This window comes from Blautia sp. 2227st1_G12_2227SCRN_220401 (assembly GCF_039062885.1).
Taxonomy (GTDB): Bacteria; Bacillota; Clostridia; order Lachnospirales; family Lachnospiraceae; genus Blautia_A; species Blautia_A fusiformis.
In genome coordinates, this window is record NZ_JBCLNI010000002.1 from 1 (window position 1) to 57,671 (window position 57,671).

At 45.8% G+C, this 57,671-nt stretch carries 49 protein-coding genes and 2 tRNA genes (1 of these 51 running past the window's edge); 45 read left to right on the top strand and 6 right to left on the bottom strand.

Annotated features, from left to right (window positions below; genetic code table 11):
* The 25 genes from ABCM67_RS01215 to ABCM67_RS01335 all read left to right on the top strand — a co-directional run bounded on the left by ABCM67_RS01215 (position 1) and on the right by ABCM67_RS01335 (position 26,702).
* Positions 1-67: transfer RNA gene (locus ABCM67_RS01215), tRNA-Val, on the top strand.
* A gap of 16 nt (positions 68-83) precedes the next feature.
* Positions 84-157 (top strand) — tRNA-Met (locus ABCM67_RS01220).
* A gap of 179 nt (positions 158-336) precedes the next feature.
* On the top strand, positions 337-1,302 hold the full coding sequence (locus tag ABCM67_RS01225; RefSeq protein ID WP_059085348.1) for a diacylglycerol kinase family protein: 966 nt from the start codon (positions 337-339) through the stop codon (positions 1,300-1,302).
* Between the two features lie 93 nt (positions 1,303-1,395).
* Entirely contained in the window at positions 1,396-3,513 is a 2,118-nt protein-coding gene (locus ABCM67_RS01230) for a glutamine synthetase III (protein WP_021650786.1), read from the top strand.
* A gap of 203 nt (positions 3,514-3,716) precedes the next feature.
* Complete coding sequence (locus tag ABCM67_RS01235) at positions 3,717-4,634, top strand: MoxR family ATPase (RefSeq protein ID WP_015526964.1); 918 nt, start codon at positions 3,717-3,719, stop codon at positions 4,632-4,634.
* The gene (locus ABCM67_RS01240) at positions 4,627-6,426 is read left to right on the top strand and encodes a nitric oxide reductase activation protein (RefSeq protein WP_173745731.1); all 1,800 of its coding nucleotides are present in this window, start codon (positions 4,627-4,629) and stop codon (positions 6,424-6,426) included. The genes ABCM67_RS01235 and ABCM67_RS01240 overlap by 8 nt, the downstream gene beginning before the upstream one ends.
* 218 nt (positions 6,427-6,644) lie before the next feature.
* The gene (locus ABCM67_RS01245; RefSeq protein WP_044961039.1) at positions 6,645-8,543 is read left to right on the top strand and encodes an oligopeptide transporter, OPT family; all 1,899 of its coding nucleotides are present in this window, start codon (positions 6,645-6,647) and stop codon (positions 8,541-8,543) included.
* Positions 8,543-8,917: a PqqD family protein gene (locus tag ABCM67_RS01250; protein ID WP_021650789.1), complete on the top strand. Its 375-nt coding sequence runs from the start codon at positions 8,543-8,545 to the stop codon at positions 8,915-8,917. Before ABCM67_RS01245 ends, ABCM67_RS01250 begins: the two co-directional genes overlap by 1 nt.
* Before the next feature lie 191 nt (positions 8,918-9,108).
* A complete protein-coding gene (locus tag ABCM67_RS01255; RefSeq protein WP_278654872.1) occupies positions 9,109-9,978 on the top strand; it encodes a YitT family protein in 870 nt (289 codons plus the stop codon).
* 136 nt (positions 9,979-10,114) lie between these two features.
* Positions 10,115-11,206, top strand: coding sequence for a helix-turn-helix domain-containing protein (locus ABCM67_RS01260; RefSeq protein ID WP_015526970.1), 1,092 nt, complete (start codon positions 10,115-10,117; stop codon positions 11,204-11,206).
* Between the two features lie 609 nt (positions 11,207-11,815).
* Positions 11,816-12,499, top strand: a complete 684-nt coding sequence (gene ftsE, locus ABCM67_RS01265; protein ID WP_015526972.1) for a cell division ATP-binding protein FtsE — start codon at positions 11,816-11,818, stop codon at positions 12,497-12,499.
* Positions 12,489-13,394, top strand: coding sequence for a permease-like cell division protein FtsX (gene ftsX, locus ABCM67_RS01270; protein ID WP_015526973.1), 906 nt, complete (start codon positions 12,489-12,491; stop codon positions 13,392-13,394). Before ftsE ends, ftsX begins: the two co-directional genes overlap by 11 nt.
* 172 nt (positions 13,395-13,566) lie before the next feature.
* Positions 13,567-14,754 (top strand): S41 family peptidase, encoded by a 1,188-nt coding sequence (locus tag ABCM67_RS01275; protein WP_059085352.1) that lies wholly within the window; start codon positions 13,567-13,569, stop codon positions 14,752-14,754.
* Positions 14,755-14,775: 21 nt separating this feature from the next.
* A complete protein-coding gene (locus tag ABCM67_RS01280; RefSeq protein WP_342992425.1) occupies positions 14,776-15,699 on the top strand; it encodes an AEC family transporter in 924 nt (307 codons plus the stop codon).
* 360 nt (positions 15,700-16,059) lie between these two features.
* Positions 16,060-16,707 carry an L-rhamnose mutarotase gene (locus ABCM67_RS01285; protein ID WP_015526977.1) on the top strand — a complete coding sequence of 216 codons (648 nt, stop codon included), beginning with the start codon at positions 16,060-16,062 and terminating at the stop codon, positions 16,705-16,707.
* Positions 16,708-17,031: 324 nt separating this feature from the next.
* Positions 17,032-17,730: a phosphatase PAP2 family protein gene (locus ABCM67_RS01290; RefSeq protein WP_173741543.1), complete on the top strand. Its 699-nt coding sequence runs from the start codon at positions 17,032-17,034 to the stop codon at positions 17,728-17,730.
* Positions 17,730-18,752, top strand: a complete 1,023-nt coding sequence (locus tag ABCM67_RS01295; RefSeq protein ID WP_173741542.1) for a lysylphosphatidylglycerol synthase transmembrane domain-containing protein — start codon at positions 17,730-17,732, stop codon at positions 18,750-18,752. Before ABCM67_RS01290 ends, ABCM67_RS01295 begins: the two co-directional genes overlap by 1 nt.
* Before the next feature lie 110 nt (positions 18,753-18,862).
* Complete coding sequence (locus tag ABCM67_RS01300; protein ID WP_342992426.1) at positions 18,863-19,546, top strand: CDP-alcohol phosphatidyltransferase family protein; 684 nt, start codon at positions 18,863-18,865, stop codon at positions 19,544-19,546.
* On the top strand, positions 19,543-20,409 hold the full coding sequence (locus tag ABCM67_RS01305) for a phosphatidylserine decarboxylase (protein ID WP_173741541.1): 867 nt from the start codon (positions 19,543-19,545) through the stop codon (positions 20,407-20,409). Before ABCM67_RS01300 ends, ABCM67_RS01305 begins: the two co-directional genes overlap by 4 nt.
* A gap of 224 nt (positions 20,410-20,633) precedes the next feature.
* Positions 20,634-21,314, top strand: a complete 681-nt coding sequence (locus ABCM67_RS01310) for a response regulator transcription factor (protein WP_015526981.1) — start codon at positions 20,634-20,636, stop codon at positions 21,312-21,314.
* The gene (locus ABCM67_RS01315; protein WP_022426553.1) at positions 21,311-22,828 is read left to right on the top strand and encodes a HAMP domain-containing sensor histidine kinase; all 1,518 of its coding nucleotides are present in this window, start codon (positions 21,311-21,313) and stop codon (positions 22,826-22,828) included. The genes ABCM67_RS01310 and ABCM67_RS01315 overlap by 4 nt, the downstream gene beginning before the upstream one ends.
* 146 nt (positions 22,829-22,974) lie before the next feature.
* Positions 22,975-23,604: an imidazole glycerol phosphate synthase subunit HisH gene (gene hisH, locus ABCM67_RS01320; RefSeq protein WP_021650803.1), complete on the top strand. Its 630-nt coding sequence runs from the start codon at positions 22,975-22,977 to the stop codon at positions 23,602-23,604.
* Positions 23,605-23,606: 2 nt separating this feature from the next.
* Positions 23,607-24,365, top strand: a complete 759-nt coding sequence (gene hisF, locus ABCM67_RS01325) for an imidazole glycerol phosphate synthase subunit HisF (protein WP_059085355.1) — start codon at positions 23,607-23,609, stop codon at positions 24,363-24,365.
* A 21-nt stretch (positions 24,366-24,386) separates the two neighbouring features.
* A complete protein-coding gene (gene ung / locus ABCM67_RS01330; RefSeq protein ID WP_021650805.1) occupies positions 24,387-25,061 on the top strand; it encodes a uracil-DNA glycosylase in 675 nt (224 codons plus the stop codon).
* 15 nt (positions 25,062-25,076) lie between these two features.
* Positions 25,077-26,702 (top strand): polysaccharide biosynthesis protein, encoded by a 1,626-nt coding sequence (locus ABCM67_RS01335; protein ID WP_278635222.1) that lies wholly within the window; start codon positions 25,077-25,079, stop codon positions 26,700-26,702.
* Between the two features lie 182 nt (positions 26,703-26,884).
* On the opposite strand, the gene pepT is transcribed toward ABCM67_RS01335, so the two are convergent.
* Entirely contained in the window at positions 26,885-28,111 is a 1,227-nt protein-coding gene (gene pepT, locus ABCM67_RS01340; RefSeq protein WP_021650807.1) for a peptidase T, read from the bottom strand.
* Between the two features lie 188 nt (positions 28,112-28,299).
* On the opposite strand from pepT, the gene uraA reads away from it, so the two are divergent.
* The 6 genes from uraA to xerD all read left to right on the top strand — a co-directional run bounded on the left by uraA (position 28,300) and on the right by xerD (position 35,016).
* Positions 28,300-29,550 carry a uracil permease gene (gene uraA / locus ABCM67_RS01345; RefSeq protein ID WP_021650809.1) on the top strand — a complete coding sequence of 417 codons (1,251 nt, stop codon included), beginning with the start codon at positions 28,300-28,302 and terminating at the stop codon, positions 29,548-29,550.
* A 264-nt stretch (positions 29,551-29,814) separates the two neighbouring features.
* Entirely contained in the window at positions 29,815-30,867 is a 1,053-nt protein-coding gene (recA, locus tag ABCM67_RS01350) for a recombinase RecA (protein WP_015526986.1), read from the top strand.
* 3 nt (positions 30,868-30,870) lie between these two features.
* Entirely contained in the window at positions 30,871-31,359 is a 489-nt protein-coding gene (locus ABCM67_RS01355; protein WP_118752581.1) for a regulatory protein RecX, read from the top strand.
* 293 nt (positions 31,360-31,652) lie between these two features.
* Complete coding sequence (gene rny / locus ABCM67_RS01360; protein ID WP_342992428.1) at positions 31,653-33,212, top strand: ribonuclease Y; 1,560 nt, start codon at positions 31,653-31,655, stop codon at positions 33,210-33,212.
* Between the two features lie 131 nt (positions 33,213-33,343).
* Positions 33,344-33,952 (top strand): stage II sporulation protein M, encoded by a 609-nt coding sequence (locus ABCM67_RS01365; protein WP_092069579.1) that lies wholly within the window; start codon positions 33,344-33,346, stop codon positions 33,950-33,952.
* Between the two features lie 179 nt (positions 33,953-34,131).
* The gene (gene xerD, locus ABCM67_RS01370; protein WP_015526990.1) at positions 34,132-35,016 is read left to right on the top strand and encodes a site-specific tyrosine recombinase XerD; all 885 of its coding nucleotides are present in this window, start codon (positions 34,132-34,134) and stop codon (positions 35,014-35,016) included.
* Between the two features lie 139 nt (positions 35,017-35,155).
* On the opposite strand, the gene ABCM67_RS01375 is transcribed toward xerD, so the two are convergent.
* Positions 35,156-36,187: a 3-deoxy-7-phosphoheptulonate synthase gene (locus tag ABCM67_RS01375; protein ID WP_015526991.1), complete on the bottom strand. Its 1,032-nt coding sequence runs from the start codon at positions 36,185-36,187 to the stop codon at positions 35,156-35,158.
* 42 nt (positions 36,188-36,229) lie between these two features.
* Positions 36,230-37,564: a polysaccharide biosynthesis protein gene (locus tag ABCM67_RS01380; RefSeq protein ID WP_118608588.1), complete on the bottom strand. Its 1,335-nt coding sequence runs from the start codon at positions 37,562-37,564 to the stop codon at positions 36,230-36,232.
* A gap of 122 nt (positions 37,565-37,686) precedes the next feature.
* Here ABCM67_RS01380 and ABCM67_RS01385 point away from each other — a divergent pair, with 122 nt between their 5' ends.
* The 4 genes from ABCM67_RS01385 to ABCM67_RS01400 all read left to right on the top strand — a co-directional run bounded on the left by ABCM67_RS01385 (position 37,687) and on the right by ABCM67_RS01400 (position 42,451).
* Positions 37,687-38,115, top strand: coding sequence for an Rrf2 family transcriptional regulator (locus ABCM67_RS01385; protein ID WP_015526993.1), 429 nt, complete (start codon positions 37,687-37,689; stop codon positions 38,113-38,115).
* Between the two features lie 25 nt (positions 38,116-38,140).
* Complete coding sequence (gene nifS, locus ABCM67_RS01390) at positions 38,141-39,328, top strand: cysteine desulfurase NifS (protein WP_021650819.1); 1,188 nt, start codon at positions 38,141-38,143, stop codon at positions 39,326-39,328.
* Between the two features lie 28 nt (positions 39,329-39,356).
* Positions 39,357-39,803, top strand: a complete 447-nt coding sequence (gene nifU, locus ABCM67_RS01395; protein WP_015526995.1) for a Fe-S cluster assembly scaffold protein NifU — start codon at positions 39,357-39,359, stop codon at positions 39,801-39,803.
* 89 nt (positions 39,804-39,892) lie between these two features.
* Entirely contained in the window at positions 39,893-42,451 is a 2,559-nt protein-coding gene (locus ABCM67_RS01400; RefSeq protein WP_342992430.1) for an HAD-IC family P-type ATPase, read from the top strand.
* A gap of 142 nt (positions 42,452-42,593) precedes the next feature.
* Here ABCM67_RS01400 and ABCM67_RS01405 read toward each other — a convergent pair whose 3' ends face one another.
* Positions 42,594-44,678, bottom strand: coding sequence for a hypothetical protein (locus ABCM67_RS01405; RefSeq protein WP_342992431.1), 2,085 nt, complete (start codon positions 44,676-44,678; stop codon positions 42,594-42,596).
* Positions 44,679-44,753: 75 nt separating this feature from the next.
* Entirely contained in the window at positions 44,754-45,572 is an 819-nt protein-coding gene (locus ABCM67_RS01410; protein WP_342992432.1) for a histidinol-phosphatase HisJ family protein, read from the bottom strand.
* A 305-nt stretch (positions 45,573-45,877) separates the two neighbouring features.
* Here ABCM67_RS01410 and gap point away from each other — a divergent pair, with 305 nt between their 5' ends.
* From gap to tpiA, 3 genes are all read left to right on the top strand, one after another.
* The gene (gene gap, locus ABCM67_RS01415) at positions 45,878-46,897 is read left to right on the top strand and encodes a type I glyceraldehyde-3-phosphate dehydrogenase (RefSeq protein ID WP_021652276.1); all 1,020 of its coding nucleotides are present in this window, start codon (positions 45,878-45,880) and stop codon (positions 46,895-46,897) included.
* Positions 46,898-47,083: 186 nt separating this feature from the next.
* The gene (locus ABCM67_RS01420; RefSeq protein WP_015527000.1) at positions 47,084-48,280 is read left to right on the top strand and encodes a phosphoglycerate kinase; all 1,197 of its coding nucleotides are present in this window, start codon (positions 47,084-47,086) and stop codon (positions 48,278-48,280) included.
* Between the two features lie 45 nt (positions 48,281-48,325).
* Positions 48,326-49,075, top strand: coding sequence for a triose-phosphate isomerase (gene tpiA / locus ABCM67_RS01425; protein WP_021977259.1), 750 nt, complete (start codon positions 48,326-48,328; stop codon positions 49,073-49,075).
* Positions 49,076-49,190: 115 nt separating this feature from the next.
* On the opposite strand, the gene ABCM67_RS01430 is transcribed toward tpiA, so the two are convergent.
* Positions 49,191-49,469, bottom strand: a complete 279-nt coding sequence (locus tag ABCM67_RS01430) for a helix-turn-helix transcriptional regulator (protein WP_015527002.1) — start codon at positions 49,467-49,469, stop codon at positions 49,191-49,193.
* A gap of 101 nt (positions 49,470-49,570) precedes the next feature.
* Here ABCM67_RS01430 and ABCM67_RS01435 point away from each other — a divergent pair, with 101 nt between their 5' ends.
* From ABCM67_RS01435 to ABCM67_RS01465, 7 genes are all read left to right on the top strand, one after another.
* Positions 49,571-49,792: a hypothetical protein gene (locus ABCM67_RS01435; protein ID WP_021652279.1), complete on the top strand. Its 222-nt coding sequence runs from the start codon at positions 49,571-49,573 to the stop codon at positions 49,790-49,792.
* Positions 49,793-49,975: 183 nt separating this feature from the next.
* A complete protein-coding gene (locus ABCM67_RS01440) occupies positions 49,976-51,094 on the top strand; it encodes an Mbeg1-like protein (RefSeq protein ID WP_129974540.1) in 1,119 nt (372 codons plus the stop codon).
* Between the two features lie 53 nt (positions 51,095-51,147).
* A complete protein-coding gene (locus ABCM67_RS01445; protein ID WP_092069668.1) occupies positions 51,148-52,443 on the top strand; it encodes a homoserine dehydrogenase in 1,296 nt (431 codons plus the stop codon).
* Positions 52,444-52,654: 211 nt separating this feature from the next.
* Positions 52,655-54,196: a 2,3-bisphosphoglycerate-independent phosphoglycerate mutase gene (gene gpmI / locus ABCM67_RS01450; protein ID WP_015527007.1), complete on the top strand. Its 1,542-nt coding sequence runs from the start codon at positions 52,655-52,657 to the stop codon at positions 54,194-54,196.
* Positions 54,197-54,453: 257 nt separating this feature from the next.
* Positions 54,454-55,806, top strand: a complete 1,353-nt coding sequence (locus ABCM67_RS01455) for an MATE family efflux transporter (RefSeq protein WP_015527008.1) — start codon at positions 54,454-54,456, stop codon at positions 55,804-55,806.
* 127 nt (positions 55,807-55,933) lie between these two features.
* On the top strand, positions 55,934-57,568 hold the full coding sequence (locus ABCM67_RS01460) for a L,D-transpeptidase family protein (protein WP_021652284.1): 1,635 nt from the start codon (positions 55,934-55,936) through the stop codon (positions 57,566-57,568).
* Between the two features lie 82 nt (positions 57,569-57,650).
* Positions 57,651-57,671 carry the beginning of a DUF3784 domain-containing protein gene (locus ABCM67_RS01465; RefSeq protein ID WP_015527011.1) on the top strand. It continues 279 nt past the right edge of the window, so 21 of the gene's 300 nt are visible here — the first part of the coding sequence; the start codon lies at positions 57,651-57,653; its stop codon lies beyond the right edge, outside the window.

A 57,671-nucleotide genomic window follows, 5' to 3' on the forward strand; every position in this document is an offset into this window, starting at 1 on the left:
TTAGCTCAGCTGGGAGAGCATCTGCCTTACAAGCAGAGGGTCATAGGTTCGAGCCCTATAGGTCCCATGTTACAAAAGAATATGGCGAGATAGCTCAGTTGGCTAGAGCACACGGTTCATACCCGTGGTGTCGAGGGTTCGAATCCCCCTCTCGCTATTTAACAAAAGGTCTGAAGATTCAATTTTATTGGGTTTTCGGACTTTTTTTGTTATAAAATTCCGGCTGCCTGTGGTAAGACCATATGTGAAAAGTTAAGATTGACATTTTACATCGTTTTTTTTATCATAGTAAAAGAATAGACATAACGAATCATTTCGGGAAATGAGGATTGTATAATGAAAAAAAGAATGCTTTTTGTTTTCAACCCCAAAGCAGGAAAAGGAAGAATCAAGATGCATCTGCTGGACATTGTGGATATCTTTAATAAAGGTGGGTACGAAGTGATCATCCGTGCCACGCAGGGACCGAAGGATGCTTATGAACAGGTGAAGGAATATGCAGATCAGGTAGATCTGATCGCCTGCAGTGGAGGTGACGGTACACTGGATGAGGTGGTTACCGGAATCGTGGAAGTGGGCAGCCAGACACCGATCGGGTATATCCCTGCAGGAAGCACCAATGATTTTGCCAACAGTCTGTTTATGCCGAAGAGTATGACTGCAGCTGCCTCCATGATCATGGAGGAGCAGATCTATCACTGTGACATCGGTAAATTTAATAACCAGACATTTGCCTATGTGGCTGCGTTTGGACTGTTTACCAATGTTTCCTATGAGACAGACCAGGATCTGAAAAATATCCTGGGACATGTTGCCTATGTGCTGGAAGGGATGAAGCAGCTTTTTGAGGTGAAATCCTATCATCTGAAGGTAACCTCCGATGAGCTGACTGTGGAGAATGATTTTATCTACGGTATGATCAGCAATTCCAGATCTGTAGGTGGATTTAAGAATCTTACCGGAAAAAACGTGGATATGAATGACGGACTGTTTGAGGTGACACTGATCACCAATCCGAAGAATCCGCTGGAGCTTCAGGAGATCATGACTGCGCTTCTTACTGCAGAGGATAATACAGATCTGATCTATTCTTTTAAGTCTGCGCATGTTGTGATAGAGTCAGAGGAGGCTGTTCCGTGGACGCTGGATGGAGAGTTCGGTGGAGATCAGACCCGTGTGGAAATCGATAATCTTCATGAGGCCATGAACCTTTATCTTACCAGCAGTAAGAAACAGAAAAAAAGCCGGCTGAACCAGAAAATGCAGGAGATCAAGGAGATTACCCAGAAGAGCGAAGAATGATCCGAGTATCCGAAGACAAGGTGATCATACAGAGGTGAAAATGTCTTTCCTCATAAGAAAGACTGGATATACAGGAACGAAAAGGAGGAAGAAATGGGAGATTATATCAACGTAAAGGAAATCTTTGGCTGCGATGTATTTAACGATTCTGTTATGCAGGACCGTTTGCCGAAGAAGGTATACCGCGAACTGAAAAAGACAATAGAAGAGGGTAAGGAGCTGTCCATGGAGATCGCTGATGTGGTTGCACATGAGATGAAGGAATGGGCTATTGAGAAAGGTGCTACTCATTATTGTCACTGGTTTCAGCCGCTGACAGGTGTTACTGCCGAGAAACATGACGCATTTGTCACAGCGCCAAGAGAGGACGGAAAGGTACTCTTAAGCTTTTCTGGCAAGGAGCTGATCAAGGGTGAACCGGATGCATCCTCGTTTCCATCCGGAGGACTTCGTGCAACATTCGAGGCAAGAGGCTATACAACATGGGATTGCACATCACCTGCCTTTGTACGTCATGACGCAGCCGGCGGGATCTTATGTATCCCCACAGCATTCTGCTCCTACACAGGAGAGGCGCTTGACCAGAAAACACCGCTTCTTCGTTCCATGGAAGCGGTCAATACACAGGCGCTTCGACTTCTTCGCCTTTTCGGAAATACAACATCAAAAAAAGTAACTCCTTCCGTTGGAGCTGAGCAGGAGTATTTCCTGGTTGATAAGGAGAAATGGCTCCAGAGAAAAGACCTGATCTATACAGGAAGAACTCTTTTCGGTGCTATGCCGCCGAAGGGACAGGAGATGGATGACCATTATTTCGGAACCATCCGTCAGAGAATCTCCGCATACATGAAGGAAGTCAACGAGGAGTGCTGGAAGCTGGGCGTAACAGCAAAGACACAGCACAATGAGGTTGCACCTGCACAGCATGAGCTGGCACCGATCTACGCACCGGTAAATATTGCAGCAGATCACAACCAGATCATGATGCGTATCCTCAAAAAAGTTGCAAGCCGCCATGGTATGCGCTGCCTGCTTCATGAGAAACCGTTTGCAGGAGTTAACGGTTCCGGTAAGCACAACAACTGGTCCCTGACAACGGATGACGGGATCAACCTTCTTGAGCCGGGAAAAACTCCTCATGAGAATATCCAGTTCCTTCTTGTTCTCACCTGTATCCTGAAAGCCGTTGATGAGCATGCAGATCTTCTGAGAGAGTCTGCAGCAGACGTTGGAAACGATGAACGTCTCGGAGGAAACGAGGCACCGCCGGCAGTTATCTCCGTATTCCTTGGAGAGCAGCTTCAGGATGTTCTGGAGCAGCTGATCAGCACAGGTACCGCCACACACAGTAAGACCGGCGAGATCCTGGATACCGGTGTTAAGACACTTCCGGATTTCATGAAGGATGCTACAGACCGAAACAGAACATCACCATTTGCGTTCACAGGAAACAAATTTGAGTTCCGTATGGTTGGTTCCCGTGATTCCATTTCCGAGTGCAACGTAGTTCTGAACACGATTGCAGCAGAAGTATTCCGCGATGCATGCGACCGTCTGGAAGCAGCAGACGATTTTGATACTGCAGTACATGACCTGATCAAGGAGTATGCGATCCAGCATCAGCGTATTGTATTCAACGGAAACGGATATGCACCGGAGTGGGAGGCAGAGGCAAAGAGACGTGGACTTCCGATCCTTCCGTCCATGGTAGATGCCATTCCTGCGCTGACTACAGATAAAGCTGTGAAGCTTTTTGAATCCTTTAATGTATTTACAAGAGCAGAGCTTGAGTCCAGAGCAGAGATCCAGTATGAAGGCTATGCAAAGGCTATCAACATTGAGGCCAAGACCATGGTGGATGTAGCTACTAAGCAGATCATCCCGGCAGTGATCCGTTATACAACGGTTCTTGCAGAGTCCATCAATTCTGTGAAGGCAGTGAGCGCAGCGCTTGATGTCAGTGTACAGACAAGTCTTCTGGAAAAAACCTCCGCACTTCTTGCTGAGACCAAGACAGCTATGGATAAGCTTTCCGGACTGATCGCTGAGTCGGAATCCCATGAAGAGGGACGTGACCGTGCTGTATTCTTCAGAGAGAGCGTGGTACCGGCAATGCAGGCTTTAAGAAAACCTGTAGACGAGCTTGAGATGATCGTAGATAAAGATATGTGGCCGATGCCATCCTACGGTGATCTGATCTTTGAGGTATGATCGGTTAAATAAAATCAGGAAATAAGAGATGTTCCCTGGGTGCAGCGGCATCTTTGAAATCAAATGACGGGACAGATGTAAGATCTGTCCCGTTTTTTACCTGGCGGAGAAAAAATCTGTAAGCGGTTATCCGTCATAGGATCATATAATAACTGCGGATGAGGATATCTGCGGCATTCAATCAGATTCAGGAGTAAGTATATATGATAGAATTAGAATTTTTAAAAGAACAGAACGTTTCCGAAAGCCTGATCCACGGCATCGAGGAGTTTCGAAAAAATTATAACGTTGACGAGGGGGCTGCAGCCAGAGTTACCAGACCGTCCATACCGTTCTACGGAAAAGAAATCCTGGAAATGGCCATTGCAGGACTTCTGGAAGGAGAAAATCTTCTTCTTGCAGGCCCAAAGGCTACGGGTAAAAATATCCTGGCAGAAAATCTGGCATATGCTTTTGGCCGTCCGGTTTATAATGTATCTTTCCATGTCAATACAAACAGCGGAGATCTGATCGGAACGGATACCTTTGTAAACAATGAAGTCTGCCTCCGAAAGGGCAGCATCTATCAGTGTGCCGAGTATGGTGGCTTCGGTATTCTGGATGAGATCAATATGGCAAAGAACGATGCGGTTTCTGTCCTTCATGCAACTCTGGACTATCGCCGCTCCATTGATGTTCCGGGCTATGACCGGATCGACCTTCATCCTGCGGCACGTTTTATCGGAACCATGAACTACGGATATGCAGGAACAAAGGAGCTGAACGAAGCTCTGGTTTCTCGTTTCCTGGTGATCGATATGCCAGCGCAGACAGAAGAAACCCTGGGATTTATTTTCCGCAAAATGTTCCCGGAGGCAAAGGAAAAGGCAGTGGAACAGTTTATCGGTGTATTTATGGATCTTCAGAAGAAATCCGTAAACAGTGAGATCTCCACAAAAGCGCTGGATCTTCGAGGACTTCTGGCTGCCATGAAGATCGTTCGTGCAGGACTTTCTCCCCTGGCAGCAGTGCAGATGGGAGTGGTGAACAAAACCTTCGATATTTTTGAAAAGGAGATCGTGGACGATGTAGTCCGTACAAGGATCCCGGAAGAGTGGACAAAGGACGATGTCTATGCATAAAGATCTGACAGAAGAACTTTCTATAGAAGATTACAAGATGGAGCTGGAAAACCGGATCCGTAATCTCCTCTGGACGGTAAGCGGCGACTATACACTGGATGTGAAGCCGGATGTATCGCTGTTTCTCCGCTCAAAAGAGATCGCTCTTTACGATGGGATCAAACAGGGGGCTTTTGCCAGATATTTTGACAAAAATCTGCTTGGCCTTTATCTTGTAAAAAAAATCTATCTGGATGCCTCTGAGACGGAGCTGACCGGGCTGACACAGCTCTGTATCGAAGCGGCAGTGGGAGAGCGGATCTGTGAAGAGCGCCCCGGGGTTCGCCGCATGAGAAAAAAAGCTCTGGAAGATATCCTGGATCAGGAATATGAAACCCTGCCTTCCTACGATAAGTTGTTAGACAGGCTGAAAATTGCAGTATTCCGTGATGTACTTACAGGAAGCGTACAGCCTCTGGAGAAAAAACTGTCTGCATTCCGGGATCAGATTTATGCCTGCGCAGAAAGCAGAGACACCATGGAACTGATTCGGATCATCGACAGCCTCTATAATGCGGTCATCGATCCGGACTTTGAGAAGAAAAACGGTTCCCTTGAACGGGTAATGGCGGTGACGCTGGAAGAACTGACGGAATTTGGCTGGGAAGACTACCTTAATGAAGAGATGTATGAGGAAGCTCTGGAAAATTACGTGGAAAAGCTCACAGACCGGATGACAGATATAGAAGATTCCTCGTTGACACAGGATATGGAAGAAAAACGTAAGGTGAAAAACAAGATCACGGTGATTTCAGAGGAAGCTCTTCAGAAAGCTCATACCTATGTGGAACTGAATTTTGGAAAAACCTATCTCACACCTGCGGAAGAAAAAAGAATGAACCATCTTATGTGCCGGGGAATACACGGAGACTGCAGCCTGTATTTTACAGAAGGAATCCTGAAAAATCCGGTTCGTGATAATTATCAGTATCAGTATGCAAAGCGTCTGCGTAATAAGAACATATGGATCTATCATGACAAGCACAGAATTGCAAAACGAAATATTGCCATATTGACTGAACTCCTGAAAAAAGCACTGGTGATCCGAAGTGAAAACCAGGAAGTCCTATCAGACCGGGGAACTATCGTTCCTTCCAGGCTGTGGCGTATAGGCAGAAGCGGTGAGGCAAATCTTTTTAAGAGGATTCTTCGTGGAGACAATACGGATTTTGTGGTGGATATACTGATCGATGCCAGTGGTTCACAGATGAGCCGACAGGGAGATGTGGCACTGCAGGCTTATATGATCAGCTCTGCCCTGAGCAATGTGGAAATCCCTCATCGGGTTATGAGCTACTGCACATTCTGGGATCATACGATCCTGCACAGGTTCCGGGAATATGATGATCCGGTTTCGGCAGATGAGGATATTTTCAATTATGTGACTTCCTCCAATAATCGGGACGGGCTTGCCATAAAAGCAGCGGGATACAGTCTTTTGCAGAGGGAAGAGGAAAAAAAGATCCTGATCATCTTAAGTGACGGACGCCCCTACGATGTGATCATAAACCGCCCCAATGCAAAAAATCCGGCCCCTTATCAGGGAAAATATGCCATTTCAGATACTGCAACAGAGGTGCGGCGTCTTCGGAGCCAGGGCGTCAGTGTTCTGGGGGTATTTGCAGGCGAAGAGAAGGATCTTCCGGCGGAAAAGAAGATTTTTGGAAAGGATTTTGCCTATATCCGGGATATCGGAAATTTCTCGAAGATCGTAGGGCGATATCTGACAAAACAGCTGGAAACGGACAACTGAAAAAAAAAAGTATTTTATTTTAAATGTATAATATTCAATTGTAAGGAATAAGGTCACTATGTTAGCATAAAAGCTGCATAGTGACCAATTATTTGCTTATAATTATACAGAAAATTGTAAATAATATATAATATCTCAGATATAATTTCTTGCAAAATACTGCGAAATTTGCTATACTATATAACGTTACTAATTTACTAGATAAAGGGAGAGGAAATATGAACAAAAACACAGAGTTCAAACCTTACATTCCTGCGGAGAAAATCACTCCGGAGCTCACAGTTACATCTGTGATCATGGGATGTATTCTTGCTGTCATCTTCGGCGCAGCCAATGCTTACCTTGGTCTTCGTGTTGGTATGACAGTATCTGCCTCCATTCCGGCGGCAGTTATCTCCATGGGTGTTATCCGCGTGATTCTTCGCAGAAACTCCATTCTGGAGAGCAATATGGTCCAGACTATCGGTTCAGCCGGTGAGTCTCTTGCAGCAGGTGCTATCTTCACCATGCCTGCACTGTTCCTCTGGGCAGAGGAAGGACTTACAAGCAAACCAGGCATCGTTGAGATCACTCTGATCGCACTTTGCGGTGGTATCCTTGGTGTACTTTTCATGGTACCCCTTCGTAATGCCCTCATTGTTAAAGAGCATGCAACTCTTCTCTATCCGGAAGGAACTGCCTGCGCAGACGTTCTTCTTGCCGGTGAGGAAGGCGGAGCAAATGCTTCCACAGTATTCTCCGGTATGGGACTTGCAGCTGTCTTCAAATTTGTTGTTGATGGACTGAAGCTTCTTCCGGCAGATGTTTCTGCAGCATTTAAATCCTTCAAGGGTGAGATCGGTATGGAGGTTTATCCGGCACTTCTCGGTGTTGGTTATATCGTAGGACCGAAGATCGCATCCTACATGTTTACCGGTTCTCTTATCGGCTGGATGGTCATCATTCCGCTGATCTGCCTGTTCGGACCTGATACATGGATGTATCCGGCAGCAGAGGGAACGACCATTGCCCAGCTTTACGCAAACGGCGGAGCATCAGCGATCTGGTCTACTTATGTTAAATATATCGGCGCAGGTGCTATCGCAACAGGTGGTATCATTTCCCTGATCAAATCCCTGCCGCTGATCGTTACAACCTTCCGTGACTCCATGAAGAGCATGAAGGGAAGCAAGAACACAAGCACAGAGAGAACCGCACAGGATCTTCCGATGCAGTTCATCCTTCTCGGTGTTATAGCAATGGTATTTATCATCTGGATCGTTCCGGCAATCCCGGTAACTCTTCTTGGTGCATGTATCATCGTAGTTTTTGGATTCTTCTTTGCAACAGTATCTTCCCGTATGGTAGGTCTTGTAGGAAGCTCCAACAACCCGGTTTCCGGTATGGCTATCGCTACTCTTCTGATTGCTACATTTGCGATCAAGAGCTCCGGTAAAACAGGTATCGACGGAATGACAGCAGCGATCGCTGTTGGTTCTGTTATCTGTATCATCGCAGCGATCGCCGGTGATACCTCTCAGGACCTTAAGACAGGATACCTTCTCGGTGCTACACCTAAGAAGCAGCAGATGGGCGAGATGCTCGGTGTTGTTGTTTCCGGTCTTGCTATCGGCGGTGTTCTGTATCTTCTGGATGCAGCATGGGGCTACGGTACAGCAGAGATCCCTGCGCCACAGGCTCAGCTTATGAAGATGATCGTTGAGGGAATCATGGGCGGAAACCTTCCATGGGGACTTGTATTTGTAGGTGTATTCCTTGCAATCTGCCTTGAGATCCTCCGTATCCCGGTAATGCCTTTCGCAATCGGTCTTTACCTTCCAATCTACCTGAACGCAACCATCATGATCGGTGGTATCGTTCGTGGATTACTTGACAGCAGAAAAGGTGTTGACGAAAAAACCAAGACAGCTCAGTCCACAGATGGTACCCTGTACTGTGCTGGTATGATCGCCGGCGAGGGTCTTGTTGGAATTCTTCTTGCGATCTTTGCAGTTGTCGGTATCAGCCTTGATATGTCCGGCGTTGTAAACCTTGGAAATATCGGCGGCGTTGTGCTGATGATCATCATGATCCTGTCACTGCTTAAATTCTCTATCTGGAGAAAGAAGAAAGCCTGATGAGAAAAAACAAAAAGGATAAGAAACAGGATATCAACTATCTTGATCTGATCCCGGAAACAAACCAGTCGATCCGGTGGCACCGGGACCTGAAGCAGCGGATCATTCTTGAGATAGAGAATAAGGGTATGTTCAATACCATCGCGCAGAAGGTTTTTGGCAAGCCAAGGTTTTCCAAGGTTCATCTTGATGAAATGGGAACTTTTATCTGGCCTGAGATCGATGGAGCCAAAACCGTGCAGGAGCTTGCCCTGCTGGTGAAAGAGCATTTCGGAGATAAGGCAGAACCGCTTTATCCGAGAATCGTAAAATACTTTCAGATAATGGAAAGCTATGAATTTGTTCATTTTATAAATAAAAAGACAGAAAAATAGCATGGAGAACGGGAACGGACGCAGAATAGTGTACGGTCCCGTTCTTTTTATGACACGTCAGTGCGGGAAACTGATGCAGTTGTCATATGATACTATAGCATTTCCGGGATTTTCACAGCGGAATAGAAATATTGAGGACACTTCAAGACATAAATTCCGGGAATTGCTGTAAAAAATGAAAGGAGCACTTTATGAGTCTTGTGAAAAAAAAGGACTGGTATCTGGATTATCTTCTGATCATAGTAGGAACCGGGCTGATGGCACTTGCCATCAATTCCGTTTTTGATGCAACCGGGCTGGTAACAGGCGGCTTTTCCGGTATAGCGATCCTGGTGAAGCACTGGACCGGTGAGATCATAGATGGCGGGGTTCCGCTGTGGCTTACCAATATCACGCTGAACATTCCGCTGTTTTTTCTGGGATGGCGGATCAAAGGCTTTTCCTTTGTAAAAAAAGCTCTGATCGGTGAGATCTCCCTCTCAACCTGGCTTGCCATTCAGCCGGTGTGGAATATTGCGGGAGATGATCTCCTTCTGGCTGCTGTATACGGTGGTGTGATCCTGGGAATCGGCATTGGAATGGTTTTCCTTGGACAGGGAACCACAGGCGGAACGGATATGATGGCAGCACTGATCCAGAAGTATATGCGTCATTATTCCATCGCACAGATCATGCAGTTTATTGATGGGCTTATTGTGATCGTAGGAATGTATGTGTTCGGTATCCAGCGGGCCCTGTATGCCATCATTGCGGTTTATCTGGTAACAAAAGTATCCGACAGTCTGATCGAAGGTCTGAAGTTTTCCAAACAGACATTTATCGTCACGGAGAAGCCGGATGAGGTTGCCAGAGTCATTATGGAAGACCTGGATCGCGGAGCGACAGGGATCTGTGGCAAGGGGATGTATTCCGGTCAGGAGAAGACGATCATCTTCTGTGTGGTAAACAAAAAGGAAATTGTGAAGCTGAAAGAGCTGGTAGATGATATTGATCCCAACGCTTTTGTGATCGTTTCCGATGCAAGAGAAGTTCATGGAGAAGGTTTTATAGAGAAAAATTAGGCGGATTTCAACAAAAATTTGTAAATTTTTTCAGTTTTACTCTTTCATTTTTGGTGATTTTGTATTAAAATAGCCATAGATAGAGAGGGAAAGACAGAAGATAAGCATACACATAAGTGAGAAGGGATTGAACGGAATGATATCGAATCAGGTGTTACAGAATACGCTCGAGGGACTTAAAGAAATATCAAGGACGGAATTTTGTGTCATTGACACAGACGGCAAGGTACTTGCGTCTACCTTTTCTGATTTTGAGATCCAGCCGGCAGATATCCAGGCTTTTGTAGAATCCCAGGCGGACAGCCAGCTTGTCAAGGGATTTCAGTACTTTAAGGTCTGTGATGATTATCAGTTGGAATATGTCCTGGTAGCCCACGGAGATGATGAGGATACTTATATGGTAGGCAAGCTTGCAGCCTTCCAGATCCAGAATCTGATCGTTGCGTACAAGGAGCGTTTTGACAAAGACAGCTTTATCAAGAATCTTCTTCTTGATAATCTTCTTCTGGTGGATATTTACAACAGAGCGAAGAAGCTTCATATTGAAGCAGATGTCCGTCGTGTAGTTATGATCCTGGAACTGAACCAGGAGAAAGATCACAGCTCTGTAGAGAGCGTGAAAAGCCTTTTTGGCGGAAAGAGCAGAGATTTTATCACTGCTGTTGATGAGAAGAGCATCATTATAGTCAAGGAACTGGAAGAGGGAGAGGGCTATCCGGAGATGGATAAGCTGGCTCATACGATTATGGATACTCTGGATCTGAATAAAGATGGTGAGGATGTCCACATGGCATACGGTACCATTGTCAATGAGTTGAAAGAAGTTTCACGTTCCTACAAGGAAGCGCGTATGGCCCTTGATGTAGGCAAGATCTTCTTCGGAGACAGGGAAGTTATCGCATACAGCTCACTTGGAATCGGACGCCTGATCTATCAGCTGCCTATTCCTCTGTGTAAGATGTTTATCCGCGAGATCTTTGACAACAAATCTCCGGACGATTTCGATGAGGAGACACTTGTCACCATCGATAAATTCTTTGAGAACAGTCTGAACGTATCGGAAACTTCACGTCAGCTGTATATCCACAGAAATACGCTGGTATATCGTCTGGATAAACTCCAGAAGAGTACAGGCCTTGATTTGAGAGTGTTTGAGGATGCCATTACATTTAAGATCGCGCTGATGGTTGTTCGATATATGAAATATATGGAGACATTAGAGTATTAATAGCATTCGGAATGCAGGATGATAGTTTGATATATTAAGGCAACATATTAGAACTTTTAAACTGCCGCTTATTCCTTCCCGGAATAGGCGGCAGTTTTTGTATGAGCGTTTTTCATCATGGAATATTGTTGTAAATGTCCCTCCTGTTTGGAAGCATTCACGAAGTGTGTTACTGAGAACAGAGTGAGCAGTAACGAATTCACATGAACTTCACAGATAACATCCATAACTCTATTGTAATTTTGGTATTTTTACGTTAAAATAAATAATTTGAAGAGGGCTGTTGATTACTGTTCACTGGTAATATTCCGCGGAGCGCATTAATGAGAATGGAGTGAACAGGTTACTGTTCACTGGTAATGTCCCGTGAGGTGTTTTTTGTGAGCGAAGGTCACAGAAAACCCGAGACATATCGCGCGAATTTATGCGATCAGCATAAATTCTGTGCATCGCGAAGCGTGTTACTGAGAACGGAGTGAACAGTAACGTGAACAGTAACCGTTGTAGGGCCCGGGAAATTTATTCTTGCATTTAAACAGAAAATATATTACAATAATGTTACAAAAAAATTAAGAAAATTATGCTTTTATAATATAGAGGAGGATATATATGATCGATCTTGTAGATGTGAGCAAATCTTACGGTCCGGGTCTTCCGGCTGTGAATCATGCGAACTTACATGTTGATAAAGGGGAATTCGTATTTGTAGTAGGAAGCAGTGGCTCCGGTAAATCCACACTGATCAAGCTGCTGATGAAAGAACTGGATTCTACCAGCGGAACGATCACAGTCAGCGGGGAACGTCTGGAGAAGATGAAACACAGACGCGTTGCCAAGTATCGCAGAAAGCTTGGGGTAGTATTTCAGGATTTCCGTCTTTTAAAAGACCGTAATGTATATGAGAATGTAGCATTTGCGCAGCGTGTCATAGGAAGACCTACCCGTGTGATACGCAAACGTGTGCCGGAGGTTCTCCAGGAGGTAGGACTTGCAGGAAAGTATAAGGCATACCCGGATGAGCTTTCCGGTGGTGAGCAGCAGAGAGTTGCTCTTGCCAGAGCACTGGTAAACCGCCCGGACATCCTTCTGGCAGATGAGCCGACCGGAAACCTGGATCCGAAAACCTCTGAAGAGATCATGGCTCTGATGGAGCAGATCAATGACAGAGGAACCACAGTTCTGGTAGTTACCCACAATAAGGATATCGTCAATGCCATGCGCAAGCGAGTAGTCACCATGCACAACGGCAAGATCATCAGCGATGAGAAAGAGGGAGGATATCATGAGGCCTAGTACGATCTGGTATACCCTGAAGCAGGGCTTTAAGAATATAAAAAGAAACTGGATGTTTTCCCTGGCATGTATCATCACGATGGCAGCCTGCATTTTTCTGGTAGGTATTTTCTATTCCATCGTGAACAACGTCGGTAATATTGCCCATAAGGTGGAAGAAGAAGTACCGATCACAGTATTCTTTGATGAGGGCACTTCAGAGGAAGAAATCCAGGCGATCGGCGATGCTATTCAGTCCAGGCCGGAAGTGGCCAGGATGGACTATCAGTCCGCAGATCAGGCATGGGAAGAATACAAACAGAAATATTTTGGAGATGAAGATGCGGCAGATGGATTTAAAGATGATAACCCTCTTGCCAATTCATCCAATTATCAGGTATATCTTAATGATATTACCAAGCAGACAGAACTGGTGAATTATATCCAGGGACTGGAACATGTCCGGAAGGTAAATCAGTCTGAACAGGCCTCCAGGACACTGGGTTCCATCAACAAGCTGGTTTCTTATGTGTCGATTGCCGTGATCGCAATCCTTTTGATCATTTCCATATTCCTGATCAGCAATACAGTATCTATGGGTATTTCTGTCCGCAAGGAAGAAATCGGAATTATGAAATACATAGGAGCTACAGATGCTTTTGTACGACTGCCATTCCTTCTGGAAGGTATGATCCTCGGTGTGATCGGTGCGGCGATACCGCTGATCTGCCTGTTTTTCCTGTATAATTCCGCTGTAGAGTTTATTCTGACAAAATTCAATGTATTGACAGGAATCGTGGATTTCATTCCAATCTGGCAGATTTATGAGGGTCTGGTTCCCATGGGACTTGGACTTGGTGTGGGAATCGGTCTTTTGGGAAGCTTTTTCACAACAAGAAAACATCTCAGAGTATAACTAAATAGCAGAGAATCTTATGTATCCGCATGATGTGTGATCATAAGATATACAGCGGCTGTCGGAATATCGGCAGCCGTTTTCGGTATATAAAAACCGAACGGCGCACAGAGGAGTACAGAAAATCTGTGATCTTATCGGCTTTACCGGCTGTGCAGAAGAAAGGAAAAATATGAAAAATAAAGAATTCAAAAAAGGTATAGCCATTGGAGTGGCAGCAACGCTGGTTGTGACAGGCGCGGTTTTTACCAGCTATCAGAAAGTACTGTTTCCGAAAGGCAATGCGCTTTCCGATGTGAAAACGGTTCAGAAGCTGAATTACCTGGAAGAACTGATCGATGAAGAATATCTGGATGAAAAAGACGAAAGCAGCCTGCGTGAGGGGCTTTATGCTGGCATGCTTGCCGGCCTGAGGGATCCGTACTCCACCTATTACACAGCAGAACAGTATAAAGAGCTGAATACTTCCAATGAAGGCTCCTACGTAGGGATTGGTGCCGTTCTTCAGAAGGATGACACCGGAGGGGCAAAGATCATACAGCTTTATGAGGGTGGCCCTGGAGAACAGGCGGGACTGAAAAAGGGAGATGTGATCAAGGCAGTAGATGGAGCTGATGTTACAGACAAAGAAACTTCCGATATTGCTTCCATGGTCCGTGACAGTGAGAAAGATTCCGTAATGCTGACCATACAGCGGGAAAACGAAGAGAAAACCCGGGATGTCAAAGTGGAGATCCGGGATGTGGAGATTCAGACCGTTTCCCATGAGATGCTTTCCGGAGACACCGGCTATATCCGGATCTCCGAATTTTCTGAGGTGACCAGCGATCAGTATAAAAAAGCATTTGCAGATCTGAAGGATCAGGGAATGAAGAAGCTGGTTGTGGATCTCCGTGATAATCCGGGAGGCCTTCTTACTGCAGTCTGCGGCGTACTCCGCCAAATACTTCCGGAAGGACTGATCGTCTATACAGAGGACAAAAACGGAAAAAGGGAAGAGGAAACCTGCGACGGAAAAAATGAACTGGACATGCCGCTGGCTGTTCTGGTAAACGGAAACAGTGCCAGTGCATCGGAGATCTTTGCGGGGGCGGTAAAGGACTACGGGATTGGAACGATTGTAGGAACAACTACCTATGGGAAGGGCGTGGTGCAGACCATCCAGCCTCTTACCGATGGCAGTGCGGTAAAGATCACCATCGCAAAATATTTTACGCCAAAGGGCAATGATATCAACAAAAAAGGAATCACTCCGGATGTGGAAGCAGAGCTTTCCGGAGACATCACAGACTGGACAGAACTTACACATAAAGAAGACACGCAGCTTCAGACAGCCCTGAAAGAGATCGGACAGAGCTGACGCGTTCGGAGGGGAGAAAAAATGATAACTTTACAATTATTGCAGCAGATCATCGTATTTTTTCTGATGATGTCCTGTGGATTTACAGTGGTAAAATGCGGACTTATCGATGCAAAAAGCAGCAGGACACTTTCAGTCATCTGTATCTACATCATCATGCCCTGCGTAATGATCAATGCTTTTCAGATCGAATATTCCAGAAGCATCCGGAATGGCTTCCTTCTGGCAGTGGCAGCGGCCATCCTGATCCATATTTTTCTTCTGGTATTTGTACAGATCATCGGCAAGCCACTGAAATTAAGTGTGGTAGAAAAAGAATCCATCATCTATTCCAATTCCGGAAATCTGGTGATCCCTCTTGTAACGGTAGTCCTTGGTGAAAAATGGGTGATCTATGCCAGTGCTTTCCTGAGTGTGCAGATGATCCTGATGTGGACCCACGGACAGTCACTGATGGAGGCGAAGGCCGGCATCAACTGGAAAAAAATCCTCTGCAACATCAATTTGATCGCTATTATCCTTGGAATCGTTCTGTTCTTCACGCAGATCAGATTGCCGGTGATTCTTGGAAACACCATGAGCCAGATTTCAGCCACCCTGGGACCTGTATGTATGATCATGCTTGGAATGACCATGACGGAGGTAAAATGGAAAGATATTTTCAGCCATTCCAGGATCTATCTGATCACGATCTTGAAAATGGTGGTGACTCCGCTGCTCATACTGTTGTTTTTGAAGTATCTGTCCTTGGCTTCAATGGTAAAGGATGGAAAAACCATTCTGCTTATCAGTCTGATGGCAGTGATCACACCGTCGGCAACAACGATTGTACAGCTGGCACAGCTCTACGATCAGGACCCGGTCTATGCCAGCACCATCAATGTAATGACAACGCTGGTAAGTATCATAACCATGCCACTGATGGTCATGTTGTATCTTGCCTGAGCATCTCAGGGAATCGTTACGGATAACTTTGTGTCAGGCAACATGCTTTGCGGAATATTATCTGGTTACTGTTCACTGGTAATATTCCGCGAGGTGTTTTTTGTGAGCGAAGGTCACAGAAAACCCGAGACATACCGCGCGGATTTATGCGATTAGCATAAATCCTGTGCATCGCGAAGCGTGTTGCTGAGAACGGAGTGAACAGTAACATTACCTGTGAACAGTGATCGGAAATCCTACCCTCATAATTGTAAAAACAAAATAAAAGTGATAGAATCAAATCATATGAGAGCAGAAGAACTATATCTGCTCATAGTGGAAAACATAGCACAGGATCATCAAAACAGGAGGATAGCATAAATGGAACGACATGCTTTTGCAATGAAAGTAAAAGAAGGAAAAATGAATGATTACCGTAAGACCTTAGGCGAGATCTGGCCGGAGCTTACTGCATATCTTGACCGTAACGGCATTCATAATTTCAGCATCTGGAATGCGGCAGACCTGATCTTCGGATATTACGAAAATGCAGACGGAGAGGTGATCTCTCCGGAAGAGGAGAAAGTAAAGGCAGCATTGACTGAAAAGATCGGAGATACCTTTACCTGGATCTCTACTCCTGGAAAAGACATGCGCCTGATGTATCATAATTTTGGTGTTGTGAGAGAAAACAAAGAGCTGATCCGCCACAGAATGTTCATGACAAAATTAAAAGACGGCTGTGAGGAAGAATATAAAGCCCGTCATGACGGACTTGTGGCGCAGAGAGGCGAAACAATAGATCCGGGCCCGGACAGCAACTTCAGCATCTGGAGTGCAGGCGGATATATTTTTGGATATGATGAGATTGACACAACCATGGAAGTGGAAGAAACACCGGAAGCAAGAGAGGCAACCATCGCATGGGAGACACGCCAGCTCGGGATCATGGACTGGATCACCAACGATGTGGACTGGATGACAAAAGAAGTACATCCGTCCAGTGTACGTCTTGCATGGCATAATTAAAAAATGGGAAAATAAAAAGGAAGGAGGCCGGGGCTTTGTTTGGAGGTAGCCCCGGCAGTATGAAAAAGAAAAAAGTGTTATCAAAGGTAGTACCCTTTGCACATCTAATAATATACTCATATTTTGTGGTCATTCTGTGACGTCATTCTGAAAAAAGTATGAACAAAAAAGAAAAAATAACTGAACTCAAATCTTAACAATTCTTAAACTTTCCATATTCAGTTGAAACCATACGCCCCGACTGTTATACTGTGACTAGCAGATGTTAGCAGGAGAAGAATATGTTTTATTCCTGATATCAATAAAATAATGAGGCGTGAATTTATGAAACGTTTTTGGAAATATGTAACAGGGATCGTACCTGCGTACGGGCTTTTTCCCCTTGTTTTTTCATTTGTATTTAACTGTCTTGTATATTCCGGTTCAAGGGCGATCGCAGGCGGTTGGTATCATCACAATATAGAAAGTAATCTTGATCTGCGGCTCCCATTTGTGCCGCAGTTTTTGATTATCTATTTTGGCTGTTATGTATTTTGGGCAGTGAATTATATCCTTGCGGCAAGGCAGGAGCGGGAACAGGTTTACCGTTTTTTTACTGCGGATATTATATCCCGTTGTGTGTGTCTGATCATATTTCTGGCATATCCCACTACCAATACAAGACCGTTGATCGAAGGAAACGGAATCTGGGATCTGCTGGCCGGCTGGCTGTATTCCATTGATGCGGCAGATAACCTGTTTCCATCTATCCATTGTCTGGTAAGCTGGTTCTGTTTTCTGGGGATCAAGGATCAGAAAAGAATTCCGACATGGTATAAGGGGGTATCGTTTACACTGGCTGTGCTGGTTTTTCTGTCTACCATTTTTACCAAGCAGCATGTACTTGTGGATGTGGCAGGTGGTGTGATCCTGGCTCAGGTATGCTTTATTCTGGGACAGAAAACAAAACTCTGGCATATTTATGAACGGTTTGGAACTAAAATTGAAAAGAAGATCAACAGCTATACAGAAGGTGTCAAGTGATGAAGAACAGAAAAAAGATCATATTTAACGGAGTGTTCCTGGCAGTAGTTTTTGCCCTGACTATCTACGGCGTTTTTCACGGAGAAGACCTGTCTTCCATGATGGATGCCATACATAGGGCAGATAAACGGTGGCTGCTTCCGGGAATTGCACTGGTAGCATTTTTTATCTGGGGGGAATCCATCATTATCTGGTATATGATGCGTTCCAGTGGGATCCATCTGAAAAAAAGAACCTGCTTTCTGTTTTCGTCTGTAGGATTCTTTTTCAGCTGTATCACACCATCCGCCAGCGGCGGACAGCCCATGCAGATCTACTATATGAAAAAAGAGAAGATTTCCATTCCGGTGTCAACGGTGATCCTGATGATCGTGACGATTACCTATAAGCTGGTGCTTGTGGTGATCGGTATTGGGATCGCGATTTTCGGAAGAGGATTTCTTCACAAATATCTGGAAGGAATCCTGCCGGTGTTTTATCTGGGGCTGATGCTGAATATCTTCTGTGTCACTTTTATGACCATTCTGGTATTTCATCCGCTTTTGGCAAAAGCGATCCTGATGAAGGGCATGAAGCTTCTGGAACGGTTTCATCTGATGAGGAAAAAAGAGGGACGGCTGAAAAAACTGGAAGCTTCCATGGATATTTACCGAAATACTGCGGCATATCTGAAGAATAATCCGCTGGTGATCGTTAAAGTAATAGAGATTACTTTTATCCAGCGTATGGCACTGTTTGCAGTAACCTGGTTCGTATATCAGGCTTTTGGACTCCATGGAACCGGTTTCTGGGATATCCTTTTTCTCCAGGCAGTGATATCGGTATCTGTGGATATGCTGCCGCTTCCGGGAGGAATGGGAATCAGTGAGACTTTGTTTCTTACCATTTTCAGTCCGGTATTCGGTGGCCTGCTGCTTCCGGGAATGGTGCTTAGCAGAGGTCTGGGATATTACGGAGAGCTGCTGATCAGTGCGGTGTTTACTGCGGTGGCTCAGCTCACTATTGGAAAAAAGGAATCCTGAAAAGATTTGATCGAATGCAGATCGCGGAGATCTGCTTGACCCAGATCAGGTAAGTCTCCTGTGGGACTGTGAATATAGCCTGACATGAAAAAGAAAAAAGAGGTGTGCAAATGATAGGATTTTATGATTACACGGTAATAATGACTTACATAAGCGTAGTTTCTTCCATGATCGGAATCTTCTGCGCTGTGACGGACCATATTTCAGCAGCGGTGTGCTGTCTTGCATTTTCCGGACTGTGCGATATGTTTGACGGAAAGATCGCAAGAACTAAGAAGAACAGAACGGAGGAGGAGAAATGCTTCGGGATCCAGATCGATTCCCTTGCAGATATCGTCTGTTTCGGGATCCTTCCCATTGTGCTGGGATTTAAGCTTGGAATGTGTCATATTTACGGAATAGCTATTCTTTTATTTTACGGTCTGGCAGGCCTGATCCGTCTGGCATACTTCAATGTTATGGAGGAAAAACGTCAGAATGAAACCTCCGAAAACCGAAAATATTATCAGGGACTTCCCATCACATCCATGTCTGTGGTCCTGCCGCTTCTGTTTGTGGTATCCCTGCTTTTTCCGGAGTATAAATGGTTTGTGGTGCTCCTTCATATTGCAATGCTGACGGTAGGACTTCTGTTTATCCTGGATTTTAAATTCCGTAAGCCCACCAACAGGGAGCTGGTGATCATTGTTGCGGTAGTTTCTGTGGCAGTCCTTCTTGTACTTTCCTACAACGAAGGATGGTGGAAGTTCAATTATCTCTATAAGCTTTCCATGGAGAGAGGTGGTAATCTATGATCCGGACAGCGGACAGAATGGGGCATATTACAGAGGAGGATTCCTTTCAGAACAACCTTCTGGAAAAAATCTACGGTTCTGTAGCCGGACGCATGCTGATACGTCCACTGGTCACTCCTGTTGTTTCCATTGCCATGGGAAAGCTTCTGGATTCCAGGCTTTCGGCAGCAGCGGTGAAACCCTTTATACGGTTCAATCATCTGGATATGAGTGATTATGAAAAGCGTAAATACATCTCTTACAATGATTTTTTCAAGCGGAAGATCCGGGAGGATGCCCGCCATATTGATATGGAACCGGGACATTTTATCAGTCCCTGTGACTGCAGGGTGAGTGTGTATCCGGTAGATGAAAAAGCCCGTCTTCATATCAAACAGACCGAATATACCATAGAGGAGCTTCTCAGGAATCCTTCTCTTGGAAAAAGATATCAGGGTGGCTATGTGTGGGTGCTTCGTCTCTGCGTTCAGGATTATCACAGATATATTTATCCGGACAATGCGGCGGAGTCCGGACGCATCAGGATCCCGGGGATCCTGCATACAGTCAACCCCGTGGCCAACGATGCCTATCCGATCTACAAGGAAAACAGCAGAGAGTATTCTCTTTTGAAAACAGAGAATTTCCGTACCGTGCTGATGATGGAGGTAGGTGCTCTTCTTGTCGGAAGGATCGAAAACCGGCCAGGGAAAGCATTTGTGAAACGGGGAGACGAAAAAGGAAATTTTGCTTTCGGCGGCTCCACCATTGTGCTGATCACCGAAAAAAATGCGGTAAAGCCGGATGAAGATATTTTAAACAATTCCCGTGAAGGAATTGAAACAAGAGTATTCATGGGAGAAAAGATCGGAGAATCCTTTTAGAGGGTTCTCCTTTTTTGCGGATAAAATTAAAAAAATGAAATTACGTTCACACACACAACACAAACCTGTGATATATTATGAGCAGTAGCAAAGCGGAATGGAAATATCCGCTTTAGAATGAACCGGAAGTAAAAGCTCAGCTTTTTGTAAAGAGGGATGATACAGAGCATTTCGGGCTGTCAGCAGCTGTCCGGAACAGCGACTGAGAAACGGAGGAAGATAGAATGGATGCATTAAAAATTCTTGTAGTAGATGACGAGAGCAGAATGAGAAAACTGGTAAAGGATTTTCTCACCAAAAAGAATTTCCAGGTACTGGAAGCCGGTGACGGTGAGGAGGCCATGGATATTTTTTATAAAGAAAAGGACATTGCGCTTCTGATCCTGGATGTGATGATGCCGAAGATGGATGGCTGGGAAGTATGTCGTGAGATCCGCAAAAATTCCAAGGTTCCCATCATTATGCTGACAGCAAGAGGAGATGAGCGTGATGAGCTTCTGGGATTTGAACTCGGGGTGGACGAATATATTTCCAAACCCTTCAGCCCCAAGATCCTTGTAGCACGTGTAGAAGCCATTCTTCGAAGAACGGGACAGAGCAACCCGGATGAGATACTTTCAGCAGGTGGGATTGTCATTGACAAGGCAGCGCATCAGGCAACGGTAGATGATAAACCGATGGATCTGAGCTTCAAGGAATTTGAGCTTCTGACTTATTTCCTGGAGAATGAGGGAATCGCTCTTTCCAGAGAAAAGATCCTGAATTCTGTGTGGAATTATGATTATTTCGGAGATGCCAGAACCATTGATACTCATGTCAAAAAACTGAGAAGTAAAATGGGCGATAAGGGCGAGTATATCAAGACAGTCTGGGGGATGGGCTATAAGTTTGAGGTAGGAGAATGAAAAAACCGAAGGAAAAAATAAAAAAGATCCACAGTCTCCGTCATCAGATCACAGCATACTTTATCGGTCTGCTGTTTTTATCCATTCTGACTATTACCGTGATCAACGGAGCCTTTCTTGAAAAATATTATGTGACAAAAAAGATCGATGTACTTCTGAATCTCCGAACAACTCTGGAAAATACAGATATTGACAAGATGATGAACAGCAATAGCTCGAAAGGTATGGAGAGTATTCCCGATGAGATCCAGAGAGCCTGCTCCAGAAACAATCTTTCCTGGGTTATCATTGACAGCAGCAATACCAGCTGGCTTTCCTGGGGCGAAAATGAAAAAATGCTTCAGAGCAAGCTGTTCGGATATGTCTATGATCTGGATGAGGACGGAGATAAGAGCCGGACCTTGAAGCAGGGTGACAATTATACCATCCAGCAGTCGCATGACCGGTTTGCGGGAATGGATTATGTGGAATGCTGGGGACAGCTGGATGAGGAACATTATTTTATCATAAGGACACCCCTTGAGAGCATCCGGGAGAGCGCTGATATTTCCAATAAGTTTTACTTTGCGGTAGGTCTGATGATCATAATTTTAAGTGGTCTGGTCATTATGGTCGTGACCAGGAGGATCACCCGTCCCATCAGTGAGCTTACGGAACTTTCCAGAAAAATGTCAGATCTGGATTTTGAGGCAAAATACGAGAGCAAGGTCGGCAATGAGATCGATGTTCTGGGAGATAATTTCAACCGAATGTCCTCACAGCTGGAGACTACCATCAGTGAACTGAAATCTGCAAATAATGAACTGCAGCGTGACATTGAGGACAAGATCAAGATCGACAAGATGCGAAAGGAATTTCTGGATAACGTGTCCCATGAACTGAAAACTCCCATTGCCCTGATCCAGGGCTATGCAGAAGGCTTAAAAGAAAATATTTCTGATGATCCTGAGAGCAGAGAGTTCTATTGCGATGTCATTATGGATGAAGCCTCCAAGATGAATAAACTGGTAAAAAATCTTCTCACACTGAATCAGCTGGAATCCGGCAAAGATGCAGTTGTAATGGAGCGGTTTGATATCGTATCCCTGATCCGCGGCGTGCTTCAGACCATGAATATCATGATCGGGCAGAAGAATGCAAAAGTGATCTTTGAGGCGGAGAAGCCGGTTTATGTATGGGCCGATGAGTTTAAGATCGAAGAGGTTGTGACAAACTATGTAAGCAATGCCCTGAACCATCTGGAGGGAGAGAAAGAAATCGAGATCAAGCTGCAGGATGAGGGTAACCGTGTGAAGATCAGTGTGTTTAACACAGGGACTCCGATCCCTGAGGCAGATGTACCGAATCTCTGGAATAAATTTTATAAAGTTGATAAAGCGAGAACCAGGGAATACGGCGGAAGCGGTATCGGTTTATCCATTGTAAAGGCCATTATGGAAAGCATGAACCAGGAATATGGCGTGCAGAACTTTGATAATGGCGTGGAATTCTGGTTTACACTGGACCGGAAATAATAAAACTTTACCGTGATAATGTGAAAAAATGGGCGGCAGCAGAGAAAAGTCTTTGCAACCGCCTGTTTTTGCGTTATACTAAAGCAATGTAAATCGAAGGTGAGAGAGGAATATCGAGATACAAAAGAGCAGGAGGAAGCATTATTATGATAGGAATCATTGACTATGATGCAGGAAACATCAAAAGTGTGGAAAAAGCACTTCAGTATCTGGGACAGGAGACTGTCGTCTCAAGAGATCCCCAGGTGCTTCTGAAAGCAGATAAAGTAATCCTTCCGGGGGTTGGAAGCTTTGGTGATGCTATGGAAAATCTCAAAAAATACGGACTTGTTCCGGTAATACATGAGATCGTGGAAAAGGGAACGCCCTTTCTTGGGATATGCCTGGGACTGCAGCTGCTTTTTGAGAGCAGTGATGAGACACCGGGAGTGGAAGGTCTTGGGATCCTGAAGGGGAAAATCCTGCGCATCCCGCCAAGTCCGGGACTGAAGATTCCGCATATGGGCTGGAATTCCCTGCATATTCAGAACAGCGGAAGATTATTTAAGGGTATTCCGGAAAACACATACGTTTACTTTGTACATTCCTATTATCTTCAGGCAGAGGAGGAAGAGATCGTGAAAGCGACCACTCAGTACAGCACATGCATCCATGCGTCTGTGGAGAAGGGAAATGTATTTGCGTGTCAGTTCCATCCGGAAAAAAGCAGCCGGTGGGGCTTGAAGATCCTTGAGAATTTTGCGGCACTTGAGTCAGGCACCGGAAAGGAGGCATAATCATGTTTACAAAAAGAATCATTCCATGTCTGGATGTAAATAAAGGACGTGTAGTAAAAGGCGTGAATTTTGTTGATCTTAAGGATGCCGGAGATCCGGTGGAAATTGCCAAAGCTTACGATGCAGCCGGTGCGGACGAGCTTGTTTTTCTTGATATCACTGCCTCCTGCGAGGAGCGTGATACCGTGGTGGATATGGTAAGAGCTGTTGCAGCCAACGTATTTATCCCGTTTACCGTAGGCGGAGGAATCCGTACCGTAGATGATTTCCGGAAGCTTCTCCGTGAAGGTGCAGATAAGATTTCTGTAAATTCCGCAGCTATCGACCGTCCGGAGCTGATCCATGAGGCCGCACAGAAATTCGGAAGCCAGTGTGTAGTAGTTGCCATTGATGCCAAGAGAAGACAGGATGGCGGCTGGAATATCTACAAACATGGCGGAAGACTGGATACCGGTATTGATGCTCTTGAATGGGCAAAGAAGGTGGAAGAACTTGGCGCAGGTGAGATCCTTCTTACCAGCATGGACTGTGACGGAACCAAGGCCGGGTATGATATTGAACTTACAAGAGCCGTTGCAGATGCGGTTTCCATCCCGGTGATCGCCTCCGGTGGTGCCGGAACCCTGGAGCATTTTTATGATGCACTGACAGAAGGCGGAGCAGATGCGGCACTGGCAGCATCTCTGTTCCACTACAAAGAGCTTGAGATCCGGGAAGTGAAGGATTACCTTGCGGAAAAAGGAATTTCCGTGAGAAGATAAGTTAGATGAGAGGTGATAGATATGGCTCCTATAGCAGGAGACTGGCAGGAGGCACTGAAAGGTGAGTTTCATCAGCCCTACTATGCCAAACTTTATAAAACCGTGATGACAGAATACAGAACAAGAAAGATTTTTCCGCCGCCGGAAGATATGTTCAATGCGTTTCATTTTACGCCTCTGCATCAGGTAAAGGTTGTGATCCTGGGACAGGACCCTTATCACAATGACGGACAGGCTCATGGGCTTTGCTTTTCCGTAAAAAAAGGTGTGGAAACACCGCCATCTCTGGTGAATATTTATAAGGAACTTGAGGATGATATGGGATGTTATATCCCAAACAACGGTAATCTGGAAAAATGGGCAAAGCAGGGCGTGCTTCTTTTGAACACAGTGCTGACTGTACGTGCACATCAGGCCAATTCCCACAGAGGGATCGGCTGGGAACAGTTTACCGATGCGGCCATCCGGATCCTGGACCAGGAGGATCGCCCGATCGTGTTTCTTCTCTGGGGGCGGCCTGCTCAGATGAAGGCATCCATGCTTCATAATCCGAAGCATCTGATCCTGGAAGCACCACATCCAAGTCCCCTTTCTGCCTACCGGGGATTTTTCGGATGCAAGCATTTCAGCAAGGCTAATGAATTTTTGAAAGCCAATGGGGTAGAACCTGTTGACTGGCAGATTGAGAATATTTAAGTTAAGGAAAGTAAAATGGGTAAAAAAAATGATAACACACTTGTGAAAAATGCATCTTTTCTTATGGTTGCGGCGCTGATCTCCAAGATCATCGGAATGCTGTACAAGAGTCCGCTTTCAACTACACTGGGAAGTCAGAGCTTTGCACTTTTCCAGTTTGCACAGAATGTATATTTTATCCTGCTGATGATCGCGTCCTTCAGTATTCCTCAGGCTGTATCCAAGATCATGGCGGAGAAGATCGCTTTTCACAGATATAAGGATGCACAGAAGGTATTTTACGGTGCACTGATCTATGCGGCAGTTGCCGGCGGTATCGTGGCGCTGATCTGTGTATTTGGTGCAGGAATCCTGGTTCCGGACAGTATGGCTAACGCCCGTCTGGCACTGCAGATGCTTGCGCCCACAATTTTCATGTCCGGTCTCTGCGGTGTATTCCGTGGATATTTCCAGGCATACCGCAATATGATGCCTACATCGATCTCGCAGATCATTGAGCAGATCTTTGTGGCAACCTTTGCGCTTCTGATGTCACATGTATTTATCCAGCATTTTTCCGCAACAGGAGATATGGATCTGGTCCATCGCTGGGGTGCGGCAGGTGCTACCATGGGTACCGGAGCAGGTGTGGCTTCCGCGCTGATCTTTATGCTGATCGTTTATGGGGTAAACCGTAAGATCATCCGGAAAAGGATCGTCAATGACCGCCATTCTGTAAATGAGAGTATGGGTCATGTAATGAGTAATATCGTGCTCATCATCATGCCGATCATTCTCAGTGCTTTTATTTATAATGTAAACGGATATATCAACAGCTATATGTATTCCGGTATCATGGATATCAAGGGTGCTGCCAAGGATGTGATCCAGACCTTGTATTCCGAGTACGGATATTATATGACGCTGATCAATATCCCGCTTACCCTGGCAAGTACAGCACCGACATCTATGATCCCTGAGGTTTCCGCGCATTATGCAATGCACGATATTGAAGGTGCAAATATGAAGACAGACCGTGCCACATGGATCAGTATGCTGATATCCATTCCGGCGGCAGTAGGTCTTGCAGTTCTTTCCGGACCGATCACGAGACTGATCTTCCCGGGAACCAATGGCGTAGGCGGACAGCTTCTGATCCTGGGAGGAATCACCATTATCCTGAATGGCAACTCCAATATCACCAACGGTGTACTTCAGGGAATCGGCAAGCCGAAGCTCCCGATGATCCATGCAGCCATTGCACTGGTGGCAGATGTGATAGCCATGGCTCTGCTTCTGGTATTTACCAATCTTGGTGTTTATACCATTGTCATCGCCCAGATCGTTTATGCAGTTGTGATGTGTCTTCTCAACGACCGTTCCATCAAGAAATATATGGGCTATAAGAATCCATGGAGAAGTGCTTATTTAAGCCCGTTCCTTGCATCTATCCCGATGGGGGTTGTTGCGGGAGTGGTGTATTACGGTCTGTATGTACTGATCCATTCCAATGTGATCTGCCTAGGTATTTCCGTGATCCTGGCAGCAGTTGTATACTTTATTGTATATCTGTTTGTAAGCAAGCCCGGTGAAGAAGAGCTGGGTATGATGCCTGGTGGAAGATATATGAAGAAGCTGGCGAGAATGATGAAGATCATCTGATCTGTAAGTCCGATCAGTAAACGGCAATACAGTTATTCGGTGCAGAACTCAAAGTGAACACAGCTAGCACAGGAAAAAATACTCACAGATTTGTTCCGGCAGATTTCCAGCCGGAGGATCTGTGAGTATTTTTTATTGTATCAGGTCTCTGGAAATGCAGGCTTTTGAAGAATGGATTCCTTTTAGACTTTTTTCTGTGAAAACAGTCTTATGATCTCCAGAGTAACGTTCACAGCGGCATCCATTCCTTCTGCTGTAATATGCTCATAAGGCCCGTGATAGGCATGTCCGCCGGTTCCGAGATTCGGGCAGGGCAGTCCCATAAAGCTTAACTGTGCACCGTCTGTGCCGCCGCGGATAGGCAGGATCAGCGGTGTGACACCGCAGCTGTGGCAGGCTTCCTCTGCCAGAGATATCAGCCATGGGCAGGTATCGATGATCTCTTTCATATTGCGGTACTGCTGGGTGATGGTAAGAGTTACGGTACCTTCCCCCCATTTTTCATTGAGGATCTCCGTGATATGGGTGAGCGTTTTCTGACGGATCTCAAAAGAAGCGGCATCGTGATCCCGGACAATATACTGAAGCTCAGCCTGGGAAACATCTCCTTTCATGGAACACAGATGGAAAAATCCTTCGTAGTCTTCTGTATTCCTGGGAGTGTCCGCTGCCGGAAGCATGGAGTTAAATTCCATGGCAATGAGGGCTGCGTTGATCATAGTATTTTTGGAAGAACCGGGATGTACATTAACACCCTGGAAGGTTACTTTTGCACTGCAGGCGTTAAAGTTTTCGTACTGGATCTCGCCTTCCGTATCACCGTCCAGGGTATATGCATAATCCGCACCGAATTTTTTTACATCAAAGTGGGCCGGTCCCATGCCGATCTCTTCATCCGGAGTAAAAGCAACGCAGAGAGGTCCGTGAGGTATTTTTTCCGTAAGGATATGCTCCAGCGCAGTGAGGATCTCTGCAATGCCGGCCTTGTCGTCTGCGCCCAGGATCGTGGTTCCGTCTGAGGTGATCAGGGTACGTCCGGCAAGTGAAGCAAGATGGGGGAACATTTCCGGGGAAAGAGTTCTGCCGCTTGTGCCGAGAGGGAGCTCTTTTCCATCGTAATCTTCTGTGATCATCGGTGTGACTGCATGGTCGCAGAAATCGGAAACCGTATCCATATGAGCGATAAAGCCCAGTGCTTTGCAGTGCTCCAGACCTTCTGTAGCAGGAAGATGTGCATAAACGTAACAGTGTTCATCCAGAGACACATCAGAGATCCCAAGGCCTTTCAGTTCCTCCACAAGAAGCCGGGCCAGGTCAAACTGGCACTGGGAAGAGGGGGAAGAAGAGCTTTCTTCATTGCTGGGTGTGGATATTTTTACATAGGATAGAAGTCGTTGGTATGCTTTCATAGAAGAATATTCCTTTCTGAAAAATTCCTTCCGGAACAGACGGCAGCTGTATTTATGGAATCCGCCTGTTTTTCCGGAGATAATAACAGTATACCACACAGTATCCGTATATTTTCAGAAAAAATTTCCCACGATATGAAAACCTGTGCTATAATCTGTGGGATAATAAAAAACAGGAGGATTTGAGAGTGGAAAAAAGAATCATACAGGTCGAAGAAAAAGTACCTGCAAAGATGCTGATACCGTTAAGTATCCAGCACATGTTCGCCATGTTCGGAGCATCCGTACTGGTGCCATTCCTTTTTGGTATCAGTCCGGCTATTGTGCTTCTGATGAATGGTGTGGGAACACTCCTTTTTATTTTCATCACAAAAGGAAAGGCACCGGCTTATTTGGGCTCCAGTTTTGCCTTCCTTTCACCGGCTCTTCTGGTGATCAGCAAGTATGGATATGAGTATGCCCTCGGTGGTTTCGTTGTTCTGGGTATTGCTGGTATGTGCGTGGCATTGATCGTCCGCCAGTGCGGAACAGACTGGATCGATATCGTGCTTCCCACAGCGGCAATGGGACCGGTAGTGGCACTGATCGGTCTGGAACTTGCGGGAAATGCAGCAAGTACGGCAGGACTTCTGGACGAGAAGGTAGATCCGAAGAATGTGATCGTATTTCTGGTCACACTTGGAGTTGCGGTATTCGGGCAGATCCTGTTCCGGGGCTTCCTTTCTGTTATTCCGATCCTGATCGCGATCATTGCGGGATATGTGGCAGCAGGTGCATGCGGGCTTCTGGATTTTACACAGGTAAGGGAAGCGGCATTTTTGGCTCTTCCCAACTTTACATCTCCGAAATTTAATTTTGAGGCCATTATGACGATCTTTCCGGCATTGCTTCTGGTAACCTCCGAGCATATCGGCCATCAGATCGTAACCGGAAAGATCGTTGGAAGAAATCTTCTGAAAGATCCGGGTCTCCACAGATCCCTGTTTGCAGATTTCTTCTCTACCACAGTTTCCGGATGCCTTGGTTCTGTACCGACAACTACTTACGGTGAGAACATCGGTGTCATGGCAGTGACAAAGGTTTACAGTGTACAGGTGATCGGTGGTGCGGCAGTGCTTTCTATCTGCTGTTCCTTCCTCGGTAAACTGGCAGCCCTGATCAGTACCATTCCCGGTCCGGTGATCGGTGGGATTTCCTTCCTTCTTTACGGAATGATCGGAACCTCCGGCCTTCGTATGCTGGTTGATAATCACGTGGATTACAGCAAGTCCAGAAATCTGACGCTGACAAGCGTTGTCTTTGTTGTAGGTCTTTCCGGAATTGCCCTGAAGCTTGGAAATGTTGAGCTTACCGGTATGGTGCTGGCATGTGTGGTTGCCATGGCATTAAGCCTTGTATTCTATATTCTGGACAAACTGAAGCTGACCAACGATCAGTGACAGGAAATATATTGCATAAAAAGCAGATGAAGAGGGAAATCTTTTTATCTGCTTTTTGGCATTCAGAGAGGAAAAAGAAATCATGTATGGGAAGCCTTTTGTCGGATTTTCAGAGATCCTGTCAACAAAAAAACAGAGGGATTTTCAAGTATCTTATTGACAATCATTCCGTTTTATAATACTATGTAATACAGAAAACACGAACAAAGGTTCGGATTAAAGGAAACCTGATTAGAAAGAGAATAAAGAATAGGAGATTACATAATGATCAGTGAAGAGAAGCAGAAGGCGCTGGAAGCGGCTCTTGGAAATATTGAGAAACAGTTCGGTAAAGGCTCTGTCATGAAGCTTGGAGATTCCAGTTCCCATATGCAGGTGGAGGCAGTTCCCACAGGATGCTTAAGCCTGGATATCGCCCTTGGTGTAGGTGGTGTTCCCAAGGGACGTATCGTGGAGATCTACGGACCGGAGTCCAGTGGTAAGACAACGGTAGCCTTACATATGGTCGCTGAAGTGCAGAAGAGAGGCGGAATCGCAGGATTTATCGATGCGGAGCATGCTCTTGATCCTGTTTATGCCAAGAGTATAGGTGTTGATATCGACAACCTTTATATTTCACAGCCGGATAACGGAGAGCAGGCGCTGGAGATCACAGAGACTATGGTACGTTCCGGTGCTGTGGATATCGTGATCGTGGACTCTGTTGCAGCCCTAGTCCCCAAGGCTGAGATCGAAGGAGATATGGGAGACAGCCATGTAGGTCTGCAGGCCCGTCTGATGTCACAGGCACTCCGTAAACTGACAGCTGTTATCAGCAAGTCCAACTGCGTGGTGATCTTTATCAACCAGCTTCGTGAAAAGGTTGGAGTGATGTTTGGCAATCCGGAAACTACAACCGGTGGACGTGCGCTGAAATTCTATGCATCTGTCCGTATGGATGTACGCCGTGTGGAAACATTGAAGCAGGGTGGTGAGATGGTCGGAAACCACACCCGTGTGAAAGTAGTTAAGAACAAGGTGGCTCCGCCATTTAAGCAGGCAGAATTTGATATCATGTTCGGAACCGGTATTTCCAGAGAGGGAGATATCCTGGATCTGGCTGCAGAATGCTCCATCGTAAACAAGAGCGGAGCCTGGTATGCATATGAGGGGGATAAGATCGGACAGGGACGTGAGAATGCCAAATTATTCCTGCGAGAGCATCCGGAGATCCGCGATGAGATCGAGAAGAAGGTTCGTGTACATTATCATCTGGATCCGGCAGATGAGACAGCAGAAGCAGCAGTACAGGCAGAAGATACAGAGAAGGAAGAGTAATCCATGCTGGATCTGGAAGAACGAAACCGTGCAAGAAAGAAAGCCATGCGGCTTCTGGAACATATGGACCGCACAGAGAAAGGCCTGACGGATAAACTCCGTCAGGCTGAATTTTCACCGGAGGCAGTAGAAGATGCCATTGCTTATGTGAAGTCCTATGGGTATATCAACGATGCCCGTTATGCCAGAACCTATATCTCCTTCCGCATGGAAACCAGGAGCCGTCAGAAGATCCTCTCGGAACTTCAGTTAAAGGGTGTGGACCGTCAGACTGCCCTGGATGCCTGGAATGAGATGGAAGAGCTTCTGGAACCGGACGAGCGGGAGGTATTACGCAGGACGATCGAAAAGAAATATGCGCCGGACACAGAGCTTGATGAAGGACAGATGCGAAGGTTGTATGGATATCTGGCCAGACGAGCGTTCCGGTATGAGGATATTTCCCATACCCTGGAAGAAATGAACATCCGGGTGAACCGTGATATGGAATAACTCGTTACTGTTCACCGGTAATGTCCCGCGAGGTGTTTTTTGTGAGCGAAGGTCACAGAAAACCCGAGACATACCGCGCGAATTTATGCGATCAGCATAAATTCTGTGCATCGCGAAGCGTGTTACTGAGAACGGAGTGAACAGTAACAATAACTCTGCGGAGAAAAAGAGCCAGTTTATATATGCTAACCAAAATCTGCTTTTTCATGAGAAAAACTTGACATAAATGTGAAAAACAGCTAAACTTGTATTGTTGTATTTGTACAATGAAAACTAAATAAGGAGGTGCTCCTGTGGCAGGCACAATTATCGGTGTTATTGTCGCTGTGGTAGTCACGCTACTTATTGCAGTTCCTGTTACTTGCAAGGTTGCTGTTGACAAGAAAGTACGCAAGGATGCGGAAATCATAGGTACAGCAGAGGATAAGGCAAGGAATATTCTTGATGAAGCATTGAAAGCAGCAGAGACCAAGAAACGCGAAACTTTACTTGAAGTAAAGGAAGAATCTCTGCGAACTAAAAATGAACTGGAAAGGGAAACCAAGGAACGGAGAAACGAGCTGCAGAGATACGAAAAGCGAGTTTTGTCAAAAGAGGAATCTGTTGACAAAAAAGCCAATGCAGTGGAGAAGCGTGAGCTGGAATGTACAGCGAAATTTAACGAGTTACAAGAAAAAGAAAAACGAGTAAATGAACTTGAGGAAAAAGGAGTACAGGAACTGGAACGAGTTTCAGGTCTTACCTCCGAACAGGCAAAAGAAGAATTACTGAAATCTGTAGAAGATGACGTAAAGGTGGATGTTGCAAGACTCTATAAAGAGCTTGAGAACAGAGCCAAGGAAGATGCCAATAAGAAAGCCAGGGAATATGTAGCCAATGCCATTCAGAAATGTGCAGTGGATCATGTTTCCGAGACAACGATTTCTGTGGTACAGCTTCCAAGTGATGAAATGAAGGGAAGGATCATCGGTCGTGAAGGCCGTAACATCCGTACACTTGAGACACTTACCGGTGTGGATCTGATCATTGATGATACACCGGAGGCAGTGGTACTCTCCGCATTTGATCCGATCAGGAGAGAGATCGCCAGAGTGGCTCTTGAGAAACTGATCGTGGATGGACGTATCCATCCGGCAAGAATTGAAGAGATGGTAGAGAAAGCCCAGAAAGAAGTGGAAGCACAGATCCGGGAAGACGGTGAGAATGCTGCCATGGATGTAGGGGTACATGGAATCCATCCGGAACTTCTGAAGCTTCTTGGACGTATGAAATTCCGTTCAAGCTATGGACAGAATGCTCTGAGACATTCAATTGAGGTTGCACAGCTTTCCGGACTTCTTGCAGGAGAAGTTGGTGTGGATGTGCGTATGGCCAAGCGTGCCGGACTTCTTCATGACATTGGTAAATCCATTGACCATGAGGTAGAAGGTTCTCATATTCAGATCGGTGTAGATCTCTGCAAGAAATACAAGGAGTCCCCGATCGTTATCAACACGGTTGCGTCTCATCATGGTGATGTGGAGCCGGAATCTCTGATCGCGTGTATTGTACAGGCTGCTGATGCAATTTCCGCAGCAAGACCTGGAGCAAGACGTGAGACCCTGGAAACCTATACCAATCGTCTGAAACAGCTTGAGGATATCACCAATGAATTCAAGGGTGTAGAGAAATCTTTTGCTATTCAGGCAGGAAGAGAAATTCGTGTTATGGTCGTGCCGGATCATGTAAGTGATGCAGATATGGTTCTCCTTGCAAGAGATATTGCAAAGCAGATCGAGGCAGAGCTTGAGTATCCTGGACAGATCAAAGTTAATGTGATCCGTGAAAGCAGAGCGGTTGACTACGCAAAATAAGCTTTCAATGGAAGAAAGTTCTGGAAATATCAAAGGCCGGACAGCTTTTTAGCTGGCCGGCCTTTTTTTGTCATGTGGAAAAACGGTCATATTACTGGAAAAACAGGCGTAAACTGGTACAGGGTGAGTAAATGGAGAGTAAGACAGAGAACCGGAAGTGGAAAAATGCCGGACGTTTTCCGGCGGAGCTTCTTTTTATGACCGGATTTTTTGCGGGAAATGTGTTGCCGAATCTGATCTGGAAAATGGAGTGGAAACAGAAAACCCTGGCTTCTTTTTATCTGATCCGCAGCTTTGCAGGAAAAGATATTTCCGGCGGAGCTTATTTCCTGGAAGTGCTGCGACGAAGAGGAGGTTTTTTTCTTCTGTTGTTTTTATGCGGATTTACAATATTCGGAGTGCCTTTGACGGTCGCATATATGCTGTTTTTGGGAATGGAGACAGGAATGATTCTGGCATTATCGGTTCTGGAATTTGGTATTTATGGCGGTGTGGCCGGCGCCGGACTTCTGATGCCGCAGTATCTGGTCTATATTCCGGCGTATTTTTATCTTGCAGGTATCGTATACAGACAATCGTATGGGATCTGGAAAAATTATGGACTTGTGCCGCAGAAAACAGGGGCTTATTTTCGGCAGGGGATCACAGTTTTTCTGCTGTATACAGGAGGAATCCTCGCAGAAAGTTTTCTGAATCCTTGGATCGTAGAAAAAGTTATAAAGGGCCTGAAATTTTTTTGAGGAAAATTTCCACAATATCTAGTGATGGTTTCCATAAAATCTGCGATATTTGGTGGTTTGTGCCGGAAAGTGTTGAAATTGTGCGGTTTTACGATGAAAAACTGTTTGATTTTATGTAAAATTCACAGTATAATTCAGTCATAAACGAGTATGATTTTAGAGAAACGGGATGCAGAGAAATGGACATAGAGATACGGGAATTTATTACATATTTACATAATAGAAAAAGGACGTCACATAATACAGAAGTATCTTACCAGAGAGACCTGAAGAAGATGGCAGTGTATTTTGCAGATCGTGGGATCTATGATATCCGAGATGTAGGAGAACTGGAGCTGGAAGGCTATCTCAGCTATATGGAGAGAGGACAGTTCGCTTCCTCAACGATCTCCAGAAATGTAGCATCTATCCGTGCCTTGTTTCAGTATCTTTATCAGGAGAACAGGATCGAGAGGGATCCGTCTCTGGAACTGAAGCCGCCCAAGGTTGAGAAGCGGATGCCGGAGATCCTTACTGTGGATGAGGTGGACCGCCTTTTGAAACAGCCGGATCTGAATACACCGAAGGGAATCCGGGACAGTGCCATGCTGGAGCTTTTGTATGCTACAGGAATGCGTGTCAGTGAACTTTTGCGGCTGAATCTGGAGGATCTCAATCTGCGGCTTGGTTATGTAGTCTGTCACGATGAGGATAAGGAACGGGTGATCCCGATAGGAAATGTATGCAAAACAGCCATGGAGAAATATCTGAAGGAAGCCCGTGGAAAATTTGTGAAAGAAAATGAGACGGAGAGTCTTTTTACCAACTGTTCAGGAAAATCCATGAGCAGACAGGGATTCTGGAAGGTTCTGAAGGGATATGCAGAGGAAGCCGGGATCCAGCATGATATCACGCCGCATACACTGAGACATTCTTTTGCCGCACATATGCTGCAGAATGGAGCGGACGTGAAGAGTGTGCAGGAAATGCTTGGACATTCGGATATTTCCACCACACAGGTCTATCTGAATTTTGGCGTTGCGAAAATGCGAGACGTATATATGAAAGCACATCCGAGGCATTGATCTGTAAGAAATAATATAAAAAACGCGTTCAAAAAAGAACCGGCAGCTTCCAAAATGGAAGAATGCCGGTTCTTTTTTTGAACATAAAGTGTAAAAGGATCACAAATATCCGTTTCCTGAACTGCAGATCAGACAGATCTTAGCAATTTTCAGCAATCGTGTAAAGCAGCTTCTCAGACTCATCCCAACCAAGGCAGGCATCTGTGATGGATTTTCCGTAGATGTGATCTCCACCGATCTTCTGATTGCCTGGCTCGATATAGCTCTCGATCATGAGACCTTTTACCATGGAGTGAAGCTCAGGATCTACCTGACGGCTGTGAAGAACCTCACTTGCGATACGAACCTGCTGCTCGTAATGCTTGTTGGAGTTGGAGTGGTTGGTATCCACGATCACTGCCGGGTTGGCAAGGTTCTTTGCATGGTATTTGTCATAGAGAAGACGAAGATCCTCGTAATGGTAGTTCGGGATCGCTTCCCCATGCTTGTTTACTGCACCGCGAAGGATTGCGTGAGAGAGTGGGTTGCCGGTGGTCTCAACCTCCCAGCTTCTGTAAATAAAACGATGAGCGCCCTGTGCTGCAACAATGGAGTTCAGCATAACGCTGTAGTCACCACTGGTAGGGTTCTTCATACCAGCCGGAACATCCATGCCGCTGACAGTGAGTCTGTGCTGCTGATCTTCAACAGAACGTGCGCCTACAGCAACGTAGGAAAGCAGATCAGAGAGATAACGGTAGTTCTCCGGGTAAAGCATCTCATCTGCACAGGTGAAGCCACTTTCGCGGATAGCACGCATGTGCATCTTGCGGATCGCGATCAGTCCGGCAAGAAGGTTCGGTTTTTTCTCAGGATCCGGCTGATGGACCATTCCCTTGTATCCTTCACCGGTCGTACGTGGTTTGTTTGTGTAAACACGCGGGATGATAAGGACTTTATCCTCGATCTTTTCCTGAACTTTGCGAAGTCTTAAAAGATAATCGCATACGGCATCTTCGTTATCTGCAGAACATGGTCCGATGATAGCGAGGAATTTATCGGATTTTCCGGTGAAAACGTCGCGAATCTCAGCATCGCGTTTCTCCTTGAGCGCCTGAAGTTCAGCATCGAGCGGATACTGATTGCGGATTTCCTCAGGAGTTGGCAGTTTTTTTATGAATTCAAAACTCATAGTACTTTATTCCTCCATAACTATAGACATTTCGATTATTTATTATAAACGATTATTGGCCGATTGTCGATAGGGAAATTTTAGCGCTTTCACGTGTAGAAGAGTAAGCAGCAGCTCACCCAGAAAAATTCCGTAAAAATAGCCTCGGATCCCTGTTGCCGGAATTATAAAAACAACGGAGAAAATACGGATGAGAATGCCGGCAATACTGTGGATCAGACAGAGCCCCGGTTTTCCAAGTCCCTGCAGGATGCTGGTGAGCATGGTGTTTGTATAAAGAAAAGGACAGATAAAAGACAGATACCGTATGTAGGTTCCGGCAGTCTGGCTGTGAAAAAGCAATGTTCCGAGGAATGGGCCAAAAAGAAAGAATCCGCTTCCGCATAGAAATCCCAGGAACATGCACAGAAAAAAGGTCTGATCTGTGACACGGCGGATCTGCTTCTGCTCTCCCAGTGCATCAAGCTGTGCGATGGAAGGCATCAGCATCACAGCGGCGGAAGAGGTAAGTGTGGAAGGAAACAGGAGCAGGGGCAGTGCCATTCCTGTAAAGATCCCATAGATCTTCAGTGAGTCTGAGGCTGTCATGCCGGAACGCAGAAGCATCTGTGGGATCAGGACCGCTTCTATGCTGCCGAGAAGTGTCAGAAGGATCCTGTTCAGGGAAATGGGAAAAGACAGTGTGAAAAGGTCCTTTATCAGCGGAAAGATCCTGACGGGAGTCTTTTCGTGTACAGGGTGATTTCCGAAATGAAAGGAAACTACCAGCAGCGACACCAGCGAAGCGGCAGTCTCTCCGGCAAGGGAACCTCCCGCTGCGATCAATGCAGTGATCGGACGTCCTTCGGAAAGAAAGATCAGATACAGGATATAGGTAGTGCCGATCCGTGCAGACTGCTCCGAAAGCTGCACGGCTGCCGGAACAGAGGCTTTTTTCCGGGCATAATAATAGCTGTCAATGCAGGAATGAATGGCACAGAGAGGAATACTGACAGCTGTTATGCGAAGAAGACCGGCAGTCTGCGGTGTTTTCAGAATTGCGGAAGCAAAAAAATATGCGTGCTGAAAAAGCAGAAAACCGGCTGCAGCAGAAAAAAAGACAGCCATAAGTGTTCCTGTGACCAGCGAAAAACGTGCCTCCTTTTTCTCCTGAAGGGCAAGTCTGGACGCGATCAGGCGTGAAAGGGCAGACTGGATCCCTGTATAGGATAAAGCGGCCATAAGTCCCTGGAGAGGAAGAACCAGCTGATACAAACCAAGACCTTCCGCACCAATGGCATGGGAGAGGAATATTCTATAAAAGAAACCTGCGATACGGCTGATAAGGCCTGTGCAGGCAAGAATCAGGGTTCCTTTGAGAAATATTTTTTTTGACATGGATAACCTTGAGTCTTTTTTGTCAGTATATGAAGAAGTTAGTCTTGACAGAACCATATGTTTCTGATAGAGTAAACATGAAATCCGAGGAAAACACTGGGAATTGAAAAAGAGGTGAGCGGATGAAACTGTCAACAAGAGCAAAATACGGACTTAAGGCTTTGATAGACCTTGGTCTTTATAGTGAGAAAGAAGCGGTCTCGCTTCAGAGTATTGCGGGCCGTCAGAATATATCAGTCAGCTATCTGGAGCAGCTGATGGCACTTTTAAAGAAAGCGGGCCTTGTGAAGAGTGTCCGCGGCGCAGCCGGAGGATACTTCCTTGGAAGACCGGCAGAAGAGATTTCAGTGGGAGATATCCTTCGTGTCCTGGAGGGTGGCCTGGAGGCTGCAACATGTCCGGGAACAGAAGGTGACGGTGGCTGCCAGGGTTCTGATCTCTGCGTGGCTAAATTAGTGTGGAAGAGGATCAACGACAGTATCACAGATGCAGTGGATACACTGATGCTCAGTGAGCTGATCGAAGAAAGCCGGAGAATACACGAAAAATAATTATCCTGAACAGGAGGAAAAGAAAATGGGAAAAATGATATATCTGGACAATGCGGCTACCACAAAGACCGCACCGGAAGTTGTGGAGGCTATGCTGCCGTATTTTACAGAGTTTTATGGAAATGCTTCAACCGTTTATGATTTTGCGGCAAACAGCAAGGCTGCCATCGCAAAGGCAAGACAGCAGATCGCAGATGTGATCGGAGCCAAAAAAGAGGAGATCTATTTTACTGCAGGTGGTTCCGAGTCTGATAACTGGGCTCTGAAAGCGACCTTTGAGGCATATAAAAATAAAGGAAACCATATCATCACAACAAAGATCGAGCATCATGCCATCCTTCATACCTGCGAGTACCTTGAAAAAGAGCGTGGTGCCAAGGTCACATACCTGGATGTAGATGAGAATGGTTTCATTGACCTGGATGAGCTTCAGAAAGCCATCACACCGGAGACCATCCTGATCTCTGTTATGGCTGCAAACAATGAGATTGGTACTCTTGAGCCGCTGAAAGAGATCGGACAGATCGCACATGAGCATGGAATCCTGTTCCATACAGATGCTGTTCAGGCATTCGGCCAGATCCCGATCAATGTAGATGAGTTCAATATCGATATGCTCAGCTCCAGCGGACATAAGATCAACGGACCGAAGGGAATCGGCTTCCTCTATATCCGTAAGGGCGTTAAGATCCGCTCCTTCGTACATGGCGGAGCACAGGAGAGAAAACGTCGTGCAGGTACAGAGAACGTTCCTGGTATCGTAGGATACGGTCTTGCAGCAGAGCGTGCAAACAAGTCCATGAAAGAGCGTACTGCAAAAGAAATCGAGATCAGAGATCATATGATCAGCAGGATCCTCACAGAGATCCCGTACGTACGTCTCAATGGAGATAAAGTAAAACGTCTTCCGAACAACGTAAATGTAAGCATCCAGTTCATCGAGGGAGAGTCACTTCTTCTGATGCTTGATAATTTCGGAATCTGTGCATCCAGCGGTTCCGCATGTACATCCGGTTCTCTGGATCCGTCACACGTTCTGTTAGCTATCGGTCTTCCTCATGAGATCGCACACGGATCTCTCCGTATGACCTTAAGCGAGGAGACGACAATGGAGGATGTTGATTTTGTAGTAGATAAGCTGAAAGATATTACTGCAAACTTAAGAAGCATGTCTCCATTATATGAAGATTTTATTAAAAAGCAGAAAAAATAATAAAAATACTTGCCAGGAGGAAAAAATAATGTATAGTGAAAAAGTAATGGATCATTTTCAGCATCCACGTAATGTCGGTGAAATCGAGAACGCAAGTGGCGTGGGTACTGTAGGAAATGCAAAATGCGGTGATATTATGAGAATATTCCTTGATATCGATGACGAAACTCATATTATCAAAGACTGCAAATTTAAAACATTTGGATGCGGTGCAGCAGTTGCAACAAGCAGTATGGCAACAGAACTTGTAATGGGCAAGACCATTGAGGAAGCTATGGAAGTAACCAACAAGGCCGTTATGGAGGCTCTGGACGGACTTCCGCCGGTAAAGATCCACTGTTCCCTGCTTGCTGAGGAAGCAATTCATGCAGCTCTCTGGGATTATGCAGAGAAACATCACATTAAGATCGAGGGTCTTTCCAAACCGAAGTCTGATATCCACGAGGGTGAAGAGGATACAGAAGAGGAGTATTGATTCCTTTTATTTACGATCATAACCGGGGCATGAGCAAGCTTCAGTTGAACAGAACCGTAAGCCATTGAAAGGACAGGTAAGTAAGAAGCATGACAGGACTTACGAACGAAGAAGTTCAGGAAAGAATTGCGCAGGGCCAGGTAAATAATAACGAAAACCCCAACACCAGGACATATAAGCAGATCATTCTGGAGAATACGTTGACATTCTTCAATTTTCTGAACCTGGTGCTGCTGGTTCTCGTACTGCTGGTTGGTTCCTACAAAAACTCCATGTTTGTAGGAATCATTTTTATTAATACCGTGATCGGGATCATTCAGGAGGTCCGTGCTAAGAAGACGATTGACAAGCTGGCCATCCTGACAGAATCCAAGACGGTTGTTCTGCGTGAAGGAAAAAAATGGAAAATTTCTACAGAGAAGCTGGTTGTCGATGATCTGATATTCCTGAAGGCCGGAGAACAGGTTCCGGCAGATGCGAAGATCCTGGAGGGAAGCCTTGAGGTCAATGAATCCCTGCTTACCGGTGAGGCAGACAATCTTCCGAAGAATCCGGGAGATGAGCTTTTTTCCGGAAGCTTTGTGACGGCGGGACAGGCCTGCTGCCAGATCATCCATGTGGGAAGTGACAACTATGCGTCAAGGATCACCAGCGAGGCAAAGGAATTCAAGCGCCATAATTCAGAGCTTAGAAATTCCCTGAATGCCATTCTGAAGGTGATCAGTATCATTATCGTACCAATGGGTGCGCTGCTTTTTTATAAACAGTATTATTTTGTGGGAGACAATATCCGGGATTCTGTTGTCAATATGGTTGCAGCGGTCCTGGGAATGATCCCGGAGGGACTGGTCCTTCTTACCAGTGTGGCACTGACTCTGGGTGCGCTGAAGCTGGCCCAGAAGAAGACGCTGGTGCAGGAGCTGTACTGTATAGAAACTCTTGCACGCGTGGATACGCTCTGCCTGGATAAGACAGGAACTATCACAGAGGGTACCATGTGTGTGGAGGCGGTGGAGAGCTATCCGCCGGTGTATGATGAGATTTCAGAGACAATATCCGGGAAAGATCCTGAATCCGGCGAAGGTGACAGCAATGGAACTGAGAGTTCTGCGACTTCTACAGTTTCAGCAACAGATGCGATCGCAAAGGAGGATGGAAGTGCGAATCTCGTATTACAGGAAAAGTCAGAAGCTGACCCGGAGAAACATAGTCAGGAAGATCCGGAGAAGACCCGGGAGATCGAGCATATCATGGGAAATCTGCTTTCTGTGCTGAAGGATCAGAATGCCACTGCCGATGCACTCAGGGCAAGATTTAAAGTATCTCAGGATATGAAGCTGGATCATGTGATCCCGTTTTCTTCTGACAGGAAGTACAGCGGAGCTGCATTTACAGATACAGGTACTTATCTGATGGGGGCAGCGCAGTTTCTTTTTCCGGAAGGGAACCCGGAGCTGATGGAGTATTGTGGCAGATTTGCAGAGGAAGGTCTTCGTGTGCTGGTTCTTGCCCATAGTGTAAATGTGAGTGAGGGAGCGGAGCTTCCGGAGGGACTGGAACCTGTCGGACTTTTGCTTATTACAGATGTGATTCGTGCAGAGGCACCGGATACGCTGGCATATTTCGAAAGTCAGGGTGTTGATCTGAAAGTGATCTCCGGTGATGATCCGGTGACGGTTTCTGCAATTGCCAGACGTGCAGGCCTTAAAAATGCAGAGCATTATATCGATGCGACAACGATCACAACTCAGGAACAGATGGACGAGGCAGTTGCAGAATATAGTGTGTTCGGGCGTGTAACACCTCAGCAGAAACAGTCAATGGTGAAGTCTTTGCAGGCTCAGAAGCATACGGTTGCCATGACCGGTGATGGTGTCAATGATGTTCTGGCGCTTAAAGAGGCGGACTGCAGTATTGCCATGGCTGAGGGCAGCGATGCTGCCAAGAATATTGCCAATGTGGTATTGCTGGATTCTAATTTTGCAGCAATGCCAGAAATTGTGAATCAGGGACGCCGGGTTGTAAATAATATCCGTACTGCGGCATCTATGTTTCTGATCAAAACGATTTTTTCCGTGCTGCTGTCACTGATCACGATCTTCTTCGGGGATTCCTATCCCTTTGAGCCGATCCAGATGTCTCTGATCAGTGCCTGCGCTGTTGGTATTCCTACATTCCTTCTGGCACAGGAGAATAATTATGAGAAGATCGACCATACATTTTTGCGTCATGTATTTATGAATGCATTTCCGGCTGCTGTGACCATCACGGGCTGTGTGTTCAGTGTGATGCTGGTATGCCAGAATGTATACCATTCCAATGCTATGCTGAATACAGCCTGTGTGCTTGTAACAGGATGGAATTATATGGCGGCACTTAAGACAGTTTACGCACCTCTGAATAAGTATCGAAAGGTGATCATTTACAGTATGCAGGTGATCTTTTTCGGTGCGGCGGTGGTTCTGCAGAATCTTCTGACACTGGGATCGCTGGAATTCGGAATGATCATTCTGGTGTTCCTTCTGATGACATTTTCTCCGATCCTGATCGATGTGATCACGGCCTGGCTCAGAAATATTTACAGCCGTTCGCTGGATAGTGGGGAACAGGGGAAATTTGCTGCATTTATTGATAAGCTGAGAAAATAATAATATGAGAAATAAAAAAGGACACTGCCCGTTGAAAATGGCAGTGTCCTTTTTTGCAAATAAACTGTGAAGCAGTTATCCAGTTATCCGGTGCAGAGCTGTGTAGAGAATGCAGAGTGTGGATATCCGCCTGACAAAGCTATTATTTCGTGTGCATAAGCCAGATAAATCCGAAGGCCGGGATCTCTACAGCCTGTGCGTCTCTCTGAACTCCTGTGAGAAGATCTGTGTAGGTACCGTCCTGTTCGTTGATCCAGGCTACATTATCCTGGTCGCTGAAGTTGTAGATGCAGATCAGCTTTTCTTCAGAAGTTTCTCTTACCAGGGCAAGGAGAGCTTTTTCCCAGGTTTCCAGTGTATGTGCAGAAACTTCAGGTGCAAATACCGGATGGCTGGCACGGATGGATTCCAGCTGCTCAAGGCTGTTGAAAATGCGTCCCTGGATCGTTTCGGCATCGGCTCTGTTCCGGGCAAGTGCCCAGTTGAAACGTCCGTTGTGGAGCCAGCGGGGATCAGCTGCTTTGGAAATGTCGGCTTTATAGGTGTAGTCATTCAGCTGTCCGACCTCGTCACCGCTTCGAAGTACCGGAATTCCGGGGAGGGAAAGAAGCAATGCATGAAGTGCTACGTCATAGCGGATTCCCCGGCTGACACCCTCCATATTTCCTTCATAATCAAAACGCTCGATTCCTGCAAGAGATGCGGTTGTTCCGCAGAGCTCAGATTTCTCGGTTTCCGGATTTACATAAATTTCACCCCGGGCAAAGGAATCAGGGAAAATACCTGCCAGGAATTCATTCAGATAATCTCTGTGAGGCCCTTCTGTGATAAAGCTTCCTTTCAGGAAATCATAGTCCAGATTCCAGCGTACCGTGTTGCGGTTACGGAGGTAATTCTGGAATACCGGTGCCTGCGGAAGGTCTGCAGCTCTGTCGATTCCCCGGCGGAGAAGGGCAGTGTCCTTTGTAGCAACGGTATGCCAGAGATCGGACATCAGCTGGGTGCTGTTTACAATGTGAAGTTCCGGCATATCGGAAGTTCCGCCGAATGCAGCAGCCTCTGCAGGTGGGCGGTCTGTTTCGCCAAGGAGAAGAATTCCGGGGCATACGATCTCACACACCATTCGGGTCATACGCAGCAGAGAGTGAAGCTTCCAGAGATTTTCTTCCGGCATCATCGGAAGGATACCAAGGCTGAATACAGAAGCACCTTCATTTGCAAGCTCCAGGATCTGAAGAAGCATTGCATTGAAATAAGCCGGAGTCTGGAGCACACATGGCGCACCGGACTGTGGGTCATCCACAGAAAGACTTAACGGGATCTCAAGAGCCAGGCGGATACCTGCTTTCCTACAGTTAGCTGCAAGTGTGTACAGATCTTCGGAAGTTCCGATCTCCGGGATAATGCGAAGAGAGCAGTTGGAGGTTGCCTGGAAAAGATCTGTCAGGTACAGAGTGTCTGCTTTGCATTCACTGATATAGTCCAGCTTATCGGACAGCCCGGAAAGAGTATCTGCGAAGTCAGCAGGATTTACAGCCATTCCGGTGAAAGTAGTCTTACGGAACCAGTCAGGATCTGCAGCGCAGTTCTGGTCGGCTTCCTTCATGGAAAGAGAACGCTCACGGTAGATTTCTTTCATCTTTTTTGTGAGGCTTGAGAATGTGCCGGCAACTTCCGGGTGATCGCGGAACAGCTCGCAGTAAAGCCATTTCAGATCATTGTAGTAGTGTTTCAGACGTTTCTCGTAGAGGGCATCGTAAGCTGTGTCCTCCTTGGAAGTTTCGACTTTCAGAGGCTCGGTCTTGGAAGTCTCGACCTTGATCGGCTCGGTCTTGGAAGTCTCGACTTTGATCGGCTCAGTCTTGGAAGTCTCAACCTTGATCGGCTCAGTCTTGGAAGTCTCGACCTTGATCGGTTCGGTCTTGGAAGTCTCAACCTTGATCGGCTCGGTCTTGGAAGTCTCGACCTTGATCGGCTCGGTCTTGGAAGTCTCGACCTTGATCGGTTCGGTCTTGGAAGTCTCGACTTTGATCGGTTCAGTTTTGGAAGTTTCGACTTTAAGCGTTTCCTTCTTTACGGTTTCAAGTTTTTTCACTTCGGCTTTAGCATTTTCAACAGATTTGGCAGCACTGGAACTGGTGCCGGTAGCAGAGGTATTTTTTTTCAGTTGCTTTTCTTTTTTTGCCTGCATGGCAGCTTTCTTTTTCTGGAGTCTTTTTGTTGACATATAGAATTCCTCCTTAGATAAAATGATATTTTCGGTATAAAAATGTAAACTCTCTCACTGGAGAGAGAAACAGAGCTACAGCTTATGAAAAACAGGACGGCGGTTTTTAAATACAGCATAATAGGAAAAACCACATTCACGGAGAACATCAGCCGCCTTGTCAAAAGCATAGCCGATTTTATCCGGAGTATGGGCATCTGCACCGATGGTGATGATCTCACCGCCAAGCTCACGGTAACGTCGGATAATATTGACACAGGGATTCGGTTCACCAAGCCCGTAGTGATAACCGCCTGTGTTCAGCTCGATTCCCACATTTTTGCGGATCAATGTCCGCAGGATCTCGTCCAGGATCTCCTTATATCGTCCGTAAGAATACTGACGGTTCTGATTTGGACCATAACGTACTACATAGTCGATATGTCCGTACACATCCATCTCGTCAAAAGCAGCGATATTTTCCAGGATGGATTCAAAATATTCCATGTAGCATGCGGATTCCTTACGGCCCTCAAAATAAGAAGGATAATAAGGATCGTATCCGTGCACCACATGGGAGGAACCAATAACGAAATCAAAGGGAACTTCTTTCAGAAGATCGGAAAAAGATTCTGCAAGCTGAGGCTGAAGTCCAAGCTCGATCCCGAAGTTAACCTGGATCTGGTCTTTAAAAGCATCCGCAAGATTCTCAAGTTTCTGGCGGTATGCAGGGATGTTCAGGGAAAAATCAAGATTTTCCGGAGTATCGGGATAATCCGGATCAAAATGTTCAGTAAAACAGATTCCCGTGAGACCCTGGTCTGCGGCAGTCTGGATCATTTCTTCCATCGGTGTATCGGAATCTGCGGAAAAAGAGGAGTGCATATGGCAGTCCCATAAAATTTTCTGGTCCATTTTGTACCTCCATATTCAAGCCTTTATATTCTGTGACAATGATCGTATCTGCCTGTTATGAATCCGGGAAAGTCAAACTCCCAGCGGGAATATAGATATCCGTTTTGGGAATCAGCAGGACAGAACTTTCTATCAGAGAATTATAGCACATTTTTCAGAAATTTTCTTAATATTTATTTTAATGTTCTTTTTTATAAATAGCTCTTGAATTTTTGTTTGGAATTAGGTACAATATGAAACAGGTTGATGTTTCTTTAACAAAGGAACGATTTAAATCACCATTCAATTCATAGGAGGAATTTATCATGGCAGTAAAAGTTGCAATTAATGGTTTTGGACGTATCGGTCGTCTTGCATTCCGTCAGATGTTTGGAGCAGAAGGATTTGAGATCGTAGCAATCAACGATCTTACATCTCCTAAGATGCTTGCTCACTTATTAAAATATGATTCTACACAGGGAAGATATGCTCTTGCTGATAAAGTAACAGCAGGCGAGGATTCCATCACAGTAGACGGAAAAGAGATCAAAATCTATGCTAAGGCTAACGCTGCAGAGCTTCCATGGGGAGAGATCGGTGTAGACGTAGTTCTTGAGTGCACAGGTTTCTACACATCCAAAGACAAAGCTCAGGCTCATATCGATGCAGGTGCTAAGCACGTAGTTATTTCCGCTCCGGCTGGAAACGACCTTAAGACAATCGTTTACAACGTAAACCATCAGGGTCTTACAAACGAGGACAAGATCATCTCCGCAGCTTCCTGTACAACAAACTGCCTTGCACCAATGGCTAAGGCTCTTAACGATCTTGCACCGATCAAATCCGGTATCATGTGCACAATCCACGCTTACACAGGCGATCAGATGACACTTGACGGACCGCAGAGAAAAGGCGATCTGAGAAGATCCCGTGCAGCTGCAGTTAACATCGTTCCGAACAGCACAGGTGCTGCTAAAGCTATCGGACTTGTTATCCCAGAGCTTAACGGCAAACTTATCGGTTCTGCACAGCGTGTACCTACCCCAACAGGTTCTACAACAATCCTTACAGCAGTAGTTGAAGGAAACGTTACTAAAGAGCAGATCAACGCAGCTATGAAAGCAGCTTCCAATGAGTCCTTCGGATACAACGAGGATGAGATCGTATCCAGCGATATCGTTGGTATGAGATTTGGTTCCCTCTTCGATGCTACTCAGACAATGGTACTTCCACTTGAGAATGGCACAACAGAGGTTCAGGTAGTTTCCTGGTATGACAACGAGAACTCCTACACAAGCCAGATGGTTCGTACAATCAAGCACTTCGGAAAACTTCTGAACGCTTAATTTTCTGCGAACGGGTGTAGAAGAATAGACTCAGAAAGGGTCCGGTCTGAAGAGGACCGGGCCCTTTTTTTCCAAAAGATCAAACAAAAAAATGTCTGAGGAAATGACTGTTAACAGAGCGGACAACAATACCGCTCGCCCTTATTCATCTGCTTTTGCAGAAATAAAAGTTAAGGAGATATAGAGATGCTGAACAAAAAAAGTGTTGACGATATCAATGTAAAAGGACAGAAAGTACTTGTAAGATGCGACTTCAATGTTCCGCTTCAGGATGGAAAGATCACAGATGAGAACCGTCTTGTAGCTGCTCTTCCTACAATCAAGAAACTGATCGCAGACGGCGGAAAGGTTATCCTTTGCTCCCACCTTGGAAAACCGAAGGGAGAGCCGAAACCGGAGCTTTCTCTTGCACCTGTAGCAGTTCGTCTTTCTGAGCTTCTTGGCCAGGAAGTAAAATTTGCAGCAGATCCTGAGGTAGTAGGACCGAACGCAAAAGCTGCTGTAGCAGAGATGAAAGATGGCGATGTAGTTCTTCTTGAGAACACACGTTATCGTGCAGAAGAGACAAAGAACGAAGACAAGTTCAGCGAAGATCTTGCTTCCCTCTGTGATGTATTTGTAAATGATGCATTCGGAACTGCTCACAGAGCTCACTGCTCTAACGTAGGTGTTACCAAATATGTAAAAACAGCAGTTGTAGGATATCTGATGCAGAAAGAGATCGATTTCCTTGGAAACGCTGTAAACAATCCGGAGAGACCATTCGTAGCAATTCTTGGCGGTGCTAAGGTTTCCAGCAAGATCTCTGTAATCAACAACCTTCTTGACAAGGTAGATACACTGATCATCGGTGGTGGTATGTCCTATACGTTCTCCAAGGCTATGGGCGGACATATCGGAACATCCCTCTGCGAGGATGATTACCTTCAGTATGCTCTTGACATGATGAAGAAAGCAGAGGAGAAGGGCGTGAAGCTTCTTCTTCCTGTAGATAACAGAATCGGTGATAACTTCTCCAACGACTGCAACATCCAGGTTGTAAAACGTGGTGAGATTCCGGACGGATGGGAAGGAATGGATATCGGACCGGAGACTGAGAAGCTTTTTGCAGACGCTGTAAAAGATGCCAAGACTGTTGTATGGAACGGACCGATGGGATGCTTCGAGATGCCGAACTTCGCTCATGGTACAGAAGCAGTTGCCAAAGCTCTTGCTGAGACAGATGCAACAACGATCATCGGTGGCGGTGATTCTGCAGCAGCTGTAAATATCCTCGGATATGGCGACAAGATGACACACATCTCCACAGGCGGCGGTGCTTCTCTTGAGTTCCTTGAGGGAAAAGAGCTTCCGGGTGTAGCAGCAGCTAACGATAAAGACTGATAAAAAATAAAGTGTTCCAAGAACACAAAAAAGGAGATAAAAACAATGGCAAGAAAGAAAATTATTGCTGGAAACTGGAAAATGAACATGACACCAAGCGAGGCTGTAAAGCTTGTTGAGACTTTAAAACCGCTTGTTGTTAACGATGAAGTTGACGTAGTATTCTGCGTACCGGCTATCGACATCATCCCTGTTGTTGAGGCAGCTAAAGGTTCTAACATCCAGGTTGGTGCTGAGAACATGTACTTCGAGGAGAAAGGCGCTTACACAGGTGAGATCGCTCCGGCTATGCTCGTAGATGCAGGCGTTAAGTACGTTGTACTTGGACACTCCGAGAGAAGAGAGTACTTCGGTGAGACAAACGAGGACGTTAACAAAAAAATGCTCAAAGCTTTCGAGCATGGCATCACACCGATCATGTGCTGTGGTGAGACACTTACTCAGAGAGAGCAGGGCGTAACAATGGACTTCATCCGTCAGCAGGTTAAGGTTGGATTCCAGGGTGTTACAGCTGATCAGGCTAAGACAGCAGTTATCGCTTACGAGCCGATCTGGGCTATCGGAACAGGTAAGACAGCTACAACAGAGCAGGCTCAGGAGGTTTGCGCTGATATCCGTAAATGCATCGCTGAGATCTATGATGACGCTACAGCAGCAGAGATCCGTATCCAGTACGGCGGATCTGTAAACGCTGCAACAGCTCCTGACTTATTCGCTCAGGCTGACATCGACGGCGGTCTTGTAGGCGGCGCTTCCCTGAAACCAGATTTCGGAAAGATCGTAAACTACAAATAAGATTCACTTAAAAAGGGGCTTCGGCCCCTTTTTTTATATCTTTTTATAAAAAAACCAGAAAAACTCTCCCTGACACGGATAGCACAGCTAACAAAAAAGCTGCATCTGATCACAGTCAGAGAGAGTTTTTCTTATCTTCAGAGTAAGGATTGTTTTTCTCTGAAGCTTTTTCTGTATGTTCGTTCCTTTCGTCAGGCTCGGGAACGTGTTCCACAATGTCCTCGATCTCGCAGTGGAGAATGGAACACAGCCTGTCTATGGTATAAATTTCAACATTTTTATTTTTTCGAAGTCTGTCCAGAAGTGAACGGGTGATCTGGTAATGTTCATAAAGATCATACTGAGTGATTCCACGCTCCTTCATCGTGACCCAAAATCTGTCATATTTTATCATATATATATCCTGTCCGATTCATCCTTGAATTAATCTTATTATGAAGGTAAAATTGGAATCACAACAGTGTCCTTATATAGACACTACAGAAAGGAGAAGCAATGAGGAAGTTTTTTAAAATCTTAATTTCAGTGGTGATCACACTGTATTTTTCAGCTACCATGTTCTACTGCTTTGTGGCAGGAACACCGGATGACGGAAAAGGGGCAGTGATCTATATGATGTCAGCAGCAGGCCTGTCGATACTGTTTCCGGCTTTTACCTGCGGCTGCATTCATTACATCCTTTATCTCAGAAAAAAAATGGATGAAAGGAGCAAATGATCAGGATTTATGGTATGATAACAATAAATATCTGGCAGGGTATGTCGTTTCAGAAAACGGTTATCTGATAACGGCAGAAACGCATCAGATGGCTGTGCTGTGATGCAGCCGTTACGTATTATAATAGAAAGAAAGCCTGCAGCTGTGCGTAAGACGCTTATATGATCATTTGCGGAGGATTTTATGGGGAATATTCTGGATTATCTTGACTGGAGAGGAGATCTTACCTTTGAGCAGTCACCCTTTAATGAAGTTGACAATCTGATACTGGCGTGTTTTTCCTATCTTGATCTGGATGAGAGGGCAGAAGTAAAAAACGGAAATACTCTTTCTGTAGAAGAACTCTTTGCGGCTTTTTCCAGACGGGAAATGAAGAAGGATCTGAAAGCAGAAAGCGCCTTTCTGCAGAATACACCGATGCTCCTTGAAAAAATGGCCTGTGCGGAGAGATTCCGGAAATGTACAGTAGGGGGCTTTGTCAATGAAATCCTTTCCAGTCAGGCTCAGCAGTTTGCGGCAGTGACTATAGGACTGGATGATGGAACCACATATATTTCCTTTCGGGGAACCGATGATACCATTGTGGGATGGAAGGAGGATTTTAACTTAAGCAACGGAGTTGTTCCTTCGCACAGAAAGGCGTTGGGATATCTGGAAACGCATGGAACTTATATACAGTCCATGCTGCGGATCGGCGGTCATTCCAAAGGAGGAAATCTGGCTATGTATGCAGCGATGCAGTGCAGTGACATCCTGCAGGAAAAGCTTCTTTCTGTCTATGATAATGATGGCCCGGGTTTCCCGGAAGGATTTTTCAGTCCCGGAAGAGTGGAAAGGGTTTTGCCAAAAGTCACTCGTATCATTCCCGAGGCATCTGTGATCGGTATGCTGCTCAGCCACCAGAAAGATCCGCGGATCGTAGCCAGTACACAGAAGGGGATCCTGCAGCATGATGCTTTTACCTGGGAGGTAATGGGGCCATCCTTTATAGAGAAAGAAAGTTTGACAAGAAGAGCTGCGGCGTCAGATCGAAGTCTTCATAAATGGATCGACCATATGGATGAAAAACAGAGAGAGCATCTCATCGGGGAACTCTTTTCTGTGTTGGAAGCAACCGGAGCAGATACCATTTCCCAAATCCAGGAAGGTGGTCTGAAAAGTCTGGCTGCCATGGTGCGCCAGCTGGATAAACTGGATCCACAGTCAAAAGCTATGGTGCAGGAACTGATCACCGGACTTTTTGGCAGCTGGCTGGAATTACTTCCTCTGCCGGAACTTGACAAAAAGCGTTTTCTGCCATAACATAGGAGTTACTCTGATAAAAATTGGAAAAAACGGAAAGGGGACATCAGAAAATGAGCGAAAAAGTCGTAAATGCGGCCCTTCTTGGTCTCGGAACAGTAGGAACCGGTGTATATAAAGTGATCAAAAGCCAGGAGCAGGAAATGACAGCCAAGCTTGGATGCCAGGTAAAGATCACAAAGATCCTGGTGCGTAACCTAGAGAAAGCGTCCGGGAAGGTAGACGATCCTTCTGTTCTTACAACAGACTGGGCAGATATTGAGGGAGATCCTTCCATTGATATTGTGATCGAGCTGATCGGCGGGATCGAGCCGGCACGTACTTATATCCTTGCAGCACTGAAAGTCGGCAAGAACGTTGTAACTGCAAACAAGGATCTGATCGCAGTCCACGGAAAAGAGATCCTGGAAACTGCCAGGGCAGCGCAGAAGGATTTTCTGTTTGAGGCAGCAGTTGCCGGAGGAATCCCGATCATCAGCCCGTTGAAGAACAGTCTTGAGGCCAACCATGTAACGGAAGTTATGGGAATCGTAAACGGAACTACGAACTTTATCCTTACCAAGATGTCCCAGGAGGGAATGGAATTTTCAGATGCTCTTGCTCTTGCTACAGAACTTGGATATGCAGAGGCAGATCCTACTGCAGATATCGAGGGAATTGATGCTGGAAGAAAGGTTGCCATCCTTGCATCAGTTGCCTTTAATTCCAGAGTTACCCTTGATAATGTTCATATAGAAGGAATCACAAAGATCACGGCAAAGGATATCCGTTACGCAAAAGAAATGGGTTGCGAGATCAAGCTTCTGGGTGTTGCACGCTGTCAGGAGGACGGCGTTGAGGCCTATGTCTGCCCGATGCTGATCCCGGCAGAGCATCCCCTTGCATCCGTCAATGATTCTTATAATGCGGTTTTTGTACACGGAGATGCAGTAGGAGATACCATGTTCTACGGACGTGGAGCAGGTGAGCTTCCTACAGCAAGTGCGGTTGCCGGTGATGTATTTGAGGTAGTCCGTAATATGAAGGCAGATTGCTGCGGAAGAGTAGGCTGCACCTGCTATAAGACACTTCCGGTAAAAGATATGGCAGATACCCATAACCGTTATTTCCTCCGCCTGCAGGTAGAGGACCGCTGCGGTGTGCTGGCTGAAATCCTGGAGCATTTTGCAAAATATCAGGCAAGCGTGGCACAGATCATGCAGAAAGAAAGCAAGAGACCGGATACCGCAGAGGTTGTTGTGATCACCAAACTTGTAAGCGAGGGCGCTTTCTTTAAGGTTAAGGAAGAACTGGAAAACAGCGCATCTGTAAGAAAGATTTCTTCTATGATCCGTGTATACCAGAAATAATATCTTTCGCGTAAATTTACAGATCAGCCGTATCAGTTGTCAGGAAATTGAAAACAGACAAATTTTTGTCAAAGAAAACGTTGCAAAATTTCTGGATTTTGGTACTATATAAAATGGAAAACAAAAGAATCCTGAATGGTACAGAGGGTTTCAGAATCAGTGAAGAGCTGTGCCGGACAGATTTTCGATCAAAGATAAGAAGGGGAAAATTATGAGCAAAAAACCAACAGTTTTAATGATCCTTGATGGATACGGACTCAATGACAGACATGACGGAAATGCTGTATATGAGGCAAAAACACCGGTTATGGACGGACTCATGAAAGATTATCCGTTTGTAAAAGGCAATGCCAGCGGTCTTGCGGTAGGTCTTCCGGACGGACAGATGGGTAACTCCGAGGTTGGTCATATGAACATGGGCGCAGGCCGTATCGTATACCAGGAGCTTACAAGGATCACAAAAGAGATCCAGGACGGCGATTTCTTCAAGAATGAGGCACTTCTTTCTGCTATGAAGAATGCAAAAGACAACGATTCCGCGATTCATTTTATGGGACTTCTTTCTGACGGTGGCGTACACAGCCACAATACACATCTCTACGGACTTCTTGAGATGGCAAAGAGAGAGGGACTCAAGAAAGTTTACGTACACTGCTTCCTGGATGGACGTGACACACCGCCTGCATCCGGTAAAGAGTTTGTAGAGCAGCTGGAAGCTAAAATGAAAGAGATCGGCGTTGGTGAGATCGGTGTGATCTCCGGACGTTATTATGCAATGGATCGTGATAACCGCTGGGATCGTGTTGAGCTTGCATATAAAGCTCTTACACAGGGCGAAGGCGTAAAGGGAACAGATGCTGCAGCAGCAGTTCAGGCTTCCTATGATGATGACAAGACAGATGAATTTGTGCTTCCGACTGTTATCGAGAAGGACGGCAAACCGGTTGCAACTATTTCCGATAAGGATTCCGTTGTATTCTTCAACTTCCGTCCGGACCGTGCAAGAGAGATCACAAGAGCTTTCTGTGATGACGATTTTAAGGGCTTTGAGAGAGCAAAGAGACTGGATACCACATTCGTATGCTTCACAGAGTATGATGATACCATCCAGAACAAGCTGGTAGCATTCCACAAGGTTCTTCTTCACAATACCTTCGGTGAGTACCTTGCAGCTCACGATATGACACAGGCACGTATCGCCGAGACAGAGAAATATGCACATGTTACATTCTTCTTCAACGGTGGTGTTGAGGAACCAAACAAAGGAGAGGACAGAATCCTTGTAAAATCCCCGAAGGTTCCGACCTACGATATGCAGCCGGAGATGAGTGCACCGGAGGTTTGCGAGAAGCTTGTAGAGGCGATCAAATCTGACAAATATGATGTGATCATCATCAACTTTGCGAACCCGGATATGGTTGGCCATACAGGTGTTGAGGCAGCTGCGATCAAGGCTGTTGAGACTGTTGATGCGTGTGTTGGTAAGGCTGTAGAGGCAATCAAAGAGGTTGACGGACAGCTCTTTATCTGCGCTGACCATGGTAACGCAGAGCAGCTTGTAAATTATGAAACAGGTGAGCCATGGACAGCTCATACAACTAACCCGGTACCGTTTATCCTTGTAAACGCAGATCCGAAATACACACTTCGTGAGAACGGATGTCTTGCAGATATCGTTCCGACTCTGATCCAGCTTATGGGTATGGAGCAGCCGAAGGAAATGACAGGAGAGTCTCTTCTTGTTGAGAAATAAATAAGCTTCACGGAATCCCGGCAGATTTTTACGGATCTGCCGGGATTTTTTCATCCGATTGTTTCTGTTTCCACACATGAAAAAAATTTTCAAAATCATCTTGTAAAATCATTCCATTTCAACTATAATCCCTCTGATACATAAAAACAGGTAACTTTTGAGCAACTGTAAAGTTACAGAAAGAATAATAAAAAGAATAACAAAAAGCAGCACAAAGTTTATGAACGATCAAATTAAATGGGGGGAAAAAAGATTTCATGAAAACAGACATGACACAGGGAAAACCGGTAAAAGTGCTCCTGGGATTTACGATCCCGGTATTTATTGGTAATGTATTTCAGCAGTTCTACAATATGGTAGATGCGGTGGTTGTAGGAAAATTTGTAGGAACAAAGGCACTGGCGGCAGTTGGCTCAACAGGAACTATCATCTTTTTGATCATAGGCTTTCTTCTGGGACTTACTGCCGGTTTTACCGTACTGACTGCACAGAAGTACGGTGCGGGAAAAATGGATGAGATGCGTCAGACCGTGGGAAATGCACTGATCCTGACAGCGCTGGTCTCGGCAGTGATGACAGCAGTCAGCATGACAGGTATGCATGCACTTCTGAAATTTATGCATACGCCGGATGATATTTTCAAGGATGCATATGCTTACGTTATGATCATCTGCGGAGGGATTTTTGCCCAGGCATTATATAATATCCTGGCCAGTATCCTCCGTGCACTGGGAAACAGTAAGGTACCACTGTATTTTCTGATCTTATCTGCAATGCTGAATATTGTGCTTGACCTTGTATTTATCATCGTGTTTAAGCTGGGAGCACCTGGAGCAGCCTGGGCTACCATTATTTCCCAGGGAGTTTCAGGAGTCTTATGTCTGGTATATATCTGGAAGTTTGTGCCGGAGCTCCGTATGAAAAAAGAAGACTGGTATTTTAGACGTAACCTCGCAGCCAAGCAGATCGGTGTGGGAATCCCAATGGGACTGCAGTATTCCATTACGGCGATCGGAACCATGATGGTACAGTCAGCCTTAAATATGCTTGGCTCTTATGCGGTGGCGGCGTTTACAGCAGGAAGTAAGATCGAGCAGATCTTCACCCAGGCATATGTGGCACAGGGAACTGCCAGCGCTACCTACAATGCACAGAATATCGGAGCCGGAAAGCTTGAGAGAGTGCGGGAAGGCTTCCGGGCTTCGCATTTTATAGGAATTGTATATTCTGTTGTTGTTGGCAGTTTTCTGTTCTTTGCGGGAAAATATTTCGCATATCTGTTTATCTCAGATAACATTGAAGAAGTGCTTCCTATGGTAGCAATCTATGTAAAATGTGTGGCACTGTTTTTTATTCCTCTGTATTTTGTCAATGTACTGCGAAACGGGATCCAGGGAATGGGATATGGTCTTCTTCCTATGATGGCCGGTGTAGCTGAGCTTGCAGGAAGAGGGATCACCGCTACCATTGCAGCCGGAAAAAGTAGCTATATCGGTACCTGTCTTGCAAGTCCGGTGGCCTGGATCTTTGCGTCAGTGCTCCTTTGGGTAATGTACGTCTATGTTATGAAAGATATGGCGCGGAAGCTGTACGGTACAAATAAGTTATAAAAAAACCGTGAAATGAGATGCAATTTCCGGAAAGTATGATATAATGAAAAAGCTGGTGAGTAAGACCAGAAAGTATCAATGGAAAGATGCCTTTTTTGAAGGCACATGAACATAGAGGTGAATAAATATGAGCAACGATGAAAAGAGGGATATCGAGGACAGGATCAATGATGCCATGGCAAAAATCGTCAGTGATACTGCAGGAGAGCCTCAGCCTGAAAATAAAAATAACAGATCAGCTGCTCACAAGTCGGCAAGACCTTCGAAATCAGCAAGGCCAAGGAAGATCACCTACGTACCTATCGATGAATCTGAATTTGAACCTATCGTTATACCCGAAAAGAAAAAGCATAAGGCACTGAAGGTGACCGGAATGATCGCCGCCATGGTTTTGGTAGTGGCAGGCTGTGCATATGCAGGAGTATCTTATTATTACACCAGTCATTTCTTTGAGGGCACAACGATTAACGGGATCGACAGCTCCAACAGGACTGCATATGAGGTTGAGCAGGAGATCGCAAAAAAAATGGAAGGCTATTCCATCCAGGTAAAGGCCAGAGATCAGGAACCGCAGACTATAGAAGGAACGGATATCAGTTATCGTTATATATCCAGTGGTGAAGTTCTGAAGCTTTTGAAAGCGCAGAAGCCCTATGAATGGGTGAGAGGATTTTTTGAAAAGACGACTTACACAGCCAGTGAGCAGACAGCTTTTGACAAGTCAAAGCTGGAGTCAGAAGTGAAAGCACTGAACTGTGCCCAGAAAGAGAATCAGGTAGCACCGGAGAATGCGTACGTAAGCTTTAATGATTCCGAGTTTACGATCGTGCCGGAGACAGTGGGAAGTGAACTGAAGGTAAAAGAAGCCTATCAGATGATCAGTGATGCTATCAGCAGCGATGACGGGGAAGTAGATCTTGGCAGTAACCCGGATGCTTATGTGAAAGCAGATGTGACCAGCGACAGTGCAGATCTGCAGGCAACGGTGGATGCATATAATAACTTTGCGAGGGCAAGCATCACCTACACATTTGGAGATGAGACAGTAACACTTGATGGAAGCACCATCAAGAACTGGCTGCAGTTTGACGAAAAGGGCCAGCTGATCCAGGATGATGCATCCTTCAAACAGCATATCGTGGATTATGTGGCACAGCTTGCAGCGGATCATGATACAGTAGGTACAGAGCGTCAGTTCCAGACAACAAGCGGAAGAACTGTTTCGGTTTCCGGTTCTGCATATGGCTGGAAGATCGATCAGGACGGAGAGGTGGCACAGCTTACCCAGGAGATCCAGTCCGGAGCTCAGACGACCAGAGAGCCGGTTTATTCCATGAGAGCCAATTCTTATGGTGTGAATGATCTGGGAAATACCTACATTGAAGTGGACCTTACAGAACAGTATATGTGGTATTATCAGGATGGAAATGTGATCTTTGAATCAGATATCGTATCCGGACTTGCAAGTGATCCCAAGAGAAAAACACCTCCTGGAATCTTCACCTTGTACTATAAGAAGAGCCCGGATGTGTTACGTGGCACCAAGAAACCAGACGGAACCTATTCCTATGAACAGCCGGTAACCTACTGGATGCCGTTTAACGGAGGCATTGGATTCCATGATGCAGACTGGCAGCCGTATTTTGGAGGCGATCGGTATCTAACCGGAGGTTCCCACGGCTGTATCAATATGCCGCCGGATAAAGCGGGAGAGCTTTACAACATTATCCAGTATAATGTTCCGATCGTCTGTTTCTATTGATCGGATCTGTAGTCAAAAAACAAACAGGAGCCAGCCGGTGATCCGGTGTGTGGCTCCTGTTCTTTAGCAGGAGGAAAATATTATGTTTGATCAGTCATTCAGC

What these genes read in the sequence shown, in the direction of transcription:
- tpiA (WP_021977259.1), top strand. Translation starts at nt 48,326, where the DNA reads ATGGCAAGAAAGAAAATTATTGCTGGAAACTGGAAAATGAACATGACA.
- ABCM67_RS01240 (WP_173745731.1), top strand. Translation starts at nt 4,627, where the DNA reads ATGCATAAAGATCTGACAGAAGAACTTTCTATAGAAGATTACAAGATG.
- ABCM67_RS01460 (WP_021652284.1), top strand. Translation starts at nt 55,934, where the DNA reads ATGAGCAACGATGAAAAGAGGGATATCGAGGACAGGATCAATGATGCC.
- ABCM67_RS01290 (WP_173741543.1), top strand. Translation starts at nt 17,032, where the DNA reads ATGAAACGTTTTTGGAAATATGTAACAGGGATCGTACCTGCGTACGGG.
- ABCM67_RS01260 (WP_015526970.1), top strand. Translation starts at nt 10,115, where the DNA reads ATGATATCGAATCAGGTGTTACAGAATACGCTCGAGGGACTTAAAGAA.
- ABCM67_RS01355 (WP_118752581.1), top strand. Translation starts at nt 30,871, where the DNA reads ATGCTGGATCTGGAAGAACGAAACCGTGCAAGAAAGAAAGCCATGCGG.
- ABCM67_RS01300 (WP_342992426.1), top strand. Translation starts at nt 18,863, where the DNA reads ATGATAGGATTTTATGATTACACGGTAATAATGACTTACATAAGCGTA.
- ABCM67_RS01275 (WP_059085352.1), top strand. Translation starts at nt 13,567, where the DNA reads ATGAAAAATAAAGAATTCAAAAAAGGTATAGCCATTGGAGTGGCAGCA.
- ABCM67_RS01405 (WP_342992431.1), bottom strand. Translation starts at nt 44,678, where the DNA reads ATGTCAACAAAAAGACTCCAGAAAAAGAAAGCTGCCATGCAGGCAAAA.
- ABCM67_RS01430 (WP_015527002.1), bottom strand. Translation starts at nt 49,469, where the DNA reads ATGATAAAATATGACAGATTTTGGGTCACGATGAAGGAGCGTGGAATC.
- ABCM67_RS01455 (WP_015527008.1), top strand. Translation starts at nt 54,454, where the DNA reads ATGAAAACAGACATGACACAGGGAAAACCGGTAAAAGTGCTCCTGGGA.
- ABCM67_RS01235 (WP_015526964.1), top strand. Translation starts at nt 3,717, where the DNA reads ATGATAGAATTAGAATTTTTAAAAGAACAGAACGTTTCCGAAAGCCTG.
- ftsE (WP_015526972.1), top strand. Translation starts at nt 11,816, where the DNA reads ATGATCGATCTTGTAGATGTGAGCAAATCTTACGGTCCGGGTCTTCCG.
- ABCM67_RS01335 (WP_278635222.1), top strand. Translation starts at nt 25,077, where the DNA reads ATGGGTAAAAAAAATGATAACACACTTGTGAAAAATGCATCTTTTCTT.
- xerD (WP_015526990.1), top strand. Translation starts at nt 34,132, where the DNA reads ATGGACATAGAGATACGGGAATTTATTACATATTTACATAATAGAAAA.
- ABCM67_RS01375 (WP_015526991.1), bottom strand. Translation starts at nt 36,187, where the DNA reads ATGAGTTTTGAATTCATAAAAAAACTGCCAACTCCTGAGGAAATCCGC.
- ABCM67_RS01365 (WP_092069579.1), top strand. Translation starts at nt 33,344, where the DNA reads ATGGAGAGTAAGACAGAGAACCGGAAGTGGAAAAATGCCGGACGTTTT.
- ABCM67_RS01225 (WP_059085348.1), top strand. Translation starts at nt 337, where the DNA reads ATGAAAAAAAGAATGCTTTTTGTTTTCAACCCCAAAGCAGGAAAAGGA.
- ABCM67_RS01305 (WP_173741541.1), top strand. Translation starts at nt 19,543, where the DNA reads ATGATCCGGACAGCGGACAGAATGGGGCATATTACAGAGGAGGATTCC.
- ung (WP_021650805.1), top strand. Translation starts at nt 24,387, where the DNA reads ATGGCTCCTATAGCAGGAGACTGGCAGGAGGCACTGAAAGGTGAGTTT.
- ABCM67_RS01250 (WP_021650789.1), top strand. Translation starts at nt 8,543, where the DNA reads ATGAGAAAAAACAAAAAGGATAAGAAACAGGATATCAACTATCTTGAT.
- ABCM67_RS01230 (WP_021650786.1), top strand. Translation starts at nt 1,396, where the DNA reads ATGGGAGATTATATCAACGTAAAGGAAATCTTTGGCTGCGATGTATTT.
- recA (WP_015526986.1), top strand. Translation starts at nt 29,815, where the DNA reads ATGATCAGTGAAGAGAAGCAGAAGGCGCTGGAAGCGGCTCTTGGAAAT.
- ABCM67_RS01420 (WP_015527000.1), top strand. Translation starts at nt 47,084, where the DNA reads ATGCTGAACAAAAAAAGTGTTGACGATATCAATGTAAAAGGACAGAAA.
- nifS (WP_021650819.1), top strand. Translation starts at nt 38,141, where the DNA reads ATGGGAAAAATGATATATCTGGACAATGCGGCTACCACAAAGACCGCA.
- pepT (WP_021650807.1), bottom strand. Translation starts at nt 28,111, where the DNA reads ATGAAAGCATACCAACGACTTCTATCCTATGTAAAAATATCCACACCC.
- ABCM67_RS01285 (WP_015526977.1), top strand. Translation starts at nt 16,060, where the DNA reads ATGGAACGACATGCTTTTGCAATGAAAGTAAAAGAAGGAAAAATGAAT.
- gpmI (WP_015527007.1), top strand. Translation starts at nt 52,655, where the DNA reads ATGAGCAAAAAACCAACAGTTTTAATGATCCTTGATGGATACGGACTC.
- ABCM67_RS01245 (WP_044961039.1), top strand. Translation starts at nt 6,645, where the DNA reads ATGAACAAAAACACAGAGTTCAAACCTTACATTCCTGCGGAGAAAATC.
- gap (WP_021652276.1), top strand. Translation starts at nt 45,878, where the DNA reads ATGGCAGTAAAAGTTGCAATTAATGGTTTTGGACGTATCGGTCGTCTT.
- ABCM67_RS01410 (WP_342992432.1), bottom strand. Translation starts at nt 45,572, where the DNA reads ATGGACCAGAAAATTTTATGGGACTGCCATATGCACTCCTCTTTTTCC.
- ABCM67_RS01440 (WP_129974540.1), top strand. Translation starts at nt 49,976, where the DNA reads ATGGGGAATATTCTGGATTATCTTGACTGGAGAGGAGATCTTACCTTT.
- ABCM67_RS01280 (WP_342992425.1), top strand. Translation starts at nt 14,776, where the DNA reads ATGATAACTTTACAATTATTGCAGCAGATCATCGTATTTTTTCTGATG.
- ABCM67_RS01380 (WP_118608588.1), bottom strand. Translation starts at nt 37,564, where the DNA reads ATGTCAAAAAAAATATTTCTCAAAGGAACCCTGATTCTTGCCTGCACA.
- ABCM67_RS01315 (WP_022426553.1), top strand. Translation starts at nt 21,311, where the DNA reads ATGAAAAAACCGAAGGAAAAAATAAAAAAGATCCACAGTCTCCGTCAT.
- nifU (WP_015526995.1), top strand. Translation starts at nt 39,357, where the DNA reads ATGTATAGTGAAAAAGTAATGGATCATTTTCAGCATCCACGTAATGTC.
- ABCM67_RS01445 (WP_092069668.1), top strand. Translation starts at nt 51,148, where the DNA reads ATGAGCGAAAAAGTCGTAAATGCGGCCCTTCTTGGTCTCGGAACAGTA.
- ABCM67_RS01435 (WP_021652279.1), top strand. Translation starts at nt 49,571, where the DNA reads ATGAGGAAGTTTTTTAAAATCTTAATTTCAGTGGTGATCACACTGTAT.
- ftsX (WP_015526973.1), top strand. Translation starts at nt 12,489, where the DNA reads ATGAGGCCTAGTACGATCTGGTATACCCTGAAGCAGGGCTTTAAGAAT.
- ABCM67_RS01295 (WP_173741542.1), top strand. Translation starts at nt 17,730, where the DNA reads ATGAAGAACAGAAAAAAGATCATATTTAACGGAGTGTTCCTGGCAGTA.
- ABCM67_RS01255 (WP_278654872.1), top strand. Translation starts at nt 9,109, where the DNA reads ATGAGTCTTGTGAAAAAAAAGGACTGGTATCTGGATTATCTTCTGATC.
- ABCM67_RS01310 (WP_015526981.1), top strand. Translation starts at nt 20,634, where the DNA reads ATGGATGCATTAAAAATTCTTGTAGTAGATGACGAGAGCAGAATGAGA.
- hisH (WP_021650803.1), top strand. Translation starts at nt 22,975, where the DNA reads ATGATAGGAATCATTGACTATGATGCAGGAAACATCAAAAGTGTGGAA.
- hisF (WP_059085355.1), top strand. Translation starts at nt 23,607, where the DNA reads ATGTTTACAAAAAGAATCATTCCATGTCTGGATGTAAATAAAGGACGT.
- ABCM67_RS01385 (WP_015526993.1), top strand. Translation starts at nt 37,687, where the DNA reads ATGAAACTGTCAACAAGAGCAAAATACGGACTTAAGGCTTTGATAGAC.
- ABCM67_RS01400 (WP_342992430.1), top strand. Translation starts at nt 39,893, where the DNA reads ATGACAGGACTTACGAACGAAGAAGTTCAGGAAAGAATTGCGCAGGGC.